The following is a 57,671-nucleotide window of genomic DNA, read 5'->3' on the forward strand; positions in this document are numbered from 1 at the left end:
GACTAATACAATTGGATTCACTAAGAGCAGTTGGTGGCAGAGCATTTGGAGATGGCGCAGATATCACGGTGACTTCGACGACGAGCCACGTTGACATTTCTCTGTTCGTTGATAGTTCTGCCTACGATCAAAATACCCCAGGTGACACCAATGCTGGAGCAGCAGGCGACATAACTATAAGCACCGGCGGCAACCTCAGTGGAGGCGCTTCAATCCGCGCGGACGGCGGCATTGCCGGTGGCACGGGCGGTGTTGTTCAACTAACAGCAGTAGCTGATATGACTCTCGACTTTGTAAGTGCATCAGCAACACTACCTGTTGCAACTGGTTCAGGTAACGCCGGTTCAATCACAATTACAACAGGTACTCTGCTAGCCACTTCATTAAGAACCCAGGGCGGACCGTCCTCAGGAAATGGCGGCGACATAATTGTAGACGCTACAGGTGGCATACACGTAACCTCATTCGTAGATTCCGAAGCCCGCAATGCCGGCAATGGCGGATTGATTGATTTCTCCGCTGGCGGCATCCAAATAGATTCTTTTGTTAGAAGCGCGTCCTTTGCAGGTGGAGGAAATGCAGGCAATATTTCGCTTATTGCGGATGGTTCGTTCAGTACCGGCGACATAATCGCACATGGCAGCGGAGTCGGAAATGGAGGTTCAGTCACAATAAGTGGCGATACTGTCGAGACTTGGGATATACTCACCTATGGCGGATCAACCGGCAATGGAAATAATGTTTTAATTACCGCTACTGGGGTAAGCCTTCAAATTATCGGCGATATCAATGCCGGAGCCAACGCAGGCGACGCGGGAAATATAACTGCCACTTCCGCCGGTCTGGTCTTTATCGACGGTTTTGTCAGCACAGCCGCCGATGTGAATGGCGGAGATATTTCAGTAACGGCCAATAGCGGTGCCATAAACATAAATTCTTTCGTCAGCTCACGTTCAAGAAGCAGTGGCAATGGGGGAGACATCGTACTGTCAGCCACAGGTCTACTATCGGTTCTTGCCGCCTCTACAATTAATGACGGATTGAATTCAGCAATAGCTTCAAACGGTGGGGGAACAGGCTCCGCAGGCAACATTACTCTCGTTTATAATTCATCAATATCAGCACCATTTGTAATTGATAGCACTAACGGTACTGTTAAAGGTCCAATTTCTGCTCGTGGTATCGGCTCGGGCAATGGTGGCATCATCACTCTCATTAACTCTGGAGGTAATCTTCCTGTCACTCTCAACAGTACTGTCACTGCTATTTCTACAAGTGGCGGCACATCAGGTTCGGTTAACTTTAATTACTTGCAATCAGGTATATCAGTTGCAACAAATCCGAGCGCTGTCATATCCGTAGTAGGCACAGGATCTCTTGTTGGTCCGGTCTATGCTTCCGGCACTGAAGTTACGCTCAACCTAACGACAGCAAACTCCACTCTGACTATCGGTTCAGTGGAGGCAACTGCTGAAGATGTAACTATAACTACCGCTGGGACGGCATCCAGCATTACTCTCAATAGCGGTAGCACTATAACTGCCGCTGACCAAATTTCCTTAAATACTGCCTCAGTGACAAACAACGGTTCCGTCTCGGGCGTCAACATTCTCATCAATAGTGAAGACGATTTGACCTTAAGCGGTAATGGATCATTTATTGGCTCGCCCGGATCGACCCTTATTTATGCTGATGTTTTAACATTCTCAGCCAATGCCGACCTAACTTTTACAAGCAACCCTGTGAACTTTTATAGTACGTCCATAGTGTTTGGCTCCAATGTTACGATAACCGCTGACAATCCAAGCGGTTCCTTATGGTTCGTCGGCAACGGAAGCAATCTAAATATCACGTTGCCGTCCAACGGAGTGGTTACAATTTCGAATGCCGGCGGCGTGTATTTTGATATCAATGGCGACGGAGCAACTCTAAGTGCTTCGAGCACCGGCAATGCAACATTGCAGACCACAGGTTCGACACGTATACAATTCAATGCTGATGTAACTGTCAACTCAAATGTCACTATTAACTCGGACGACAACCTGACAATTGGTGGTGGAACATTAGCCCCCGTCGTCGTTACGAATCATGGCGCTCTTATAGCCAATGGCACAATGTACATGTCTTCCGGTAGCGACTTAACTGTAGTTAGTGATGGCACACTCGAAGCAGCGACTATCGACCTAACTGCCAGCACCCCATCATCGGTGACGGCAACACTTGCCACAACAGTCGGAACAATAACAGCGTCGGCAAATTCTATCGAAATAACTGCATCGGCACCATTAACATTAGGTACCATCCAAGCAAATGAAGGTAGCGCAACCATCATTGCCGATGGCGACATTCATGTCACTAACAATATATACGTCAACGAAGGCAACTTAGTCTTACAAGACCTGAATACTGTCGACGGTTTCATCCAAGTTGACAGTGACGTGATTCTGTCAGCCACAACTACCGGCACAACACTCGGTCGGGTATTCATTTTCATTGGTGCAGGACCTCCGGCACAGACAAACACCACAACACCGGCAAACATCAATCCGTCAACGCCAAATGACGGCCATATTTACTATGGTGCCAATAGCATTACTGCGTCAGCTCCGACAAACAATCTCACAGCAGATGGAAGCTCAATTGTGTTTGACTCAGGTGCTCTGCCGTCCACGGCAATTTCGCTGGGCGGCAATGTCACCATAAATGCTACAGCTCAACCATCTGGAGAAGGTCCTATCTACAGCCTTGACTTTACCGATCCTAACTTAACCGCCCTCATCATTCAATTGCAGGGCGAAAGTCAAATCGGCGGCACACTCATCGTCAACGGACAGGGTGTTGCCACCGGAGGCAACGCCATCATCGGCGCCAACATGCTCTCCAATACTCTTACCGGCACCAACATCCCGACAGGCGTCACCATCACATTTGAAGACTTTACTCTTTCCGACAACGTTAATGTTCAAATCAACGAAGAAAGTCACTCCAATGTCGGCATCATTGCAGGCACTCTGCAATTCACCGGCTCCTCTCCTTCTGCCGGTCTCATCACCGTCAACTCCAATCAAGCCTCCGCCAGCGGCAATCCCGCTTTTGTCTTAACCGGCACAGGACTACTCACATCCGACGGCAGCCTGTCACTTTCTGCCTCCGGTAATATGCTCCTACAAGGTACGCTAACGGCCGCCACGAATTTGACCCTTGCCACAACCGCCAATAACGGCAACATCAACATCACCGGTTCCGTCACTGCCACCAACTCTGCAACTCTGTCCACCAACGGTAATGGTACCGTCACCGGCACAATTGACACCCCGACACTCAACTTCTCATCCACTATGGGTAATCTCGGCACATCCGGCAGCCGCTTTGTCACAACTTCCGACTCTCTCGGCATTAGCACAGGCGGTGATGCTTACATCAACAATACAAGCACCGGCACGCTTTCTCTGGGAGCGACTTCTGCTCGTAATTTCGATTTGATAAATGACCACGCTGTTACGTTGTCTTCCACTCTGCAAGCCAGCCAAAGTGCTTCAATTTTAGTCACCGGCAATAATGGCGGGGTTACACTCAACGGTAACTTCACCGCACCCAATTGGGTGGACATGGTAGCCAATGGTTCCGGTGACATCGTGCAAAATGCCGGCACGCTTAGAACTTCAAGTGTCTACCTCAAATCAGGCTCCGGCAATATCGGCTCTTCCGGTTCACCCATTCAAACTAATGCTTTCTACACCACCTTCATCACCTCCGGCGGTGAAGTTCATCTCAACTCCTCCAACTCTATCCGCGTACACAACGCATCCTCAGGCTCGGTCATCGATATTACTTCCAATGGTCAAATTGAAGTCGCTCAACCAATAACATCCTCAAGCAGCGTTACCTTCCACGGCGCAGGGACAATTATTCTTTCCGCCAACATCACTGCTACATCATTCACCTCCCTTTACGGCAATGGTCACGGCAATATCCTCAACAACGGCGGCTCAATAATTACACCTGTTCTGACGACATCAACAGGCAGCGGTAACATCGGCAGCAACACGACAGCTATTGATACGACTGCCACCACAATTACATCAACCAACCAGGGCGGCAATAACACCAACATCACCGGAGGCGGCAGCCAAACCACCAACATCACCGATATTACTGCTGCCTCTGTCAATGTAACTTCTGATGGCAGTCTCAATGTAGGTAATGTTCAATCCACTTATGGCTCTATTCAACTGACAGGATCCGGCACCATTACCGTCACCGAAGGTTCGACTATCCATGCCAATGAAGGTGACATTACCATTCACAACAACAATGAGACAGGCACCATCAACCTTGAACAAAATTCCACCATCGAAGCCTATACAAACAACAGCGGCAGCGGATTAGGCAATGTCACCATTACCGTCGGTAACTCCATCGGCACATCCGGCACGACAGGTGCAAACGTCACCACAAATATTCAAGGTGGCGGTCAAATTGTTGTCGGCGACAACGGCTTTACCGCTGACGCTCCAAACAATACCATCAATGCAATCGGCGCAACCGTAACCATCGATGCCGGCGCTTCCGGCACAATTCATCTCGGCGGCGGTGTCACCATCACTGCTGACCCGCCGATCACAGCTTCCATCTCTTCTTCAACTCCTATTGTGGCTGCTGTAAGAGCCGAAGTATCAGCACCAGCTCAAATCGCCAATGTTCTGCCACTTCTGACGATCAACACAACTTCTAGCGCCGCTGCCACTGCGCCAAGTATTGTTCGTACTCAAGTAGTAACAGACGCCACTATTCTGTCATCGCCATTCAACATGCAGGTTAATCTGACAAATTCCTTGCCCGGCATCACGCCTGCTTCCAGCACTTCGATCCTCAATAACATTAATAAGCTCAACACGAGCAATACTCCAACAACACCTACTCAACTGCAAGCGGATGACTCTGAACCAACAGCATATTTACCAATTGCATACACAACAACAGCACCATCGAATTCGACAATCGTTAATTCGATTCATGAGATTTCAAAAATTGATTTTGGTTCTTGCAATCTAAGACACGCAGGCAATGCAGATGTTAGATACAACGCAAATGGTGGCATCATCCTACATTCAGGCGAAGTGCTCATCCACAGCCCACATCAAACAGTTATCAATGCCGGCGCTTACACCATATCAATTGACTCCGGCAGCGTAGCCCTAATCACCAGAGAAAACAATGTCGTAAAAGTCCGTGCTTTGCATGAATCACACACCAATGCCATCGTTATCACTGTCGGCAATAACCCACTTAAACTCTCAGTCGGTCAGGAAGTAATTCTGGCGCCAAACACAGCTCACTTGCAAGCAGCTCTTCAAAAGGAAAGCCTCGGTCGCCGCCATGTAGTTGATGCAGAGCTTCCTAACGGACACTCAATGTCCCGCTCGGAATTCTCACACATTGGACTCATGGAACAGTCCCATGTACTGTCCAAACTCATCCAATCCAAGTCACCCGCCGATAAGCAATTAGCTGATAAATTAGTCAAAACAGCCGCCTGCTTAATGACAGTAACAGGCGCCCATGGCGCTTACAGTGGCAAATAACACTAGCAATCAACAGCCTAATATATTAAATTTCGGTTTATGATGCCAAGGGAAGGGGTATATCTAACGTGAGGGTCTCGGCAGACTCTGACTGTGGACGTTGTGGCGTTTTAAGATCCAACTATGGGATGAATGGGCATGGGTCGCATATTAATATTGGCGCTGGTTATTCAGCTGGTATGCCCTTGGGCTGCATATGCACAAGATGCTCCTAATAATTCACCGACAAATCTGGATTTGTCATCGACAGACAGAAATGTTGCAGCATCAAGTGTATTGCCGTCAGCTGGACAGGCGACTATTAACTTAGGCGGAGTTACAAGAGCTGTGACGGCTGCAGACATGCTGACGGCAGCTGAGATGGTTGCTGTTCGCCAGGTATTCAACACAGGCAATCAGTATTTGCAATTAAATGACATGGGTGCAGCCGTGGGTGGCGGCATACACTTGCAATATTACGCTACAAACGGCTTGACCAACCTGGTAATTCCGGAAGGAGTACGAGCATCGCAAAACGCCGCCGTTTTACAAAGTCTCAACCTCACAGGAAATCTTACCAACTCCGGTACATTCAATATTTTCTCCAGCAACGCAGCAGTCACTTCCGCGACCGTCAACGCAGCAAATATTTACAACAATGTTGGAGCCACAATTTCATCCACACTAGCCACACTAAATCTCAACGCAGTCAACAATATAGTCAACGCCGGAACCATCAGCAGTGCCGGCGTTTTAAATATGACGGCAGGTAATTCAATTACCAACCTGGGCGTCATGCAAGCAATCAACAACTTATCGGCTCAAGCTGCAACCATGGTCAATACAGGTACGATGATGGCGCAGCTAGGCAACGTCAATGCCGTTACTTCAAACCTGGTCAATTCTGGTGTGATGCAAGCACTAGCCGGCAAACTGACTATTTCAAATCTTGCATCATCCAATGTTTTGATGATAGATGGTCTCAATGGCGTGTTTTCTGCGGCAAAAGAATTGTCGGTATTGAACAACATCACGACCTTCGATTCTGAAGGAAATTTGTTGTCTAAAGGTCGTTTGGGAGTTACTGGAGGCACGTTTACCGGGCAATCGGTAAACTTCTCCAGCCCAAGCGGCATCGTCGGCGTTGCCGCTGAAGAAATTAACGGCCCGCTAAACGTGGCCGGCGGATTTGCTGCTGTCGGCGTCGAGCGTGGCACTCTTCAAGTTAACGGCATGGCAATTACCGGTACCGACCCAATCTTTTCCAGTGGCGGCAATTTAGAACTCAACTTAGGCGGCATTCTACAAACGGCAATTGCCGGCGGGGCTTATGGTGGACTGGATTTTATTGCCCTTGCCGGAGGTAACATTAGCGCAACAAACAGTCAGGCCAATTCACTATCGAGTGCTGCCGGAACACCTAATGGAGGACATATTCTTCTGGCATCAGGAGTCGACTTCACAGTCAACAATCCTAATTGTTCCACTTGTACGGACCCGGGAGACTACACAATAAATGGTCCAAGCACCACAGGCGGTAATGTCAACCTTGCCAACAATGCATTCGAGACAAACAACAATAACATCGATGTAATAGCTTATGGCGGATCCACCAATAATGGATCAGTTGCCATAAACGGACTGAGAGCATACGGCGCCAATTCCAACGTATCAATTACTGCTGACTCAAGTGTCCAACTGGGCTCAGCCGCCTCATTTGCCGGCAACCAATTCACTATCAGCGCCGGTAGCAACATAACGCCCATCGGCACAATTACGGCAAACCAAGTGACAATTGAATCCACGGGCGGAAATGTCAATTTGCGCCAAGACATAACGGCAACAACCGACATATCGGTATCAGCTGCAGCAGGCGACATAACTCGTACCAACGGCACGCTTACCGCACCGACTATTGCCCTTGATGCAGCAGGCAACATCGGCACTGCACTGGCCAATGTTGTCGTAAATGCTCCAACACTTGGCGCTAATTCAGATGGAAATGTCTACATAACCAGCGTCAATCCCGGCATAACGCAGTTGTCCATATCTAGTGCCGGCTCGTCACATACATTCAGCGTGACATCAGTAGGCAGCCTTTTCCCAGGACTTATTACAGGCAATGACATTATTTTGACAACGACAGGTGCCAACAGTCGTATCATGAGCACCGGCAACATAACAGCCGGCTCCACACTTTCTTACTTCACCAACAATTTCGTTAATGGAGCATCTCAAAGTGCCGGTACTTCTATTACAGTAACTGGTGATAATTTATTTGTGACTGACGTAGGCAGTATGTTCGGCGGCGGCACCCTGACAGCACCAAGCATAAATTTCGTAGCAAACAATGGTTCACTTTCAGTCAATCAAGAGCAGCTCAGCGGTACGGTAAATGCATCAGCACCTGAAAATATTATTGTGCACGTAGACAATACTTCCGGCTTTACTCTGGGGACGATTTCCACCTCATACACCGTTAACAACGCTCCATTTGCCGGGATCACATATTATGCAGGCAACACATCAGCCGTTTTTAATTTCGGGGCTGTCATAGCGTTGAGCGAAGGAAGTAGCAGCCCGACAATTAACGCAACGCTCAACGGCTCGCAGGAGTTAATAAATACACTGGACGTTGACGGTCAATCATCAGGAAACATGCTGGTATTTGTAGCAGCGACAAATCTTGCAACTACTTCCGTAACCAACACAGGCAGTATTCTTCTGGACAACCCGTACAGCGCCGTCACTATAGATACTCTCACTGCCACAGATAATATTATCGTAGGGGCAGGAGGCACCATAACTACCACCGGCACAAGCACCATTTCCGCAACCAACGACTTCACGTTGAGAACTAACGGCAACAACCCGGATATAGTTATCGGAAACGGAATTACTGCAGGATCGAATATTGCTCTCAACTCACTAATAGATATCGAGCAAACAGGCGGCACACTGTCATCATCAGCACTCAGCTTGCAAGTTTATATGGGACATATTGGTACTTCTGCCGAGAATATTATCAGCGACGCTGCTTCGATAAATGCCAATGCGGAATTCGGCACAGATGTCTACATCAATGCCACCAATGCATCGGTGCAAATAGGCAAATCGAGCGCCGGCACAAACAGCGGTAACACCCTGCAAATCACATCCGGACAACACCTGAATATAATTGACAGTCTGAAGGCTAACACAATTAGTCTTCTCGGCGGCAACAACGGCAACATATACATCTCTGGAAATATTGTTGCCGGTCAATCACTTTCAATCGCTGCTCAAGGGTCGGGCGAAATTAATGCCGCTGCAACGGTTTCATTAACAGCTCCTGCAATATCACTAACCAGCGATACTGGTGGCATCGGCACGGGCACGGCCTTAACAATAGGATCGATGCAATCGGTTGCGGCCTTACAAATAGATCTGGATATCCAGTCCAACAGCAATGCTTCTATTTCCAATCAAAGCAATATGTTGCTGCAGCTGCAATCTTCATCAGTTGCCGGCACTTTCAACTTATCTTCTAATTACGAAATTGATGTTGTAGGTGACGTTGATGCTGACACTCTTGCCATATCCACAACCAACAGCATGGGCAATATAGTGCTGTCGGCTAACCTGACCGGCACAACATCAGTTAGTTTGACACCAGGTGGTGCCGGAGCTATCACTCAGACAAACGATAGTTATGTCATTACCGCTCCCACGGTTAACTTAATTACCCAAATAGGCAATATCGGCAGCATGAGTGATACCGGCACAAACATCCAGCGAATAAATGTTGATGCCGACAACTTAACTGCAAGGAATGAATCATTATTCGGCGGAGGATTCCAAGGCACCGGTTCGAACCCAGGGGGCGCTCGAGGCATTGTATTTGTGCACAGCGTCAACGCAGGTGCGACCAACATTAATGGGCTTAACGGATCTGTAGGTCAGGAGTTTAGTCTCATCGCTGATGGAGCGATTACCTTCACTAGTGGCTCGACCACTCAGGGCACGTTTTCGTTTTCGCAAGGCTTAACCAATCCGGCAATGGTCATTACCGCACCCTCAATTACTGTGCAGAGCGGTGCGTTAATTCAAAATACGAATAATGGTCAATCCGGTTCAATTCAAATCAATACAAATACTTTAGTCAATGATGGACAAATTCTAGGTGAAAGCATATACATCACTTCCCTTGGTGTGTCTGCCGGTACCAACAATCTCACTATCAGTGGTGATGGAAATCTATCCGTAGCCTTCTTGCCAGGCTTTGTTGACGAAGGATACATTCACTTCAACAGCAACGCAGTAGTATCCGTTAGCCAAGGCAGCATCAGTGGAATCGTTACAAACGGCACCGGATTTCAGATGTCTGTACCAACCTATACTGCATCGTCATTCAGCCTTACGGTCGATGGCGATACATTACACGTTGGCAGAATCGCCAGCAGCGGCGCTGTAAATATCACCAATCAGACAGGGGATATCGAAGTCGGCAACAACAACGATCAATTTGCTGGAGTTACCGGTACCAATATTACATTCACCGTAAATCGTGAAAGCAACGGCATTCGTAACGGCAGAATATTTCTCGCCCCGAATAGCGGCGTGAACGCTTCAGGAGCACTTGTCTTTAACACACCGGTCTTCAGCAACAACACCGGCGCCTTGCTCTACAATCCTTCGGGCGCTGGTTCCTTTTCCGGAAATACCAGCTACATAATAAATACTACGCTGACGCTTGACATAAATACTCCTAGTCCATCGCAATATAATGGCACATGGATTTTTCTATGGGGACTGCCTCAAGTGCATGGACAAACGTCAATCACCATTCAAAATACCGGTGGTGGTGATCTTCTCGTAAGTGGAATTGGTGGCATGTACACAGGAAGTACAACCGGAGCAGCAGTAAAGAGCGGCGATTACTCAGGGATTGGTACCGGCAATATCACAATGAGCGCACCGAACGGCAGCGTAGTTGCCAGCCAATCAGTCATTATGGGCAATGTAATTCTAACAGCTAAAACATCGCAAGATTCGTTCGGCAATGCAGGACTAGCCATGCTGGACGTAGGCATTCCCGGACTGTATACATTTAGCAATTACAACGAAACCGCATTTTTGAATAATACAAGCGGTTATGAGCCTTTGCTTAATCAAGTTACACCAGGAACACCTCAATATGGCACCTGGCATCCAAACACGGCAACAAACTCAATCAGAAGCATGAGCATAACTGCAGCAGGCACGCAAAGCTCGCAGAATTGGACATTTTCTACCTGGACTGGTACCACATATTACAAAGCTCCTGCTGCTCAAATCGTAAACGGCATGGTTATCTTGTCGTCTCTGTTCGATGGAGACCCAACTATTGTAGTCAACAGTGTAGCCTCAGGCAGCTACGTAGTAAACGGAAATCTAACAATAGGCACGCAAGGTCCACCGAACCCACAAAACGAACATTCACATCCAGCCAATACTCTAGTCGTGCACACAAGTTTACCCTTCCAAGTCAACGGCAACATGACCGTATCAAGCAACGGCAATGTTTATATCGACACAGGCAGCTACGGAGCCTTCAACATAGGCTCGGACAGTTTGTCCGCTAATTTATCAGTGACCGGCTCCAGTGCGGTTGCCTTTAACGGAACCGGCGCACTCATTTATGCAAGCTCCACACAGGATAGTGGATTCGTGCATGAGATATATGCGCCAAGAGGAATCATCAGCGCCAACGTCAGTGCCAGTTCAACGACCGGTAACTTCATCAATAATGGCTCTCAAATAGCAGGCGGACGTATAGATGCGTCATTTACAGGAACCGGAGCCGGTCGCATCTTCACCGGTCAACTAGTCACACTTGGCGGCAACAATCCACAAAACGGCAATATAACAGTTACAAACAGCACCAGTCCGTTGTCCGGAACTACCGACATTCAAATCGGATTTATTGATGCTTTCGGAAATGTAAGCATTAGAAATCAATACGGGGATATTTACATGGACGCCCAGACCATCCAGGCTGGTCACAATAATGATAACGCCAAATCAATTTCGCTAATTTCAGACAATGGCAGTATCGACATTACACTCAATTCAAATATTCTCGCTTCTGGTTTGGCCGGGTCTGACGGCACAATAACTATTCAATACAACGGCAATTTCAGTCTAACGAATCTATCTAGACTTGGTCAAAGCACAGATGCGCTAGTCACGATAACGGATCTCGATCTTAGCTCTGCTTCCGGCAATAGTTTCACAATGTCAAAATCCTACATCGCAAGCAGAAACATATCTATAAGCACTTCCGGAACAGCTCATTACTTAGTAGGCGCTGGAGTCGGCAACAACGGCGGCGGAGATGTGAACATCTATCACTATGGTGACTTAATATTCGAAGGCGGCGCCAGCTCCAACGGCAACAACGTCCTAATTTCTAATCGGGATGGCGATTTCATCATGGGCAATACGGTTGCAGGAACCGCTAATTCCAACGGCGGCACCGTAACTTTACGCAATCAAAACGGCAATATGCTGATTACCAGTGACTCTGAAATCTTAGGAAACAACGGTATCATAATTTCCAACATTGGTGGAGACCTGACAATCAACCATGGCGCCACAATCAATTCAATCCCACAAGGATCTTCGGAACTCATCAATATCTCCGTATCAAATAGTGGCGGCACAATTACCATAGATGCTCTGCCGGTTAACGCATCAGGCGGTCCCAACTTCTCTTATTCACCAAACTTCGGCAGTCTTGGTCAGCGTGGAGGAAACCTTCTAGCTTCAGGAACACTCACCATTACCAATGATGGCGACATAAATATAATCGGACCGGGAGCAGATGCAATTTGGGCACCACAAGGAATTTTCTTAATCAGCTCCAACGGATCCGTCAACGTATCACAATTCCAAATTTCCTCTCCCATAATTGGACAGTCTTACAATGCGTTCAACGTTACAACAACCGGGTCAGGGCTAACCATCGGGAGCGTCTATGCCAATCCAACCGGCACAGGCACCAATGGCTCAATCAGTTTAGTAGCGGGTACAGGCACATTGCAAGTACTGGCCAATTCTTCAGTTAGAGCCAACATCGGCAATTTACTCTTGCAAAACACTTCAGGCGGCTTCATAACTTTAGGACAAAATGCATTTTTGTCGGCCGTAGCTAACGCGACAGATAACGGCACAGTGAAAATAGTGAGCGGTCCGCTACCGACAAGCCCTATTGCCGGAAGCGCGCCTGCCAATGTGATTTCCGGAACAGCTAGTGGAGGTCAGATATACTTTGGTAGAAATAGATTCACAGCAAATGCTCCGGACAATTATGTGACCACAGCGGCAAGCACAGTGACTTTTGACGCTTCCGCCTCGGATATGATCACACTTGGCGGCAACGTAATTATCAATGGCACAACGGCAGGAGAACTGCCCTATCAACTAATTACCAGTCTTGATTTAGTCAATGATCCCAATGCAATACAGCTCTTACTCGACTTGCAAACAGCCGGAGTTATTGTCGGCAATCTACAATTGATCGGTTCGGATCTGGTAGGTGAAGCAACGCTGCTTCCATCAAATCTATCTTTATCCCTCAGTGCGCAATACATACCAAGCACCGTCACATTAACCATGCAGGATTTCCAATCAACCAATCCACTCAACATTAACATAACTGCATCAAGCACAACTACGCAGGCGTTGGTAGCCGGCACAATGGAATTTGTCGGTACTGGTCCTGCATCAAATGCTGTTCTAAATGTCAATTCAACGCAAGCCGGTCCTGTCCTTGTATTCCAAAGCGGCGGACTACTGACCAGCGACGGCACGCTGGCTCTTGGATCCAACGGTGACATCACATCGACAGGAGGACGGATCCAAACTCCTATTTTGACAGTGGCAAGCTCCGGAAACGTCACCCTAGTAAATGACGGCGACATAACGCTTAGATCATCCCAAATAGGAGGAACATTTACCTTATCCACAATCAGCAACGGCACAATTACAATCGACCTAAACGCTGTCGTTGTTGCCGGTGGTGATGTAAACCTGACAGCAACAGGGACAGGTTCTATTAACGCTCCATCATACTTCGATCCGGACACTTTTACAACCAGTTATGGGGGTTATGTCAAAGCAGGCGACACGGTAAATCTAACCACGGACACCGGAAATATCGGTGCCGATGATTGGGACTCACCAGTATGGTTTCAGGGTCCTAATGTCACAGTACATACGCAAGGAAGCGCTTGGATCAACAACTGCTGGCTCTGCCCGGACACACCAACTTATTTAGGCACATCCTCAGTCGGAGGCTCACTACATGTAATTGTCTGCTGTAACGGCAACTTAGAAATTGCTTCCGGAGCCACTGTCGAAGTCAATACGCTAGGCAACAGCACAGACTTCTATACATTCTATGCTGAAACAAACTACGGACAATTTATAGTTGGTCAAGGAGCCAACGTGCAAATTTACGGCACAGGCGCAAACCCTGCTAACGTTCTTGTGGAAACATACGGAGCCCCAATGGTTGTTCAAAACGGCGCTCATTTTCAAATCACCGGTGACGGCGTGATGACCTTGAATCTTGTTCCATACAACGGCTTTGAAAACGACGGCTTGATCAATTATGGTTTCATCGGCACGGAAGCAGGAGCCTCTAACGGCACCTATATAAACAATGAATACGGATACAGTGGCTTTGCCATAGGCGGCAACGGTTACTTTACAGGTGACGTGTATACAAATATGCAGGGAGGTAGTTACCAAAGCATTTATATCAACGCGATAAGCGGCTCAATTACGACAGCCGAAGACATCAACACGGAAAACATCTTCAATAATGCCAACGGTGGTAACGTAACACTAATTGCCAGCGGCGATATTACCGTTGGCGGCACAGGACTCGTCTCAACGCACGCAAGCGATCCAAACGGCAACGGTGGCAACGTTGTGCTAAGCACGACTTCAGGAACACTTTCAGTAGGCACAATTTCTACAATTGGCGGCTCCACAAGCGGGAATGGCGGCAATGTCACAATTTATTCCGGTACCGACTTAAATCTACTTGAGACAATCGAGACTTACGTTTCCGGTGGCACGAGCACAGCAGGCAATGTCACGATTACCTCCGGTGGCAATATTGGGCTCAGCAGCTTGGTTGACACAGATGCATGGTCCGGAGCAACCGGCGGACAAATCGTCATGACGGCTGCCGGCTCAATAAACACAGGCGATTTATATTCATATGGCGGCAGCGCCAATGGCGGCTCGATCATTTTAAAGGCCGGAACAGACATTACGACAGGACTACTTGATTCCGATGGTGAAAACGGCGTATCTGCCGGCGCAATATCACTCATTGCCGGCGGCAATTTGACCACTCAAGCGATATGGGCAACCAGCGGTACCGGTGATGCCGGAGCTGTTAGAGCTATTTCGGGCGGTAACATCTCACTTGGTTATATACACGCGCGCAGCGTTGATGGAGGCTCTGGCGGCGATGTAACAGCAGTAGCATCCGGTTCCCTGACGACTGGACAAATTGACTCTTATGCAAACACAGGCGCCACAGCCAGCGGTGGTACTGTGACCCTGGCGGCCGGCACGAGCATCAACACGGGCACCATCTTCACCCACAGTAGCGTCGGACTCGATGGTGGAAGCATCACCATCTCTGCAGGTACCTCTGTTACTACCAATGCATTAATTGCATATGCAGGCTCAGGTACAGGCGGCAGCATCACAATTGTATCCGGGTCTACCGTCTCGACCGATAACATCAACGCCAATGGAGGCGGACCTGGTGGTGAAATCAATATCTATGCCAAGCAAACTGTTACAACCGGATACTTATCGTCCGGAGGCGCTATTTCAGATGGAGCCTTAGGCGATGCCGGTGCAATAACCGTGATTGCCGGCGGAACCATAACAGCCGACAGCATAAGCGCCAAATCAGATAACGGCAATGGTGCATCAACAGTTTTGGTCAGCACCGGTGGAAACATAGCCATCACTGGAGGTTATAGCAATACCATCGACAATACATCTACAGGCAATGGATCACTTGGCGGATCGGTAGCTCTTGTTGCCGGTGGCACCGTAAGCGTAGTAGGTGGAATTCAAGTCCAATCAGCCAATGCCAATGGAGTGGGCGGCAACATCTTTATTTCATCAGGTGATACCAGCGGCAATTCAAGCGTTTCAACAGGCGCTATCAATACTAGTGCCGGCACAGGAGGCACAGCTGGAATTATCTTCCTAGGAGCAAATACAACAGGAACCAATGGTCAAGGTTCTTCAAGTTCAAGCTCCGGTGCGATTCGGTATAGCCTTTCAGGAACCGGTGCAGCATCGCCAACTACAAATCCATATCTGTTTTACGACTCAACAAACAACCCAAGCACGGTAATGGCTATTACCGGTTCTGGTTCAACCACGCTATCTGTCACAACTTCCAATATTACAATGCGCCCAGGTGTCTACACTACGGATATTGGTTCCTCGCAATCTGCTGTCATTTTCGTGGCAGTGGGAGGCGACAGTCGCACTATTGTACCGATTGTCTCCAGCGGTAATGTTAATCTACTCACTTTCGAAGCCAGCGCACCATACACAATAGGAAGCGGCTACAACATGGTTGTTGCTAGCGGCGGCACAACGGGAATTTCATTGACAGGCAATCTGAACTCGGACATAGAGGTGAAGTCATCAACTTTTGCAGCATTGAGCACGGGATCAATTAGTCAATCAGCCGGTGCAATTAATGCTACAGGCATTGCAAGGTTATTCGCTGTTGGAGGCGATGTTGGAGTCAGCGGCAATGGAATCCATTTTGACAGTCCAACATTGGCAACAGGCACCGTTGGTTCTGGGAATGCACTAGCATGGAAGTTCACAAGCGGTGCATTAACCGTGACTACAGGTACAGCAGGAGTCGCAACGGGAACTGGAAGATTGTTTGTCTTCAATGCAGATTCTATTGATGTTACCGGTGCGGCAGTTGCACAGATAACCGATTTTATTAGTTCTACAGGAAACTCCGACATTACCCTCCACCACGATGTTGTTGGTGTGACCCAGGTAGATATCGAAGCTAATGGAACAGGTAACATCAATCAACTTGCAGGTATGATAATCGGTGGCTCAGACGATATTATTCTTCGCTCAGACTCAGGTAATATTGGCACCAGCGCAAACGCAAGAATAAATACCATCGCCACTCGCGCTCTGGCGGCAGAAACGTCCGGTACCGGAACAGTATTCATTAGTCAGCTCGGCGGAACGATCCTTTTAGGCTCATCTTCAGGTGGAGATTTCGATCTGGCGATAACCGGTGGAGGTGCCACACAAATTGTCGGAGATATTACAGTAGCTGATGGCAACATGACAATAACAACGAGTTCAACCAATACGGCGCTCACTGTCGGTAGCGGCTTGACTACAAATCTCACGGTTCATGGTGGCAGCATAACAATTGAAAATGACAATACGGATTTAGGTACTATTGTTCTTGCTTCTAACCTAACTCTTCAAACAGCTACCGGCGGCAATGTAAACATAGTCATTGGCAGCGTGCCGTCCAATCCAGTAACAGGGACAACTCCAGATAACGTCAATGTGACTACATCCGGCGGCGGCTCAGTCTACTTTGGAACATATGGGGTCACAGCCAACGCCCCCACAAATAACATTGATGCTAACGGTGCCTCCGTGATTTTCAGTACGGGCAATTCCAATCTCCTAGCTCTCACTCTCGATGGCAATGTAACAATTAACGCTTCAAACACAGCCCCATTCACCGGACTTACCAGCCTTGACCTTACCGACCCGGCCACTGTTGCCCTTATTGTCCAACTACAAGGAGACAGTATTATCGGTGGCACCCTGCAGGTTAGCGGCGGCATTGCAGTCGGCGGCAACGTTATTCTGGCACCGACAGATCTTGCCGCAAGCATTACCGCCTATAACATCCCTCAAGATGTTACCTTAACCATGCAGGATTTTGCGCTCACTAATGTAGTGCATATCGACATAACTGGCTCGAGCACCACCAGCCAAGCATTACTGAGCGGCACTCATGAATTTGTCTGGACAGGAGTCACCGGCACGGGCTCGTTGAATATAACATCAACACAAGCCGGACCCGTGTTCGTTATAGCTAACACAGCGACACTGTCGAGTGCCGGCGCACTCAACGTCACGGCTGACGGTGATATTCAAATTGATGGCACTGTTTTAACTAACGGCAACATAGCCATAAACAGCACAGGCGGCAGTATAGCGGTATCAACTGTCGTATCGGCCGGCTTCTACAGTTCCATAAGTTTTACGGCTGCAGAAGATATCGGACTGACTTCTCTCACCACATATGGTGGCGGCAACTTTACTGCGTTGGCAGGCCGCGACATTTATCAAACGACAATTAACTCAGACATTAACACCACCGCAAACACCGGCACTGTCGTAGGTGGCAATATAACTCTAGCTGCCGGTGTCGCCTTCACTCTCACACCAAACACGCAATGTAGTGGCTGCAGTATCTTCAATATTACAGGCGCTAGCTCCACTGGCGGGGATATTGACGCTTCCACATTGAGTCTGACTACTAACCGTAGCGATATTAATTTGCAAGCCCATGCAGGCTCAGATCGAACAGGTACGATCGCCATTCAAAATCTTAAAACCGCAGGCGGAGAAGGTGGTGTGCAAGGCGGTGGTGATAGGCTTGACGCAGGTAACATTATCGCTTCCGCCAGCGGTTCGATCGTGACCGGAGACTTATTGGCCTACGGTGGCGGAGCCGGCGCTGCCGCAGGTGGCGGTGGTGACGGCGGTGCAGGCGGATATGTGAGCATAGCATCGACAAGCGGCGACATAACCATCGCCGGCATAATAAACGCTTTCGGTGGCGGCGGCGCCGGAGCAGCCGGCGGCGGCGGTGATGGTGGTGACGGCGGAGAAATTGGGCTTTACGCATATAACGGTTCCATCACCGTGGACAGCGGCATTAACACATCAGGTGGCGGAGGCGGTGCCAATCTTGGTGGCGGCGGCGATGGAGGTAGAGGTGGCAATATTACATTGTTTGCGACTAATTCCATCTCGATTGATGGACCGGTGTTAGCAGCTGGAGGCGGCAGCAAAGGCGCAATTGGCATCGGCGGCGGCGGTGGCAGCTTCGGCGGCGGTGGCGGTGCAGCGCCATCCATCTCCGCCGGCACGGTAACCAGTGCTGCGACCGGTGGAGGCACCTTCGGGGTGGGAGGAGCAGCAGCTAGTGGCGGTGGCGGCTGGTATGGTGGCGGCGCCGCGGGCAACTGGTGTTGCTATGGCGGCAGCGGTGGCAGCGGCACTGGCGGCGAGGGCGGCTCGAATGTCGCCGGCGGCAGTAATCCCGGCACTTTCGGTCATGGCGGCAGTGGCGCCGTGGACGGAGTTGGAAGCGCAGGCACGAATGCCGGTACCAGACCAGGCGGTGTCATCAGCTTGAACGGTTCATCCGTCACAGTCTCTCAAACAATCGGATCCGAATTTGGTTTCACTGATTCGCCGTTTGCCGGATATTCGATTTACGCAGGAAATTCGGGACAGGTATACATCAGCACACCCAATGTACTTTTGCAAGATGGTAATTTTGAATCAGGCAGCAGAGCATATTCGGCAAACCTGGGATCTTCTTCTTTCACAGTTGGCGGCAGCGGATCAGCCGGCAGCATAAATGCACAGGGTGGTATTTATATCAATCGAACCTCCGCCGGCACTGACATATCGTCAGGGACTTATGCTGCTGATAGTTCACCTGTAACAATATCGGAAAATGGTAGTCTTCAAGTCACAAACGGTCTTTCTGTAACCCCTGCAGAATGGCTGGCAGTAATTCAAACGCTAAATGGCGGTCAAACAATTACCCTAGATTCTAACGGAAACGCCGTTGGTGGTAGTCTCAATCTAGGAGTAGCGAATCTACCAGCAGGCGGATTTACCGAACTAATTCTGCCAGCCGGAATTACAGCGTACACGAACGCCGCCAGTATTCACTCAGTCAATTCTATTACCTTGAACACCAACCTGTCTTACGAAACTCTTACAGGTGATTTTACACTTATGGCACCGACAATCGTCGTAGCCAGTGGTGTGCAGGTAAGCCCTGCAGTCTATAGCTCCGGACTCACCATCATCACCAATAATCTTGTGAACAACGGTACGCTAACGTCCTCTTACTACACAATAATTGAGGCACTGGGAAATTGCAATTTAAACATTTCAGGTAATGGCACTCTCGAACAAACCCTCTCTGGAACTTCCTACTTCTACTTTTCGGCATACAAAGGACTCAATCAAAGCATCACCTTCAATGGCGATCAACTAATATCCTTCCCAGACAGCGCCAATGTCTCATACTATGCATACGGGACAGGCTCTTCTGTTAATTTCGGCGACAACACAACACAAACAATCGACGGCGACGCAAATGTTACATTCTTTACGCCTGGTGTGACCTTTGGTGCATCATCTCAATACAATGTTACTGGCTCTGGAACAGTTGATTTCTACGCAACTCAATCCATTACTTTAGCAGACAATTCCAATGCAACGCTGTCGGTCGGCGGCGGCAACATAAATTTCACAGCCACGTACGCAGACATTGCCTTCAATACATCAGGCTCTGCCGGTCCATCAACTCTGTATTTATATGGAGCTCCTGTGAACATCTCAGTTGGAGGTACTGCTTCAATTGACGGGGTTACCATAGCCACGGACAATTCCCTCACATTCTCTTCCAACAATGTCAATCTCATAATCACAGGCACCGGCTCATTGGCAGCCGATCTGGGAGTTGCCTTTAACAGCACCATCGGCGCAGTTACCGTCTCCCAAGAAAGTATTACCGGCACAGTATCTGGTGCCGCCGGCAGCGGCGACTTTAATTTGACAGTCAACACAGGCGATCTAACCCTGGGCAACATCAGCACCACTAACGGTTCAATTGCAATTCTTTTAGGAGCAACAGGTGGAGCATTATCAACCGTACCCGGTGCTCAGATACATGCCAATCTCGGAAATCTCTCTCTGGAAAACGATAACACCAGCACTGGAACAATATTCATCGGAGCAAACTCAGTACTTAGCGCCTACAGCAACAGCGGCAATACCATTGGCAATGTCTACATCACGATTGGAACAGTACCGTCCAACCCGGATGCAGGAACAGCTCCATCGAATGTAGTCATCAATACACCAAATGGCGGCAGCGTCTATTTTGGCGACAGCCCATCCTCGACTATCACGGCCAATGCACCAACAAACACTCTTACGGCCAACGACTCCTCCATCCTGTTCAATACCGGAACGGCCTCATCAAACGCGATAACACTGGATGGTAATGTAACAATCAATGCATCCAATGCAACTCTGTTAAACAGTCTGGATCTAACAGATCCTACGGTAACCGCCCTGATTATTTCACTACAAGGAAGCATGGAGTTGGGTGGCACCCTAGTAGTAGACGGCAACGGTGTGGCCACAGGCGGCAATGTTATTATAGCCCCATCAAATCTTTCAGCAACGCTTACCGGTTACAACATCCCGGCAAACGTAACCGTGACCATGGAAGATTTCACGTTGTCCGATTCTGTATCCATAGATATTACCGGAACAAGCAACACACTATACGCTCGATTGGCAGGAACTCACGAGTTTATTGGTTCGGTTAATCCGTCAGGAGCGGTGTTAAACATCACCTCCGACCAAGCAGGCCCGATATTCTACATCTACAGCACCGGGCTACTAAGCAGTGACGGTTCAATAGACATTACCGCCAACGGCAATATTGCTGCCGCTAACAACGGCTACATAACTGCCGATGTTGTTACACTTACCACCACCAACAATGCCAGTATTGGAGTCGAGGGTACCGTACGCGTTCAACCATTCACATCCGGCGGTCCAACAAATTTAACCATAACTTCTGACGGCAGTTCTTACGTGTCACACTTAGGTGACGTCAATTTGCAAGCATCGTCTGCTGTTGGTGTATTTTCACTTGTTACAACCGGAGGCGGGAATATAAACCTATCAGGAACCGGAGTTAGCGCCGCTGCTATAACAATGTCCGCCGGCGGCTCGGGCAGCATCTTGGATACAACTTTGAACGCAGAGTTGGTGGCGACAGCCAACATAACCCTATCAGCCGGTACAGATGTAATTGTTAATGGCATGGTCAACAGCTTTGGTGGCACCGGTTATGTTTCAGGCAATCAAAGCGCAGGCGATATTTCCATTACGGCCGGTCACGATATTTTGCTTGCAGGTGGTATTTTTGCCTCAGGCAATGCAGATATTGGTGATGGTGGCAATGTAACTCTTTCCGCAGGGCACAATGTTTCAGTTAACCCCGGCGGCTCTTTCCCAGAGGCAATTACTACCTCAAGCTATTATGGACACGCAGGCAATGTTAGTATCACAAGCAGCACCGGCTCAATTAGCTTGGGTTCATGGATAGATGCTTCATCTTATTACGGACAAATGGGCGGCGCCGTAACACTGTCAGCCGGAACGACTCTTACCACTGATGGCATTTACACCAATGCCACTGAAATTGCAGGCGGCGCCATAACTCTCACTGCCGGAGACTCAATCGTTGCAGGATGGTTGGGTTCTGTTTGCGATTATGGAGTAGCCGGCGGTATTACTCTGACAGCCGGAACAACCATTGAAACCCTGGCACTTGATGCTCGCGCTGAGCTCGGAAAAGCAGCCGGCAGCATAACTGCAATTGCCGGACAAAGCATTGACACGGAGGAAATTTACGCTTACACCTTAGGCTCATCGGATGGTCATGGAGGTTCGGTCACTTTTATGGCCGGCACAACAATATCCACCGGCTTCATCAGGGCCTCTTCCAGCGCAGGCGTCAGCGGCGGCAATGTCAGCATGACTGCAGGACAATCAATAGACACCGGCTACATAGAAGCCAACAGCAACAGCGGCTACGGAGGCTTTGTCTCCTTGCTTGCAGGCACAACAATTACAACCAGCACAATTGATACTTCTACCGGCGCAACCGGCATGTCCGGTGGCACCGTCACACTCGGCGCGGTTGAGGCAATTGCCACCTCGGATATCACCACCAGCGGTGGTCTGGTCAGCAGCGGTTCTGTTCATGTCTTCACCGGCAACAATTCAAATGCAGCGACAATTCTCCTGGGCGAAATTAACGCTTCCGGAGCAAATGGCGGCTTAGTACAAATTATCAACTCAGCAGCCAACACAAGCAGCACAAATCTTACGGTCGGCAATATTTCAACTTACACCACAGGTACTAATCACGGTGGCGGATCGGTTTCACTAGTCTCATCGGGAGCAATCAGTGCCGGTGACATTGCAACAGATGCCGGCGCCTCAAATCCTTATGCCGGAGGCGTATTCGTTTCCAGCGGAGGAACCGGCTCTACTGCCATTAACGTCGGCAACATCAGCACTACTGCACCATCAGGAGTAGCAGGAGCGGTAATTCTTTTGAGTTCTCAAACATCATCTTCTGCCCTCAATCCTACCAATATTACATACGCAAGCATTGATGCGTCCGGTGACACCAACGGCGACACACTAGTGTACGGGCTATATGGCGCATCTGCTACCCTGCCATCAAACTTAGATATAACACCTACCACCAACATCAACATACGCCCAGGAGGTTATGCCACCATAGCCGGCTCTGCGACTGTTCCTCTGCAACTGACGATAGTTGGTGGCGGCTATCCTAACATGTTGGTACCAATTAACATTGGCGTATCGGATGTTAACGGTAATTCCTTATATCTAGACTCAGTCAGTACAAACGAAAACGTTGGATTTGTGTTAAGCGGCAATGCAACACTACCAAGCACTTTAGCAGTTTCAGCAAATCTAAGCATATTGGCACTCGGCACAATAAGCACGCAAGGACCATTGGCCATTTCAAGTCCGGCCAGTATGACACTTGTCGCCAGACAAGGTCTATCAGTCAGCGCGCCCTACAGTGTATATCTGCACGCCGGACAGACAATTACAACGATGGGCGTTGTTTCAACATCGTCAAGCGCAGCCGGCGTTAACGCCGGCAATATCATCATGCGCGCAGGCGAAGTTATCGCGCAAGACATAAGAGCAATTGGGGCCAACTGCTCAGGCAGTTGCGGTAGCGGCGGCGATGTTGTCGTCAATGGCGGACGAATTAATATTGGCCTCATTGATGTCACAGGAGGATCAGGTCTATCACAAGGCTCCGTGACAGGTAATGCCGGTTCGGTCCTGATTTCTGCCATTTATGGCATAACAGGCGACATATCCATTAACTCTATTACTGCAAAAGGCGGCATCGCATATGGACATGATCCTGGAGCATTTGGCGGCAACGTAACAGTAAATGCCGGATTATCACCTTTACTGGTAAATTACATCAACACTAGTGGTGGCATCTCATATGGACATGGGCTAGGCGGAGACGGAGGAAACATCAACATAATTGCCCAGTCAATAATTGCTCCTTCGCTGGTTGCTTCCGGTGGGACAACATATGGGCACGCCAACGGCGGCAATTCAGGCAGCATTGACTTGATTGCAGCATCAAGTATCAATGTCGGGACTATGGCAGCCGGCGGTGGCGGCAGCTGGGGATTTGGGCTAGGAGGTAACGGTGGCAACACGCTTGTTTGGAGCGACGACTCCGTCACTTTCGGCACCATTGACACTACAGGCGGATTCAATGTTCTCACTCCCGGACAAGGTGGCAACGTAACACTACTGGCCAATCAATCAATAACAGGCGTCGGTATTGCTGCTGCCGGCGGCACCGAACTAGCGGCACCCACAGGCAAGGGTACAGGCGGCAATGTATTGCTCGCTTCGCTTAATGGTTCAATTGTTCTCACTGACAGCATTCTTACATCCGGCTCATTCAACACTTCCTCTGCAATTGGCGGTTCTGTAAGCGCAGCAGCCTCAGGTTCTATCAGCATCAATGGTATTACCAGCAACAGCCTGCAGGGTTATGCAGGCAATATCTTTGTTTCATCCGGTGAATCCGTCGACCCAGTCGTATCCGTCGGCACTCTGGATGTCAGCTCCGGCATAGCTGCAGGCAATGGACAAATTTTCCTCGGCGCTAATGTGGCCGGCACTGACGGAGCTTCAAGCACATCCACCTCATCCATTGTTTTTGAATTGGCAAGCGCATTTACTACTGCCGCCACTCCGGACGCATACTTGTTCTACGCCAACGGCGGGCACCCAAGCGAAATTACAACTTCAACCACTATTGAAGTCACGACATCCAATGTCAACATTTTTCCCGGCGTTTACACATCAGATATCGGATCATTCAGCACGCCGGTGACAATAACTCTTGATGTTGGCGGCGACAGTCGCACAATAGTGCCCATAATCACCACAGGCGACATGTATCTAAGCGGCTTCAGCGCCGACAACACCGTTGGCGGCTCACTCAGCTATCAGAACAATGGCTACTCAACATTGCTTGCCTCCAGCGGACCTCAAGGGATTGTTGGAACCGGAGCATTTACCGCCGCAGCTCAGAACCCCGGCTCCGGGGGCAGCTACTACTTGAGCGCATTTGGCGGCGGCACAATTCAATTCACCACAATCACAACGGACGCCAATGACATCGGCAATGGTGGCAACGTTGTCATGCTTGCCGACAATGCGGTTATTGGTACATCACTAACGGCAGTTGGCGGTTCCACTTCCGGCAATGGCGGCAATGTCCGTATTTCAGCTTATGGAGACTACATACAACTCAACAGCTATATTGATACCAGTGCAGTAGGAGACTCAGGACGCGGTGGGGCAATATCATTGTCTGCCAACACTTCCATTCAGGGTACATCGTTAAATGCAATTGGCGGCACGGATGCAGGCGGAGGCGGAGACATTTCAGCTATCACTACAAGCATGGGTGTTGTTTTCTCCAGCTTTATAGATTCTTCCTCCGGTTCTGCCTTTTCGCAAGCATCTACCGCCACAGGTAATGCCGGCTCCATCACACTAAGCAGCGCCAGCAACGGCGTCATATATGACTCTTTACGAGCTACAGGCAGCAGAGCTTCCGGAAACGGCGGAAATATCCTTATCAACGCCGGCGATGCATTTGTTGGAGTGTCGTTTGTTGACAGTTCCGCATGCGATCAGTGCGTAGTCGGTGATGACAATACCGGTAAGGCAGGAAACATTACAGTTGTGGCAACCGCGCTTATTACGGGTTCGCCATCCATTAGGGCAGACGGCGGAATGGAAGGTGGCACGGGTGGCACTGTCACCCTGGTAACAGATTCAAACGTTGATGTCTCATTCGTTAGTGCATCTGCGCAAATCCCAACAGCAACATCAGGATCAGGTAATGCCGGTTCCATCACTGTGCTTGCCAAAGATTCCATAAACGGTACCTCTTTCAGAACACAAGGCGGCGTGACATCGGGTAACGGTGGTCCGATAAGCCTGATTTCTAGAAATGACAGCATTAATGCCACTTCGTTTATAGACTCCCAAGCCATGGGTGTTGGCGATGGAGGCGACATTATCATCCAGGCACAAAATTACATAACACTGGATTCCTTCGTTCGCAGCAATTCCTTTGGCTCAACCGGTAGTGCCGGTGATATTCAGCTAGCCTCACGCAATAGCACCATTGAAACCGGTGATATAGTTGCCAATGCGGTGACTGCGGGCAATGGCGGGACCATTTCCATTACGGCATTATCGAATATTACGACAGGCGCAATCTACTCATACGGTGGCAGTACATCAGGCAATGGTGCATCCATTACCCTGCTATCAAGCGACACTGCCGGTGTAATAAACACACTTGAGATTAACGCAGGCGCCACGGTAGGCAGTGGCGGCAACGTGTCCTTGCAGTCCGGATACGATGTAAATGTCGATGGCTATATCAGTACGGCAGGCGGTATTAACGGTGGCAATATTGAGGCTGTTACGCTTTTCAATAATCTTGCAATAGACTCATTTGTCAGCTCCAGATCGCGGACAGACGGCAATGGTGGAAATATCACAATACGAGCTCCCGGTGGAACGGTTGCCGTCTATGGATCAGCCACCATCTCAGACGGACACAACTCAGTAATCTCAGCCTCCGGTGCCGGTTCCGGCCATGGTGGAAATATAGTTATGGAATTTAATTCCAATGATTCATTTGATATCGGCAGTGGACTTTCAAACAGCAACGGTGTCGGAGGCAACATCTCTGCTTTTGCCGACAGCGGCAATGGCGGCAGTTTCTCTGTTGTGGCAGATGACGACACTGATCTTTATATCAACCTAAATAACACGATAAATGTATCATCAAACTCCGGAACACAAGGAACTATCAATCTTAACTATCAACAGCCAGGCATTGACCTGACTCCTGATCCAACCAGCTATGTTTATGTCGTTGGCAATTCCTCAAGCGAACTTTTAGGTACCACTTATGCTGAAGGTGTGGGCATAGACATTAACCTATCCAAGTCCAACACAACCCTAACCATCGGCACGCTTAGCGCTACGGGAAGCAATGTCACGATAACTGCCAACACAGGCAACTCAAGCGTTGTTCTTTTAAACACATCTACAATAACATCCGACTTAGGCAATATTACCGTTAACACTACAAACATCACAATTGATGGCGACATGTCAGCTGCCCTGGGCTCTATCACCATACAAAGTTCCGGAGACTTACATGTGAGCGGCAGTGGCAGCCTGGAAGCCAGTAACAGCGTTTACTCAAACTCTTTCAACACCTACTCTCCTACCGGTGTCATTCGATTTGAGGATGGAACTTCACTAACACAAGTCGGTCAAGGTACAACACTGGTACTTGCACCATTTATAGAATTTGGTGCCGATGTCGTATTTTCAAATGATTATACCGGTAACAGCCTGGGTTATATATTCGGTCGTGGCTCGTCTCCCATAGTAGTCACCTTAACGTCCAATTCCACGGTCACTTTTAATACGTCGGACTCCGGACTAATTCAGTTTGATAGTGTTGCCGGATCGCTCACTTTCAATGCTTCAGGCACTGGCAATGCACAATTGACAACAACTGGAACAACAGGAATAAATATCTGGTCTTCCGAAAACGACCTGACTATTAATCAGCATGTGACAATCAACAGTGGTGGCACGCTCTCTGTTTATACTTTGGATGGACCGACCGATCAAATTATCAATCATGGGTCATTAATAGGTGCCGGCCAGATAAATATTTCAGGAGAGGGCAATTTGAACCTCGTCAGTGACGGCACTGTTCAAGCGTCAACAATTGCTTTAACGGCTTTTACGGGAGATTTTTCAACCGCGTCCATTAATGCAACCGTGACAAGCCTTACAGGCACCGTGACGGCAACAGCAAATAATACGATCAATCTAACGGCTTCTTCACCACTAACTTTAGGACTTATCGAATCTGCTAATGGTTCAACAACAATTGTCGCCGACGGCGACATTCACGTTACAAATAACATTCAAGTTACCGAAGGCAACCTCATACTGCAAGATCTAAACACAGTCGATGGATTCATTGATATAGACAGCGGCGTCACAATATCTGCAACCACTACAGGTAACACTCTGGGCCGTGTTTATATCTTCATCGGCACCTCACTGCCGAGCGGCACCAACAGTACAGCTCCCGGCAACGTGGTTGTTTCCAATACCAATGGTGGCACTACATATTTTGGAGCCAATAGCATCACAGCGTCAGCTCCGGATAATCATGTAAATTCAAACGGCAGTGTCGTTATTTTCGACACAGGTTCCCTGTCAGCCAACTCAATATCATTAGGCGGCAATGTCACAATCAACGGAACATCACAACCTCCGGTTGATGGGCCGATTTACAGCCTTGACTTCACCGATCCAAATCTCACCGCTCTAATCATCCAACTGCAAGGAGAAAGTCTAATTGGCGGCACATTGCAGGTCGATGCACAAGGCGTTGCAACAGGCGGCAACGCCATCATCGGCTCCAACATGCTGTCCAGCACACTCACCGGAACCAATATTCCAACCGGTGTAACTGTTACCTTTGACGGTTTTACAGCCTCAAACCCATTGAATATCAACGTCAGCGGTTCCAGTCTCTCTCCAATAGCCACAATATCCGGCACTGCTCAATTTATCACATCAGGTTCTCCATCCGGTGGTCTAATTAACATAGCCTCGGATCAAGCTTCCGAAAACGGCCGCCCTGCATTCCTTCTAACTGGTACAGGTCAACTAATCAGTGACGGTAGTTTGTCACTTTCGGCATCCGGAACGATGACTCTTGCAGGTACAGTATCCGCTGAGACAAACTTGACACTAGCCACTACAGCCAACAACGGCAATATCAACATTACAGGTCCAGTTTCTGCTACTAATGCGGTCAGTCTATCGGTCAACGGCAACGGTAAAGTCACAGGCACTGTTGATTCACCAGCATTAAGTTTCGCATCCTCAATGGGTAATCTTGGTTCTTCCACCGGCAGTCGTTTCAATAGTAATGCGCAATCTATATCCGTAAATACAGGTGGCGATGCATTTATCGGTAATACCAGCACCGGCACTTTGACACTAGGCGCTACATCGGTTCGCAATCTAGACTTAACCAACAACCACGCTGTTACATTGTCTTCCACTCTACAAGCCAGCCAAAGCGCTTCAATTTTAGTCACCGGCAATAACGGCGGGGTTACACTCAACGGTAACTTCACCGCACCCAATTGGGTGGACATGGTAGCTAATGGTACCGGTGACATCGTGCAAAATGCCGGCACTATTAGAACTTCAAGTGTCTACCTCAAATCAGGCTCCGGCAACATCGGCTCTTCCGGTTCACCCATTCAAACTAGTGCTTTCTATACAACCTTCATTACCTCCGGCGGTGAAGTTCATCTCAACTCCTCCAACTCTATCCGCGTACACAACCCATCTTCAGGCTCGGTCATCGATATTACTTCCAATGGTCAAGTTGAAGTTGCTCAACCGATAACATCTTCAAGCAGCGTTACCTTCCACGGCGCAGGGACAATTATTCTTTCCGCCAACATCACTGCTACATCATTCACCTCCCTTTACGGCAATGGTCACGGCAATATCCTCAACAACGGCGGCTCAATAATTACACCTGTTCTGACGACATCAACAGGCAGCGGTAACATCGGCAGCAACACGACAGCTATTGATACGACTGCCACCACAATTACATCAACCAACCAGGGCGGCAACAACACCAACATCACCGGAGGCGGCAGTCAAACAACTGTTATCACCGGCATAACTGCTGCCTCTGTCAATGTAACATCCGATGGCAGTCTCAATGTAGGTAATGTTCAATCCACTTATGGTTCGATTCAACTGACAGGCTCCGGCACAATTACCGTCACCGAAGGCTCAACTGTTCATGCCAATGAAGGCGATATCACAATCCACAACAACAATGAAACAGGCACCATCAACCTCGAGCAAAATTCCACCGTCGAAGCATACACAAATAACGGTAGCAGCGGTCTGGGCAATGTCACCATCACCGTCGGTAACTCTATCGGCACATCAGGTACGACAGGCGCCAACGTCACGACTAATATTCAAGGCGGTGGTCAGATTATCATAGGCAACAATGGCTTCACCGCTGATGCTCCAACCAACACCATTAATGCAATAGGCGCCAATGTCACTATTGATGCCGGCGCTTCCGGCACAATCAACCTCGGCGGCAATGTCACAATTACAGCTGACCCACCAGTTGTACCGACTCCATCGAGTCAGCCAGTCGTGGCAATTTCCAACACCTCACCAATAATTGTTGCCTCTCCATCATCATCTGTTAAAGTTGCTCTTGCTCCGTCTACCAACTCAACCTCGGCTAGCACGACGGCCACAACGGCTCAACCATTGACTGTGACAGCCCTTGCCAACATCACTCCATTACTCACAATCAACACTGCCATAGTGGCTTCACCCCCCGTGCCGCAGCTGCTCACAACGACTCCGCATGTTCCTTCAGCATCCATGGTCATCAACAACTTCAACTCGACGCAAGTTAATCTCATTGACCCGAGCGCAGTCACACCGAGTGCACCACCCAGCAATTCTGACAATCAACCATCTACTCAATCAACATCTAACAACTCCGACGAGAAAGCTTATTTACCAATAGCATTTACAACATCGGCGCCATCAAGCCCGGCGATGAGCAACACTGCATATGAGCTACAACAAGCTGACCTCGGCTCTTGCCAGGTAAGACATGCAGGCAACGCTAATGTTTCATATGCCGCCGGACATGTCGATCTTCACTCTGGTGAAGTTCTTATCCACAGCCCGCAAGCGACAACTGTTAAAGCCGGTGATTACACCATCTCAATTGAGTCTGGTTCAGTAGCGCTCGTAAGCCGCGACAACCATGTCGTCAAGGTTCGTGCCTTGCATGAAACTCACACCAACGCCATCGTCATCAAAGCCGGCAATAATTCCATCAAGCTCAACATCGGACAAGAAGTAATGCTGGCAGCCAATTCGACGCACCTGCAAGTTGCCGCCCAAGCTGATAGTCTTGGACGTCGCCACGTGATTAATGCCGACCTGTCGAATGGGCACGCCATGTCGCGTTCGGAATTCTCGCATATGGGTCTTATTGAACAATCGCCTGTTTTAACCAAGCTCATCCAATCCAAGTCTCCCACCGATAAGCAGCTTGCGGGCAAGTTAATCAAGACGGCTGCCTGTTTAATGACCGTAACCGGGGCTCACGGAGCCTTTACCGGCAAGTAAGTTCGTGACTAATGTTGGCGGAGCCAATACTGGAAAGTATTTGCGACCCAAGTGGGGAGCCTACGATTGCCAGCCTGGTTAGGTTTGGCTAACCTCTCCTTGTATATGGCTTCGAGGCAATTCCGTTAAACATGGACGGTTACGATTCACTTACGAAAAAGCCGGAGCAGGCAGGTCCTGAGACACTGCTCTTGGTTCTCGACTGCTCATCCTCAATGACCGACGGCAATTACCAGCAGTGCAAGGCGGTCATAGAAAATGCCATTTGCCCGCAACCGACTATGTCCGGCGCCTATCCTGAAGGGGCTATCGGAGACGATGTGCTTTTAGGACTTAGGGAGTTCGGCGAGCACAATCCAGCATTAACCAACGAATGCAGACAAAGCGAGCTTGTCGTCAGACCCGGTTTAGCCAATCGCTCACAAGTCCTAGGCAAACTCAACAGCGTCAGCTTCGGTTATACAACGCCACTTACCTATGCGATAAATCAATTACCTCTAGATTTAGCTCGGGCACGCGGACCCAAGCACGTCATTTTGTTTACGGACGGCGATGGGACATGTCCTGATGAAGATGCTTGCAACGCATTGCAGAGAGTACAGCAACAAACCGGTGCCAGAATAGATATTATTGGTTTGCGCGGCGCTAATCAGGATTTACTTAAGTGCATAAACGATCTGCACAATCCAAACATTCAAGCGCAGTCAGCAAACGCTGAAAACCTCAATGATATTTTCGGCAGCATGGTGCGCAAGAATCTTGAAGGAAAAGTTCTACCTCACCAATCAACGCATCGTAGTCTGTGGAACAAGTTCCAAGCATTTTTGCATCCCGAGCATAAACATGAGTGCCATTGCCACAAGCCGCCACTTAATAAAATCCAAGCGTCTAAGACCGGATATTATCGGGAGGGACAGCAGTAATGGCCGCTCCTTTAGATAAACATCCTACAGATAAGCACCCAACAAAACAAGCAGATGTGCATCAACTTGTGCCGCAAAAGCCAATGGAAGATTTATCCATTGAGGCTAACAGCCATCCAAAAGAGTTGAAAAAAACTCCTGGGATAGAACTCACTCTCACCAAACGACAAGAAATCGAGAAAAGCACCAACAACTTGAAGATGACGTGCAAGCGAATCGTAGATCACGTTTGCGGTTGCCCATACCATCTCGAAGATATTATCATCGGCGAAGCATCGATAGACAAAGAACATTTTGTCAAACCCAACTCAATTACCTTGCAACAGCAAGGACTTGCACTAATCAATTCAATCGAAACACTGACGAATGGTGCATCTAATTTGGTACCTGAGCAGAGTCCATATCCAATGGAGATCAAATATAAGACAGCCATTGTCGATGCTTTGAAAGAAGACATCGCTAAGACGAAAGCGCCATTCGAGAAGGTGAAAACAGCATTATTCGGCGATTCAATGTCAGTTGAAACGACGGAACAACTTTTAGACGATACTGTCAATCTAATCCGCAACACACAAAACGTCATGGTGCAAATCGACAAGCTAAAAGCAGCCGACACAATTGATTGGCAGCGAGAAGAATACAAAGCCCAGCGCAAGAAAGAAGAAGAGGAAGCTCGCCGCGTTCACGAGGCAGAAGTACTTCCGTTGCGTGCAGAGAAACAAGTCTTAGATCAATTCGATGGTGTCATTACCGGTTTTAGCCAATTGCCGGATACGCTTCACAAGGCTGAGAAATTAACAGATCCTTCTCTGCAGGAATTGCCGAAATTCATCAGGCACACAAAAGACGGTTACGACCCAGAACCTCTTGTTTCTGAAGACGACACAGTTTGGTTGTGCAGTCCGGCAACAGCTGCCGGACTCTTAGGTGCGATTGCCATACGCGCTATCGCCAGAAAAGCAAATACGGTCAAAGAGCCAAATCCGGAAAGACCGACGCAGGACAAAATTGACACTGGACTCAAAGAGCTATCCGGTCAAATCACATCATTAAAGCAGCAAGTTGAGTTTGTCGCAAACTATCCAAACACCAGAAATCCAAACGTCAATTGGTCAACAATGCAGCAAATTGACGCCCTCAAGAAAGCAGTGCCTCAAGTCTTGCCTATTTTGAACGAATTGGAAGACTTGCCCAACAAACAAGGCACCTGGAATTTAGCCACTATTCGCGCCAGCATGTTGAAAGCAGAAAATAGCCCTGAACTCCAACAGGTTATCCAGGCATGTAAGGAACTCGACACCGAGAGAAAGGCTTTGGATAGTCAAATAAATCCTCCGACTAAACCCCAGCGCAACTACTACGACCCTTACGGCAATATCCCTAATACCCCTAATACAAATCCAAACTGGCCCTATTAGTCGCAATCCCATATTAAATTCACAGCCTAAAATCTAGGCTGTCCAAATAGCGTCCAGGCAAAGGTTTGAGGCTCTGCAAGCCTGAAGCAGGCATCCCTGGCATTGACGCTCTTGGACTCAGATGGTATCGTCAAAAAGGGATTCTTAAACGCAGTTAATATTCATCGTCTGGCCCAATCCATATATAGGAGCTGCCATGGCACGTCTATCCAAAGGCAACACACTTGCCCTAGTCGCCGTCACTATTGGTCTTTTAACCCTCCTTATCGCCTTCTGCATAATGAATTACAATCTCCTTTTAGGCGGGCATAAAGTCGCGGCCTCCGCAATTGACGCGGCTTCTCTTCAAGCAGCTTCGGATATGGCACGTATTGTTATCGACGGCAAGATGGGCAAAGTTGCCCTCGTCGATGATCTACCAAGTAATAGCCAGCGACCAATACTGGGAATTAACACACTGCTTGCCACCATTCGCCTCGATGCTCTCATTGGAGATCGACTCGGCAATGACACCATTAAGACTCTGGCAAATGAAGATCTACAAAAAGCGCTAGATGACGCGGCAACCTTGCAGCAAGCAATAGAAGCATCGGCAAATGGTGCGGACAAAAAAGACAGAGATGGCAAGACCATCAATTTAAAAGCGAGCGTAGAAAGTGCTTACGATGCCAATTCACTGCGTTTAGGTACAGGCAAACGAACCGGCGACTTAGTTTTCACTTTCGGTCGGCTCAAAGAATCCGGTGCACCAACTTCAACGCCAATTCCTGTTCCAAATAATTTAGCACAGTTAAACAGCTCCGACTATACAAGTAGCAGTATTGGCTCTGTGTATAAAGCTTACACACCGGTTACCGCGCCGGGACTGAGCCAACCCATAAGCTTTGTCGCGTTAGGACAAGAGCCACAGCTTATAGACAACGATCGCATCACGTCGTTATCTGCCGGCGAAACACCGGTGGCAACAGTTGTGCAAATAAGCGCGCAACATCAAGTCACTCCAATAGGCGACAGTAAATTTCCGCCACCAATGCTTGTTAAATCAACATCGCAATGTGGCGGTCGCAATATCACATTCGCTTCTAGTGTTCTTGTATTGAACTTTCCTCAAGGTTTGTCCATTGGCAATAACAAGGTTAATTTCAACAGTGTTCTTGGGATACTAGATAGCGTCGGAAAATGGGATGGTTCAGGTTCGTGGGCTCCTACTTACAGAAACAGATCAATTGACGATCCGTCTGTTGCACTAGCTTGTGAAGTTTACGATTGGATCCGTAGCTTAGGTCTGAGACCCAATATTGAGTCGATAAAAACTGTTTTGGAACAACCATTGCTGCCGCCTACACAATCGCTGGCTGACTTCGAACGCGATCGCGCCATTGCTAATTTTCTGAATAATTTCAATTTGCTGCCTGCCTGGGCACAAGCAGGAGGAAATCCATGGCTACCTCAAAACATAAAAAGCGTATATCCAAATACGCCGGTTAATTCACCAAATTACTTTCCAGGCAATCACATAAGAATGGTTGATGCCAATACTCCTGGCGCCAAGCGTGAATTTTTCAACGGCAATCAGGCATATCACCTTGGTCCTTCAGGAGCCGTCACAGATGCAGCCATCGGACCGTCACTCAAACAACCAACAGCAGGCTACCAGACCGAGTTTAGAGTGCTTGATGGAGCAGGTGCCGGCTACAATTATCACAATGCCCCCTATCCAGGCATCAAAGATGGATTCGACTATGCATCTGGTGCTAGCGGTGTTCGCTTCGTCGATTATTTCGATCAAGCACCACCACCAACACCCCCGCCACCGCCACCACCACCTCCTCCTCCAACACCCCCGCCGCCACCTCCGGCACCTGCTCCTGCTCCGGCGCCAATTTCCACTCCAACTCCAACGCCAACTCCGCGACCGAGCCCGGTGCCAACGCCGACACCGACGCCGTCTATTGCTCCTCCGGCACCAACTCCACAACAGCCGCCAAGTGCTGCTCCGCCGCCACCAAGCAACGTGTGGCACCCTCCAGCTTCACCTACTCCGCCACCACCTCCGCCGGCTGCACCAACGCCGGCTGCACCAACGCCGCCGGCGCCACCACCGCCAACGTCATATTCGCCGCCTCCCTCGCTCATATTTATTGCGGCAATTCAAGGCAGCGCTGTCGACTCATCTGTCCCCGGAGGAGGCGTTATCCGTTTCGTGCGCTGCGACACATCGCCGTTTCCGGATGGCAACATAACTGGACAACCAACATACCAGTCGCAAGCAGCTCTCTTTGGCATAGGCAGCCAGACTAACCATTGGAATGTCACCGCTCGCGATCTAAACGGCAACCCGGATGGCGATCATTTCAGTACGCTCGGTACTCGTGCCTCTGACTGGTGTACTGATCCAAAATACGGTGCTATGTTCTCTTCGGGAAATTTCCAGGCTAATACTGTTAGATCTTGTCCACTGTTGGGCGTAGAATGGAAAATCCATCAGTAAGAGCTAACAATTACTGCTGATTGCCAGTCTTTGCAAATGCTTTCGAGCGTTTTCATCGTCTGTGGATCTTCACTAATGTGCCCGACGACGGAATACTTGCGGTCCAGATGCGGCGACTCGCCGAGTATAAGGCACATCGAAGAAGCGCCGGAATTCTCGTCCTTTACTTGCCGGGCAATACTTATTGCATATTTTCTATGATGTTCGTTTGCTTCCAAAGGCAGACGTCTCAGTTGCTTTCGCAGATCAGGTGACATCGGAATTTGTCCTTTTGCCTTGTCCTCAGCAGCGGCAACTTGCAATAAAAAGCCGGGCTGGAATGCGGCAAATCGTGTGCCGTTAAATCCACCATGAGTCAACAATTTATAGAGTTGTGTCACCGAACAGGGCGCAACATTCGCATCAAACACAAGTTTCATCTTGCCGCGGTTCGTCTTTAAAACAACTGTCTTTTCGCCTTTTAAAAGTGGTCCATCTTTAGCCTTATCAAACAGTGGATACACCGTTCCACTAGTTACGGCATTCGACGACTCCTTGCTGCAAACTACGCCGCAGTAAGCTGCCTTCGAGTCCGGCAACGCCCACGCCGGTCTGCGAAAATTTGTGTCTTCAAAAAACATGCCGACCGCAATCATTGAATCCAATGCAGTCGGCAGCGGATTGTTGTAGGTACCTTCAACTTCATAGTTGCCGTTCTTGGGAAATACGATGGCATCTTTCGGTTTTATCAATTCAATATCGACAAGCTCAAGACCTGGTTTAGTCTTAGTCTTGACGTTCGCCGTAAACATTTTCTGCTTGGTGCCACCATCGCAACGCGTAATGGAAACATCCATGCAGCAGGGGTGTATGTGCGTCCAGGCAAAACGCAGTTTTTGATCACACTGAGAAAAGATAGGGTCTAAGTCATTGACCGAGCTTTTATACGTATGTAGCCCCGGAGGCACCACCCAGTGTCCGGAAATTACACGACCGGATCTATCAGGACTGACACCGCCTGTGACATTATTCGGTGCATTGACGGCAAAAGCCTGCACATCACATGACGGATGGCGTTTTAAATCATCTTTTTTTGCGTCCTCGAAATTTCTATCAACGATTACTTGAACAAAAGGTACTCGACCATATAAAGCAGTCACTGGATAAACCAGATCCGAGTCTTTGACGAAATAGAAAGTAGCTTTATGTTTTAGACGTCGATGCTCGTTGCTGGTTCTGTTAGCCGCCTGAAAAGTCACACGGAAAGATTCATCACTAGCAAGAGGAACAGCAAAACCATTCGGGAAAATAATTTTGGTTTGTCCTTGCGTAATCGTGATCAGTCGATCATTATTCCAGCGCTCGCCCTCCGTAAAAAGCATATTGTGATCAACAAACGAAAAATCCAAATTCGTATGACAAATAAACTCCGCACTCGGCATAGTATTGCCATGCTCATCAATAACTTCAACCTTGAGACCTTTGAACCAATAGAGTTCCCTCTTGTCACTCATCGAGCCTTTGAGGTCACTTAGCTCTTCTCCAAAAGGCGGCAAACTCGATTTGCCGTTCATCAACGGCGCCGGTCCGTTTTCATACTCGACATAATGGATGTGGTTGTCCGGCACTGTCGCCGTGCCCGAAGCGATTAATTCGCCAATTTTAAATTTAGCCACCGCCCAAGGACCTTCCATGGAGCGGTACTTTCTATGAATGTCGAATGTCCCGACAGTGACTTCGCAACCAATGACCGGACCTTCGCTAATACCCTCGTTGCTTTTAGGACCAGCCGGCTTAGGACTTAGAAAAGCCCGGATTTGACTGGATTCCGGCCAACTCACCAAAGCTAAACCCAGCCCCGCAACAAGTACAAGGACAATTGCCCAGTTTGTTTTCCGATTGATTTTCATTGGGACCTTAAGCTGTCTACCATCATTATTATGCCCTAGAGGCAAAACAGACTATATTAGGTAGGCATTGCGCGATGCCAACACCCTGACATCACGCCTAGAAAAGCTTACTGGACGGACGATTCGGGGCCGCAGGTCCAGTGCCCCCAGCCGGTGTGTTAATCTAGTTAAGTGCACAGTCCAATTTGCACTAGATGCGGGTGTCTTTTCATGACCGGCAGAATCTTAGTTCAGAGCAAAAAGCCAGTTCAGGCAACTATGGCCGCACTGGCAGTTCTGCTTTTTGTTCTCTGCCAATTTACTTGCACCATGTTCGACCCTTACTCGTCTGAGTTGGGATCGCAAACAAAGCTGCAAGCCCGCAACCATCCGTTTCATTGTGTAATCAAGCACGCTGTTAACCACAGTCAAAACCAAATTCGTGTTCAACGAGATTTCAAAGTCATTCCGTTGGCGGAAAGCTTCGTCAATGATACGGTCTGCATTTTTACGCAAGTGCAATTAATTGATGAGTTGGCTCATCGATTCAGCAAAGCTATCACTTACAAACTTTGGCTTATTTATTGTTATCTACTAATTTGACCCGCAGCAGTCTGAACGCTCAATAGTTTTTCAAAGTAGCAACAATATAGATCAGCTCGGAGTAGAGAGATATGACCACGTCTACAACTGTAACTAAGCAGCCACGCTTTGGCCTTGATATGCCTTTCCTATTGCAAGAATGGAAAGACATGTTCAAAGGCAAAACAATGATGCCGGACATCTGGGCCGGTATCACTGTCGCACTCGTGGCGTTACCGTTAAACCTGGCATTGGCAATCGCCGCCGGTGTTGATCCGGGTGTCGGCATAACGACAGGTGTTATTGCCGGAATTATCGGTTCACTCTTGGGCGGACAGAGATTTGCCGTCACCGGCCCAGCGGCAGCAATGGCCGTAGTACTTATAGAAATTGGTCAGACTTACGGTATTCAAGGCATCTGGCTCGTGGGTATTATTGCCGGTGTTCTGCAAATTGTTGCCGGATTATTCCGGTGCGGCAAACTTATCTCTTATATCCCAATGCCTGTGATGGTGGGATTTGCCAATGCCATCGGTACCCTAATTATCTTCAACGCGTTAGACGACTTCAGCGGGTTGTCACCAACACCGTTGGCACATCCCGGACAACCGGCACCACTGCAGGGACATCCTCTTATCCCGGAATTCCTGCAGGACATAACAGCTCTTTTCTGGCGCTTAGCTGTTCACCACGAGGGCAGTTTGCCGGCATTTATGGTGGCATTAGTTACATTCGCCGTTGCTGCTTTCCTACCACGCGTATTCAAAGCAATCCCCGGTCAATTGGTGGCAATCGTTGTCGGTACAGGATTGGCATCATTTTTGCATTTGCCTATCCCCCGCATTCACGACATAAGTTCTGTTCCTAATTATTTGCCGTTGCCTTCCTTGCCGGTTTTACCGTGGGAGCAATTGGATACGCTTTTTGCCTCGGCAATAACGGTGTTTATGCTGGGTTCAATTGAATCATTGCTTTCAGCCTCAGTTGCCGACGGTATGACTCAATCCAAACATAAATCCGATCAGGAATTAATCGGTCAGGGCTTAGCCAACGTAATTGTGCCTTTCTTTGGTGGCATTCCGGTAACAGGTGTCATTGCCCGTACGGCAGTAAATATTCGCGCCGGAGCAAAAACGCGATTGTCCGGCATTGTGCACTCTTTAACATTGATGCTGCTCATTTTCTTCCTGGCAAAATACGCAGAACAAATTCCATTGGCTGCCTTGTCCGGCATTCTTGTTCTTACAGGAATTCGATTAATTGAATGGGATGAATTACGCGAAATCTGGCGCGCTTCACGCACAGAAGCCTGGGTCATGCTCATAACGACGGCAGTTTCAGTCCTTGTCGACTTAACAGCCGGCGTGATGGCCGGTCTCATATTTACTTGCGCCTTATTTGTCAGACAGATGAGCGCCGTGCGCGTCACAGCAGCAACAACTGAAAATGGCAACGGCTCTGCCTATTCCGGTCGCCTGCCGAGTTGCAAATTCATTCAAACATTCACCGTTGATGGTCCGCTGTTTTTCGGTGCTGCTGAACGATTCATTGAAAACATCATAGTCGTAAAAGACGTGAAGGCTGTTATCTTAAACATGCACGCCGTTTCTGCCATGGATGTGACAGGCGTTCGCACACTGCTGTCAATTCACAGCAGGTTGTCCCGCGAGGGATGCAGGCTTATCATTGCAGAACTGCCAAGTCAGCCAATGCAATTGCTTGAGCGTTCTTCCAGTATCGAAATTCTTGGTAGAGAAAATATCTTCAAAGATTATGACGAGGCTTTGACCGATGCTGACTTGCGAATGCTCAAAACATCTTGTTCCGGATGCGCTGCAAGCATCAAGGATGTTCTTGAAGTAAAAGCAGGCGCACACACCGGACCGAAAGATTGTCCACTAAAAATAGCTCTTGCAAGTGATAGCTCACCGGCAACCCGTTTGCTTACAGCCAAGTTGCAACCGGTTGAAATAATGCTTTCAGATCACCCTGAGATGAGTAAACTGGTGCCCGTTTCAAAAGATTCTGATATTCCGGAGATGTTGAGAAACACCCCAATTGAAACTTTGCTCAAGAGTAATAACATGGGTAAAATCGATGTTCCACCGAGCGAGAATCCTGAGCTTCTCATCGGCATGTGCATCGACTACAGAAAATCATTGTACTTGCCGCGGGATTGGGCATTTGTAATCAGACGCGAAGGAGCTAATATGCTTGGTGCAGAATTTGCACTTGCACTCGGTATGTCCATGGGTACTAAATACATGGCCTTAATTGCGCACGATAACTGTGCGATGGCCAAGCCTCAAAACAGTCGCGAGAACTTCATAAAATGTCTAACGGAAGAACATGCCTGGACAACTGATCTTGCTACTCGCTTTTTCGAAGATCACATTCGCAGCCGTGAGATTGGCAACGAAATTAGTTTCATTCTTGAAGAAACTAATCGACTACAACACACATTTAAGGGTTTGACAATTGTGCCTATGCTTTATCGCCTGGAGGATAACAAGCTTTATCTAATCAAGGACTGGCTTGCTTCTCGAGGAGTCACGGTTGCCAATAACCAGAATCACGAAGGAGCTGTCAAGGCTTAAGGCATTGGCAGTCAGAGCAAAGATTAGCGCCTAACAAGGTATTGGCTAAATCAATACGTATACTTGAATGTATGCTTTCAACCAAGCGAAAAGTAGCCATTGGCATTATCGCCCTCACAGTCGTGTCGGCACTGTTTGCCTATTTCGTCAAACCGCATCCGCCGCTTTTGGAAATGGTAAGTCCGCAGCAAGAATTGCCGGACTACAAAGCGCATTACCCGGGTGACACCAGTCTGGCCAATCGATTGTCAAAATCATTTGGATTGGCAATGGTGCTCATTCAAAGTCCATACACGGAAAACAATGTAATAGCACTTGAGGCAATTCGCAGTTGGGGCAGAGATCAGTTTCAGAAGGAACCTGATTTTCTCCATCCTGTCAGTTTGGAATATCCAAACCCCAGACGTCACAGTTTTATCGAAGCATTTTTCTACAATTTGTTCACATCCCCCAGATACTATCTGGAAGAACAAATAGGCAATCTCATCAGCTGGCGAATTGCTGATTTTCACAACACGTCTGAGTACGCAAGCTTCCGCACATCGTACTTCGAAATTTTTGGAGTTGATGCGGATGCAGCTGCGCTTCTAGCTCGCTATCAGACCGAAAAAGGCAAAACAGCGGTCGGCGTAGTGCTCTGGAGTTTGATGTGGCTTTTCGCGACGCTTATGGGACTGGTTTACTTGATAACGAGCCCGGCAAAGCTGCGATTTGAAAGACTGCAAATGGTGCTTGCTTATCTGTGGCTGTTGCTTGCTCCCTGTTACTTGGCTCGCGCCTACATTGAAAACAGTGTTGCCACTCTGGTTTCAGGCGTTGTTTCTGCCTTCGTCGGCATTTATTTGCGCTTTCCCTTCATCATCAAGATTGAAGACCGCGGCGCACTTCGTGTGTATCGAACAACAATGAATTCCAAGCGCGTCGCTTTTGCCGCTTGGCTTTCTTACAGTTTGATGGCAATCCAAGTATTAACCTGGCTCAAAACCGAGTCCCTCATTGATCCGGATCCGATTAGCTTGCTTATCTCAGCAATCACCGGCAATTTCGTCCATGATCCTATCGCCGAAGAGAAAGTAATCGGTAGAGTTATCGCTCTTATCTGGGTTGTTATGAGCGCTTGGGCGGCTCGCGAAATCAATCGCGATGCCAAGGCCGCTTTTGAAGCGGAAGAAAAGCTTGCCTCATTGAAAGGACCAGCAACCTAAACTACAATATCTAGACTTCGATATTCACACGCCTTTGTGTCGGAACTGGTATACGAGTCGCACTTAAAATGCGATGCCCGTAAGGGATTGAGGGTTCGAATCCCTCCAAAGGCAAATATTTCCTCAAAACGACTTTGCTTTAGTTATGTCCTTGGCGGCCATGGAATACTTGCCCAGGTCTGCATAGATTTGCGCACGCTGCGCATAGCCGTGGCTGTAGCGAGGAAATTTCTCAATCAACGAATTACAGTCTTTCAACGCCAACTGCAACTGCCCGGCTTCGCGATAAGCTATTGCACGATTATCGAGTGGACCTGGACGATCAGGATCCAATTGCATCGCTTTGGTGCTGTCACTAATAGATAACTCGTATTGTTTCAATTCGATGTAAGCCAGCGCACGCTGCTGGTAGGCAGCAACATCCTCTGGGTTTCTCGCTATCATTTCGCTGTATTTGCGTACTTTGCATTCCGCCTCTCGCATAGCCTTGGGCACCTTACTTGGAGCAGGCTTTGTATTCAATGTCTGCTCAAATAACGGAATCGAAAGTGCAATAGCAGCAATAAGCAACAAGCCGCACACAATTGTGGCAACACGCACACTGGTAATTCGTTTTGCCTTTGGTGTCGCTTCGTGCGTCATGGTTTCAATTGAGTCCATGGTGTGGGTTTACTAGACGGATCGTGTTTGCAGATAGAACAATCAGCCGGCGCGGAGATTGGAATATTTACTTGTATCGTCGAATAAAACATGTCGCCGAATTTTTGCTCAGCGGCTTTTACTCCGTCGGCTGTTCCTTTAGCAAAGACTGCAGCAGCTATAGGCTGTCCACCCAAATTTTCAACAAAAAACGGCAACCTGTTGCTGACACATCGACCTTGCTGAGACACACCATTGAACACAAGCACCTTTGCACCCGGCTTCAATTCGCCGGAGACAACTTTGCTACCGAACCAGCCACCTGGAAGATATTCCAAATAAACAGCCTGAACATTTTTCTTCTGTGCAAGCTTGTCGACAACAGTCTTAACTGCCGGTTGTGCCGGAGCAAAGACAGCGTCTACCTTTATTTTCTGCGCATCCATCCAACGCGCAACATCTTCAACAATCCAGTCAACAAATTGTGCGTTGGATGCTATTGGCTCAATGAGAAAAACAGACCGCAAATGATTGCCGATTTGCTCGTCATTGCTGACTGGGTACTCAAAATGTCCATCTTTGAAAAAAATGCCCGGCGTAGAAAGGATTTGCCCAATCTTGTCGGCGGGCATCGTTTTCGATGTGACTGTTATCGCACCATCTATCAGCGCATCAGCCATTACTTCACCTTGGCGTACTCAGCTATCTTTACCTTGTTTTCCAGGGTACCAATACCTTCCACTTCCATCGTAACGACATCGCCCGATTTCAGCCAGGGGTATTTAGCCGGCTCAATAACTTCTCCGGTTTTCGGATCAGTCTTGGCCATAAATTCAGCAATACAGCCATTGCCAACTGTGCCGGAGCCAATGATGTAACCACCGTGAATGGTGATGTTGTGTGCGCCGAGCCAAGCCATAAAGCGCGGGAAACTCCACGCTTCACGTGCATTGGTTTTCGGATCGTTGTAATAAAGAGTGTTGTAGTTGCTGCGCATGCGCTCCTGACCGTTAATCTTCAGGATCATCTCCATATCCATTACGCCTTTTTCGTCGAGTTTGAAATCGGATACAGGCACAAGACGCGGTCCAAAGCTATTGCCTAAAATGCCTTTACTGTGTGTTGGTCCAAGACCTTCCATGTCTTTCTTCTGAACATCACGCGCGGACCAATCGTTGAGGATGGTCAAATAACAATGATTCTTGAAGAAATCCATTGCTTCATCAAAGCTTGTAAGCAATGCTGTCTTTGTTGCTACGCAGGCAATTTCAAATTCGTAATCAGGAGCCATAATGCTCGAAGGAATAACCACTTCTTCGCCAGGTCCATAAACTTTTTCCGGCGGCAGATCAACTACATAATAAGCTGCGTGCTCGTACCAACCTGGCCAAATTTGTATGCCGCGTTTTGCACGGATTTGAACAACGTGCTTTTCAAAGCCCAAACAATCAAGCAAAATTCTCGGTTCGGGAATTTCAACATTGAGGAATTTAACTGTACGCGGATTGCGCTCAAACAACATTTAGCTTGCCTCGCTCATTACAACGCCCATTGGGTACGTTTTTGATAGTTATGAATGAACATATTATGGCATTCAGAGACGCACTTGAGAACATGAAAGAGTACAATATTTCCACTCTGAATTGAGGATATCGCCAATGAAACATAGTGCCGCATTTGAAAAGCTGGCTGAAGACGCCAAGACTCGCGTAAAAGAGATCTCGGTCGACGACGTATTTGCAAAATTGCAAAACCGCGTGCCGTTCTACTTTATAGATGTACGTGAAGATCATGAATGGACAGCCGGACATGCTCAAGGAGCCCAACACCTCGGGCGCGGCATTATAGAGCGCGATATCGAGAAAGAAATACCTGACTACAATGCAGAAATAGTCCTTTACTGCGGAGGCGGCTACCGCTCAGCCATGGCTGCCGATAACCTACAAAAAATGGGTTACAAAAACGTCCTGTCTATGGCAGGCGGAATAAGACTCTGGCGCGAGAAGAACCTACCGGAAACCAATCCTTCGTAAGGTGATAGACCGATGACGTGGATGTTATACGGTGCCAACGGCTACACAGGTAAATTAATTGCTCGACTTGCCAAGGAAAAGGGACTCAAGCCTATTTTGGCCGGTCGCAATTCAGTACAAGTTGAACAGTTAGGCAAAGAGCTTGATATGCCTTGGCGGGCATTTTCGCTTTTATCCAGCGATGAGATTGCGTCCAATCTGCAAGGTGTAGATTTAGTGTTGCATTGTGCAGGACCTTTTTCGGCAACATTTCGGCCAATGTTCAATGCTTGCCTCAAAGCTAAAGTGCACTATTTGGATGTCACCGGTGAAATTGGTGTATTTGAGGAACTCTTCTCTCGCAATTCCGATTGCGTAGATGCCGGTATCACGGCAATTTGCGGAGTGGGATTTGATGTGGTTCCTACAGATTGCTTGGCGGCAATGGTAAAAGAACGCCTGCCTGAGACAACTCAGTTGCGTCTAGGTATCGCAGGTGTTGGAGCAGGTATAAGCCGCGGTACCGCCAAAACAATGTTTGAAGGCACCGCCCATGGTGGCTGTATCAGACAGGACGGCAAGCTTGTTAAGGTACCGCTTGCCTATAAGACAACAAAGTTCCACTTCAATCACAAAAACACAATTTCAGTAACTATGCCGTGGGGAGATTTGGCGACGGCTTATAGATCTACCGGCATTCCCAACATTGAAGTTTATTTTGCCACCACAACCAACGCAATTATGTTTATGCGTTTGGCAGAGTTATTCAGACCGCTTCTTGCCAGTCCGCCGGTGCAGATAATCGGCAAGCAAATAATTTCGAAATACATAACCGGTCCGACCGATGAAGGACGCTCCGCGGCCAAATGCGTAATCGTCGCAGATGGAAAATTTGGAGACATGCAATGCACATTGCGCATGCGTTGTCCTGAAGGCTATACACTGACCAGCCATTCGGCACTTACTTGCGTGGAAAGACTCCTTGCCGGCGGCATTGCCACAGGTGCACTAACACCGTCGATGGCCTTCGGCGCGGATGTAGTCAACGCAATACCAGGAATTGAAATAGAAACACTCAACTGAGTATGCCGCATGACAAAGGCAAAGCCTCATGCCATAATTTCCATTATAAATAGGTCGCCTCAAGGGGGTTGTAAATGAGATGGATACTTGCTGCTATTCTGGCTAGCACAGCGATTTCTGCGCAGGCTTGCGATATGCACCACCCCGATGCATGCGCCAAAGGACCCTGCAACACAAAATCCAAAGCCGTAGCTCAGGCGACCGAATCAACTACGACCATAACAACAACGACAACAACCTCAACACCACTACAAGGCAGCGTGGTTAAGACAGTTAAAGAAGCTCAACTCGGACTCAACACACTCGCCAAAACACTCGGACAAGTGAAGCATTCCGACACAGATCTTTACAACGAAGCGACAAGACAAGTCGCAAACCTAATTGAAGAACCAGAAATTATCGCCGGGACAGTCATCTATATTCCGGTAAATTTCACGACTGGTGATTACCTGCCAATGCGCAAAAAGTGGGTTGACTACTACATGACTCAATTAGCTAATCTAATTCCGATGCTACAAGAAGACATCGACGCTATTTTGATCCCTGACGACAAGGTAGAAAAAGCAGACGAATACATGACTGAATTGAAGTCAGGCGTTCAAGACATTCAAAACCAATATCAAATTCTGCAAACGTTAGCGGTTGGTCCAAATTACAATCAAACGGCCATTGCAGCAATTTGCCACAACATCGATCACGACATCAAACAAATGGATGAAAGCCGTAAAAGGGCATTTCACGCAATTCGTTAAATCCAGGGAAATGCTTCGTCAAGGAAGTACAGAACTTTGTTAACTGCTTTGCCTGTGAAATTCAGCATGTGACCGGCACCTGTTAGTGGTGACGTGACTACTTTGCCCATGCCGTCAACGATGCCGCCCTTCCAATTTTTTTCCGGTTTCTCATCATAATAATGAGGCTCTGGATATTTGGATGAATCAGCTCCGTCTGGTCTTGTACCAGTGTTCGGATGCAATTCGTCCCGCAGTGGAACATCCGGAGAATTTTCCGCGAGCAGCGGGTGATAGCCAAGCCGCTTTTCCATGTGGACTTTGCTTGGCTTGGACTTGAAGGTGCGCGAGTCCTTTATTCTTTTGTCCGTCTTATTTGCCCACGACTGCAAATCAGTTATGGACATCTTTTGCATTTGCTCTTCGGTCAACCACTCTGCATCATCAGCTGCTCTCACCGGAGCAAATGAAAACGAGATAGCGACCAAACAAGAAACCGGAATCAATAATTTACGCATGACAAGTGACCCCTTAATACCATCGGTATTATCTCACAGAGTTGGCAACCTACATACCAATAGCTGGTGTAGTAACTCCATTTTCATTGCGAACTTTTTGATCGAGTGCAATTAATGCCTCACGCACTTTGATCAATTGTTCTTTCTTTTGTACAAGCTGTGGAGCAAGCAATTGTCCACTGTCGTCTGTCGCAGCCAATCCCATCGGATTGTCTATCAATTTCAAATACGTTTGGAACAACTTGGATGTTTCAAGATAGTACCAAGCATATCCTTCGTATAGTTGTTTTGTTTGCGTCATCTTCGGCATTGCATCAAGCATTTGCGAAGCGCGCACGTAGCGACCCGACAATCCTGACAGCAAAGTTCTGGCTGAGCCTTTGTCAAAATTCGGCATTATCGCTTGGGCTAACAATCCATCACACTGCTCTTTTTCTTGCATGGTGATGATATTTGCATGCATGATTTGATCAAACTTAGTGAACCACTGACCAACACTCACAGGTGCAATCGGAGCACGCTGAGCGACCGTTTGGGGAGCAGCTAACACTGCAGATTGAATCATGGGCACTGAGCTAGCTATCAAAGTCAAAGCTGCCAAGCTACGCAAATTTTTGATCATCGCCAAATCCTCACAAATTTTTGTGTTTCCTATTTTATATGCCTGACAAGGTCTTCTCTAAGGCTCACCAGCTCTTGCTAACGGCCACATTAAAATCTTCAAAACAATGTTGTCAATAAATTTCGCTCATCAAAATTAAGGGTAAGTCCAATATACTTAATAGGCTAATTTCGGGAGATCTTGCTCTTGCCGGAAAAGGAAAAAAAGGCGACCGTGCGGACGTTTCAAGAAGAAAGACAACTTCAATTGGCCGAAGATGGCGAGCAGCAAGCTTTGGAATTTCCCAACTGCGACCCAAAGAAAGCGGCGCGTCTTTCGCTTATCCCTGGATTGGGGCAGCTCTACGTCGGTGACAAGCGTCGCGGCTATCTCTACCTGGCTGTATCCGCCACAAACTTTCTAATTCTGGGTTGGATGTTTTTCTCCGAGCCCATTCTCAAAGCGATTGAAAACGTCTTTGGTTCTATCGGCTTGCAAGTACATTGGGATTCCGCATCGCCTCTGCAAGTGCATTTTGGAAGTGCTCTTTCATTTGTAATTCTCGGCTTGATAATTTCTTTCACGCTGTTTGCCAGCAGACAAGCGTATGACTATGCCAAGCGCCTTAAGCAAGGGTATATCGTTCACCACCGCACATTGATGTTGTCCGAAACAACAAGCGGATCGTATCTGGCACACTTTGCCTTCATCATGGCATTTCTTGTTTTGATTCTGTTCTTCATTGCGCCTAAGCCACCGCAAGAACAAATCACCGAGATTGAACTTGTCCCATCAAATCCAGCACCGAAGAAGAATCCTTCTCCAGCTGCACCCAAAAAAGCTCCGGAACCACCGAAGCCGGTACCACCAAAACCAGTACCAAAACAAGTTGTAAGACCAGTAGCACCAACACCTATCGCAGTGGTATCACCGAAGCCGGCGCCTGATATGGTGCCGATGCCTGCACCACAACCAGCTCCTACTGCACCATCAACAAGCAGCGGCGGCGGATCATCTTCCGGTGGCACAGGATCAGGAGAAGGTGACGACGGCGATGGAGCAGCTGATGTCGACTACGGCTCCTGGCTAACTGCCATGCAAAGAAAAATCAAAAAGAGTTGGTTCCCACCACGCGGCAACGAATCCAACAAAATCGTCATCGGCTTCAAAGCACATAGAGACGGCACAGTAACCGGCATCAAGATGGTCACTTCATCTGGTGTGGCTGTCGCCGACCAAGCAGCAGTAGAAGCCATCAAGCAAGCTCAGCCCTTGCCACCACTGCCAAAAGGCGCACCGGATATGATCCAGGTCAACTTCAAATTCGACTACGACGTCTTCTCCGGCACGGGATCTTTCCGTCAGTTTTAAGTATTTGAGTTAACGAACAGATCCAGCCATCTGCTTACCGGCAGTTGTGCCTGTACGAACGCCTGTTAGGTGTTCAAATACAAGCTGGTCGAGTCTCTCGTAGCCATAGCCGCGTTTAGCTAGTGCGTTGATATCGAATTTGTGGTCTTTCAATTTGGTGGCACCGATGCTGCTGTAATGGTCGATGGCGAATTCGTCTTTGCCGCCGGCTTTAGCTAGTCCAGAAAGAATCTCTTTTACTTCGGCATCGTTGGCAAATGATTTAGCTTTTGATTTGAGGATGTTGTACGAACGCATGCAGCCGAGAGCAAAATCCCATACGCCTTCTTCGTCTTCCGAGCGGTAAGCGTGTGCGTCAAAGTGTAGTGGTCCGGAATAGCCCGACTCCTCAAGCAATTTTACGAGGAAGAACATTGGCTTGATGTTTTCGCTACCGAAACGCAAGTCTTGATCGTAGCGTCCTGGCTTTTGATCATTTAAATCAATATGGAATAGTTTGCCTGCGTCAATTGCTTGAGCAATTGAGTGATAGAAGTTCAGACCACTCATATGTTCGTGAGCAACTTCCGGATTTACGCCGACTATTTCTGGATGATCCAATGTCTCGATGAAAGCAAGCATGTGACCTGTTGTCGGCAAGTAAATGTCGCCGCGTGGCTCGTTCGGTTTTGCTTCGAGTGCAAACTTCATGTTGAGTTTGCGATCAGAAACATAGCTTGTTAGGTAGTTGACTGCTTCGCGATACCACTTAAGCGCTTCCATCGCATCTTTGCCGGCATCGACTTCAATTCCTTCGCGTCCGCCCCAGAGAACAAATATCTCTGCGCCTAATTCAACGCCAAGGTCAATTGCGTGTAGTGTCTTTTGAATTGCGTATGCTCTAATACGTGCGTCGCTTGATGTGAAAGCGCCGTCGCGGAAAATTGGATGATAGAAGAGGCTGACTGTCGACATCGGCACTTTCATGCCGTAGTCATTTAGAGCCTTCTTGAATTCGCCGACGATTTTGTTGCGTTCAGCAGGCGTTGCATCAATTGGGACGAGGTCGTTGTCATGCAGATTTACGCCATAAGCGCCTAGTTCAGATAAGCGCTTGACGATGGTCGTGGGGCTAATTGCGTCACGTACAACATCGCCGAATGGGTCACGTCCGCGATTGCCTACTGTCCAAAGACCAAATGTAAAACGGTCTTCTTTCTTCGGTGTAAATTCATCAGTAGAATACTTCGGCATATCGCTTGACCTCAGGTTCGGATAAACGCAGGAAGATCCTAGCGCACTTAATCTCTTTGGATCGCCTATATATCACTGCTTGTCATTCCGCATTTTGTAGAATACGCACAAACCAATTGGTGAGGCGTAATCATGAGTGTGTTTATCGGGATAGATATCGGCACATCCAGCACAAAAAGCATTGCTATTGATGGCAACGGGAGAATTCTTGCCGAGGCGACTGCTGGCTACCCGCTCTATCAGCCAAAACCGCTTTGGAGTGAGCAAGACCCCAATGATTGGTGGAAGGCAACGGTTGAGACAGTTCAGAAAGTAGTTAAGTCTGCGCAACTGAAACCATCTGATGTAAAAGCAATTGGTCTTTCTGGACAGATGCATGGGGCGGTGTTTTTAGATAAGAACAACAGCGTCATCCGACCAGCCATATTATGGAATGATCAACGCACGGCAGAAGAATGTGTTGATATCGAGAAAGCAGCAGGCGGCCGTAATGAGTTAATTAAGCTGGTAGCGAATCCGGCTTTAACAGGTTTTACGGCGCCGAAAATAATTTGGTTGAGAAAACACGAGCCTGCTAATTTCGCGCGAGTTGCTAAAGTGTTGTTGCCCAAAGATGAGATTCGCAGACGCTTGACTGGTGAGTTCGCCACGGACGTTAGTGATGCCAGCGGCATGCTGCTGTTTGATGTGGCGAATAGAACTTGGAGTAAGGCGCTGCTATCTAAACTAGACTTGTCGCAAGACTTGTTTGCACGAGCATACGAGTCTCAAGAAGTTACTGGTAAATTGACCGCCGAAGTAGCGAGTCTTTTAGGACTAACCACGGCTTGCGTAGTTGTAGGTGGCGCAGGAGATTGTGCGGCGGGCGCAATAGGCAATGGCATTGTGCGTGAGGGGCTGGTCTCAACTTCAATTGGAAGTTCGGGTGTTGTTTTTGCGCATAGCGAAAAGTTCGCGGTTGATCCGTCAGGCAGGCTGCATACGTTTTGTCATGCCGTCAAAGACAAATGGCATTTAATGGGCGTTACGCTTTCAGCAGGTGCTAGTTTGCAGTGGTTCCGCAACAGTCTTTGCTTGAGTGATGACTCTGCAATCTATGAGAAGTTGACGGCTGAAGCTCAGGCAGTAGCAGCAGGAAGCGACGGACTTTTCTTTCTACCTTATTTATTCGGAGAGCGGACACCACATGCTGATCCTAATGCGCGTGGATCGTTCATTGGACTTACATTGAGTCATACGCGTGGGCATTTCGTTCGTTCGATAATGGAAGGGGTTACTTATTCGCTGAATGACTGTCTGGCGATTATGCGAGAGTTGAATATTCCGGTTGACGAGATTCGCGCTTCAGGCGGCGGCGCGAAGTCGGATTTGTGGCGGCAGATTCAGGCAGATGTATTTGGTGAAGAAGTTGCTTTGCTGACGGCGGAGCATGGGGCTGCTTATGGGGTGGCGTTGCTTGCGGCGGTGGGGACGGGCGCGTTTATGAGCGTGGAAGAAGCTTGTGAGGCAACTGTTGCTGTTCGGCAGCGGAGTAATCCGAGTGCTGTGGCGTCCGCGTTTTATAAGCGAGCGTTTCCGGTTTATCGGGGGTTGTATCGATCGTTGAAAGACGATTTTAAGAAGATTGCGGAGTTAGAGCAGCAGGAACGGGTAGCGACGCTTTAATACAAAAAAGGGCGCATGCAATGCGCCCCTACAAATACAATAAGACAAAAAGACCAATGGACAACCAAAGTACAAAAACAAGTTAGCGTAGAGCTGTCGCCGGCTGTTGCTGGTTGAGCATTGCGGTTGGGTTCAGTGCTTTGTGCGGTACATCTACGTGATTTGGGGCGATCGGGTTTTTCGCCATTTCGATTTTCACGTTGACTGCGACTGTTTCGTCGTTAAACCATTTGGTTACGAGATTCATGATCGGTTCTTTGATATAGCTTGTGCCGAGCATTACGTGTCCGCTATCTGGAAAGACGACCATTCGCTTGTCGTCGCTGCTCATGTTGCGCATGAGGGCTTCAGCTGTAGCTGGGCTGACGATGTGATCTCGTCCACCTTGAAGAAGAAGAATTGGAAGCTGTGCAGGCAACTTGCGAGCAATGCCTTGCATTGAGTTGATAAACCAAAGTGTCTTTAAGATTTCTTTGGCGCTTAGGAAACTTCGTGAAAGAGGATCAGAAACCATCTCGTTGACGATGCGCTTGTCCTCGGAAGCATATTTTAGAATGTAGGGTGAACCATCGATTTGTTTATCGAGATTGGTCAGTCCCTTGGCGAGATCAGGCACAATGAGTTTTAGATTGAAAATGTTTGTGCGGGTTCCGGCACTGGCTAAAACCATGCCGTCGAATAGATCATTGCGCTCGGCTACTGCATGCATCGCAACTCCGGCACCGGTGCTTTCACCTAAGCAAAAAAGCGGAATGCCCGGATAACGTTTTCTCATTTCAATAGCAAGAGCTTGCAAATCCTTAACGCTCTGTGTGTAGCTAATTGCCTTGCCGCCTACTTTCGAGAATGGTCCAAAGTACCAGCGACCATGACCTCGCAAATCTAATCCGACAATTACGTAGCCTTGCTCAGCCAAATGCTTCGCAAGTACATCAAAACTACCGGCTTGTTGAGTTGCTCCATGCAACGCAATAATTGCAGCTTTGGGTTTCACATCTGGATTGGTCCACTCAAGCACAGGAATATCAGAAGCGGCAGGCATTACTTCTGCGGCTTCTTTCTTTGCCTTAGTCAGTGAGAATGCGAAACTCGTGGATTGCATAGACAGCAGCATAGTTAAAAACAACGACATCATCAATGGTGCAAATACGCGTGAATTCGCGAAAGACATTGCACCTTTTTCAACTGTGTCCGCGCCAACTTTCCTTTTCATCTACCTACCTTGAGATTATCGCTTCGGGGAATTCAACGCTTCCCCGTGGCGGGAAGTTGCCGCGATAAGTCACGAGCTGTCAAGAATGCCAGATATAGAACTAAAAGTCTACTAAATCGCTCTAAGTATCTGCATTGACGTCAGCTAAGGGCGTTCGTTACCGCTTCCTTTAATCTTGCTAATCCAGCCTCCACACCGCCGGTCACATGGACACGCAGTGCTCGCCTTTGTCGTTCAGCTAACACTTGAAAGTCGCCGCGTGCTTGCGCACTTTTTACGACGCCGAAGGTATAGGTTTGTTCCGGTACAGGTAGATCTTTTTTGTCGTCAGCAGTAATTTGCAAGAAAACGCCTGAATTTGGACCGCCTTTGTAGGCTTGTCCTGTCGAGTGAAGGAACCTCGGACCAAAGCCCAGACAGGTTGCCTCGTGCCTTGTATCCCTTACCAGGTGGCGAATTTCCTGCAATGCCTTCTCGTGCCGGTTGTTCATTTCTATGTAGCCGAGCAGGGCAAAGTAGTCTCCTGCCTTGAGGCGTCCCAAATGAGCCTTAAGCATACCGGCAAGGGTCTTGTCCGAGCCTGCAGCCTGGGTAATAGCCTTAGCATTTACCTCATCCGTGAAGAGTTTGATGCCATTTTCCTCAAAGAAAGGCTTCTCAGCGGGCAATGAGCCTGTCTTTTCGTAGGCGGTGGTCAATTCACGGGTGACGACTTTGCTGGCTTCCACGTCGGGCTGATTGAAGGCATTAATGCCGATTATAGAACCGGCAACAGCCGTAGCAATTTCCCAACGGAAGAATTCTTGTCCTAAATGATAGATGTCCGGAATGGAAATGCGGACAACGGGTTGTCCGGCTTTTTCCAAGGCATCTACTAATTTGTCTTGTTCGGTACAAGCGTCAGATTCAAGACGAATGTAAGCGAAGACTCTGTCCTTACCATATGTGTTAGGAGAGCCTAGAGACTCACGATCGACAGGAATAATTCCGTGTCCTTGCTTACCTGTTGACTCAGCAATTAATTGCTCGAGCCAAGCACCTACGTCGTAAATTGCCGGTGATGTGATAAGTGTCAACTTATCGCGACCGGATCTTGCCGCAACACCAAGAATGATACCGAGAATAACTCCAGGATTTTGTTCTACCGGATGTGATGGCGAGCATGACTCAACCATCTCTTGTGTGTTCTTCAAGAATTTTGCGACATCAATTCCGGCAGCGGCAGCAGGTACCATACCGAAATTGGAAAGTGCTGAATAACGTCCGCCAATTCCAGGCAAGCCGTAGAAGATGTGACGGAAACCATCTTTCTTCGCCACTTGTTCCATTTTGGATCCTGGATCGGTAATAGCTACGAAATGTTTTCCGGCATTGCCTTTTCCGAGTGCTTCTTCTGCCTTAGCGTAGAAAAACTGTTTGAAAATATTTGGTTCAAGCGTGCTGCCGGATTTGCTGGAGACAATAAACAATGTCTTTTTCAAATCGATTGAGTCAAGTCTTGTTTGAACTTCTTGTGGATCTGTTGAATCCAGAATGAGCAATTTTGGAAATCCATTTTGTTGACCAAAAGTAATCGACATAACTTCCGGACAAAGACTCGATCCGCCCATACCTAACAATAAGATATGCGTGAAGCCTTCTTGCTTGACTTCGGCAGCAAGTTTTTGCAACGCATCTATCTGCTTAATTTGATCACTTGTAATGTGCAACCAATCCAGCCACTTGCCTTCGTCATCACCCGTCCACAAGCTAGCGTCTTTATCCCAGAGTCGCTTGACTTTGTTATTCTTTTGCCAATCTTCTATAGACGATTTGACTGCCGATGTGAGTTCTTGTGGCAATCGATAACTTATCCGATCGATAACTTGCACGTTTGTGACCTCGAGCGTCGATATAAACGCTGGTGATCGTAGCATATGACGGGCGCATGCAATGCGCCCCTACGCACGTACACTGAACCAACTTCAATGAACTATAGAAATACCATTCACTTGTTGTAGGGGCGCATTGCATGCGCCCTTTTTGGCTGGAAACTAATTAAACGAACTCACCGGATCCAACATTCCGCCTGTTGCATCGACATCTGGTCCTTCTTGATTGCGTCCCCACATGCTTTCTAAGCCGCTGTCATCTTCCGCGGCGGCTTCCGGTTGGAATTCGCCTTGCTGAACATTTTCACGCGCTGTCTGAAAACTGTCGGCAGGTTGAATGTCGGTTGTCGGAACATCGTTAGGTGAGTCGATACTCGTTGTGGTATCACTACCCGTGGCGTTGAAAACACTATCGGAATCAATGTCGAAATCATCAACCCAATTATCAATTAACGGTGTCTTGGTCACAGAGGCAAATCGCATACGTGAAGCGGGATTAGGCATATTCTTCATCATCGAAGTAATGGTCTTGCCTGTTGCCTGCAGACCGGCTTCGCTAATAGGTGCTACCGTCGGCACGGGAGTCGGCAATGGCGGTATCGCTTCTTTCGTTGTCGGATCCACTTGCCGTACAGGTACAGCCCCGTGCATATGCTGTCCAACAGCAATTGTCAACGGCTTGTCGCTTGCATCTTTGAAGAGACTTGTCTTGAGTGTTGCAGAAAGATTGCTGCCACTTGTGCCATGCAAATGCTGCACTTGCAATTCACCATTAGCCAAACTGACATAGACTACCGAATCGGCTGGGACGATAACGGTTCCATATGCGGTCTTGATCATACCTGACTGCAGAGGCGGCTTAACCGAAACCAGCAAATTACCCTTTGCCAACAGCAAAGTTGTTGCATCCACCCGCTTAAAAATGCTGCCGTCTGTTGCTGCCACGAAAACACGCGGTACTGCCTTCGGCTTAACCTGAGCTGCCGGCTTGGCGGCACCCGGCTTAACCGCTGCTGCTTCGGCACACAGTCCAGGAGCAGTGCTAACCAGTATCGAAAGGGCCAGGTACTTAATTCTCTGCATTCTTAGCAACCTCTACCGAAAATTTTCCCGTTTAACCTAATACTGAAACTGAATGTAACACAAGCTTGTAGAATATCCGTGGAGTTTCTAAGTCACTCGTTTAGGAAAACAGCCATGTCAACAAGCGCGCCTACGATGGAAAAACCTGCTACGACAACGTCACCGGGCAACAACAAATCCCAAGCTATCGCCTGGGTGCTCTATCACTTCGGAAACTCCGGCTATCCGGCAGTAGTCGCCGCAGCCATATTCAACACATTTTTCGTAACTGTTATAGCTAAGGGCGCGGGGTTCGACAAAGGCACTTCGACATTGCTGTGGACGCTGGCTGTAGGTCTGTCCAATTTGCTTGTAGTTGTCTCCGCCCCATTATTAGGTGCACTCTGCGATTACAGCGCCGCCAAGAAATCGGTGCTATTCGGAGCGACTATCGGCTGCATCATTTTGACATCACTACTGTTTTTCACTGGTCCTGGCTCCATCGTACTAGCATTTGCTTTGATAACTCTTTCCTACTTCATGTTTTCCACCGGCGAAAATTTCCTAGCTTCCTTTCTGCCTGAAATTTGCACATCGGAAAATATGGGACGTGTCTCCGGTTGGGGTTGCACTATAAGCCACCTCGGTGCATTGATAATTCTAATGGCCTGCAAAGCTTATGTAGATTGGGCTCAAGCTGCCGGTCAGCAACCAGCCGAATACATTCCAATGACTGCTGTTCTTGTCGCTATCAACTACGCGGTTTTTGGATTGCCTTTCTTTGCGTTTGTTAAAGAGCACGCAAAACCAAAAACGCTGCCTGCAGGTCAGACGTATTGGTCAATCGGCACACATCGTCTGATGGAAACATTAAAAGATGCGCCAAAGTTTCAAGATCTTTTCCGCCTTCTTCTAACAGTAATGATGTATACATGCGGCACCTCGACGGTCGTTGTGCTGGCATCAGTATTCGCTCATGAAGTTATGGGCTTTTCAGTATCCGATGCGATTATGTTGTTTATCGTAATCAACTTAACGGCTACTGGTGGCGCTTATGTTTTTGGTGAAATCCAAGATCGAGTCGGATCGAAACAGACTCTACTCATTGCACTTTCATTGTGGCTCTTGTCTGTTCTGACACTTACATTTAGTCCGGATCGCACTATATTTTGGATTGCCGCATCATTAGCAGGTGCTGCTAACGGC

General features: G+C 48.3%; 24 protein-coding genes and 1 tRNA gene (1 of these 25 running past the window's edge). 15 read left to right on the top strand and 10 right to left on the bottom strand.

Features of this window, described 5'->3' with window-relative positions; genetic code table 11:
• Positions 1–68 precede the first annotated feature (68 nt).
• From K2Y22_09735 to K2Y22_09755, 5 genes are all read left to right on the top strand, one after another.
• On the top strand, positions 69–5,585 hold the full coding sequence (locus tag K2Y22_09735; GenBank protein MBX9878724.1) for a hypothetical protein: 5,517 nt from the start codon (positions 69–71) through the stop codon (positions 5,583–5,585).
• A gap of 138 nt (positions 5,586–5,723) precedes the next feature.
• Positions 5,724–31,382 carry a hypothetical protein gene (locus K2Y22_09740; GenBank protein MBX9878725.1) on the top strand — a complete coding sequence of 8,553 codons (25,659 nt, stop codon included), beginning with the start codon at positions 5,724–5,726 and terminating at the stop codon, positions 31,380–31,382.
• A gap of 131 nt (positions 31,383–31,513) precedes the next feature.
• Positions 31,514–32,305, top strand: coding sequence for a VWA domain-containing protein (locus K2Y22_09745; GenBank protein MBX9878726.1), 792 nt, complete (start codon positions 31,514–31,516; stop codon positions 32,303–32,305).
• Complete coding sequence (locus tag K2Y22_09750; protein ID MBX9878727.1) at positions 32,305–33,723, top strand: hypothetical protein; 1,419 nt, start codon at positions 32,305–32,307, stop codon at positions 33,721–33,723. Before K2Y22_09745 ends, K2Y22_09750 begins: the two co-directional genes overlap by 1 nt.
• Before the next feature lie 196 nt (positions 33,724–33,919).
• Positions 33,920–36,214, top strand: a complete 2,295-nt coding sequence (locus K2Y22_09755) for a hypothetical protein (protein ID MBX9878728.1) — start codon at positions 33,920–33,922, stop codon at positions 36,212–36,214.
• Here the strand turns inward: K2Y22_09755 and K2Y22_09760 are convergent.
• Positions 36,208–38,103: a peptidylprolyl isomerase gene (locus K2Y22_09760; GenBank protein MBX9878729.1), complete on the bottom strand. Its 1,896-nt coding sequence runs from the start codon at positions 38,101–38,103 to the stop codon at positions 36,208–36,210. The two genes, K2Y22_09755 and K2Y22_09760, sit on opposite strands and share 7 nt — an antisense overlap.
• A gap of 210 nt (positions 38,104–38,313) precedes the next feature.
• On the opposite strand from K2Y22_09760, the gene K2Y22_09765 reads away from it, so the two are divergent.
• The 4 genes from K2Y22_09765 (at position 38,314) to K2Y22_09780 (ending at position 42,580) form a co-directional block, all read left to right on the top strand.
• On the top strand, positions 38,314–38,685 hold the full coding sequence (locus K2Y22_09765; protein MBX9878730.1) for a hypothetical protein: 372 nt from the start codon (positions 38,314–38,316) through the stop codon (positions 38,683–38,685).
• 71 nt (positions 38,686–38,756) lie between these two features.
• Entirely contained in the window at positions 38,757–41,261 is a 2,505-nt protein-coding gene (locus K2Y22_09770) for a SulP family inorganic anion transporter (GenBank protein MBX9878731.1), read from the top strand.
• Positions 41,262–41,332: 71 nt separating this feature from the next.
• On the top strand, positions 41,333–42,466 hold the full coding sequence (locus K2Y22_09775; GenBank protein MBX9878732.1) for a hypothetical protein: 1,134 nt from the start codon (positions 41,333–41,335) through the stop codon (positions 42,464–42,466).
• Positions 42,467–42,496: 30 nt separating this feature from the next.
• Positions 42,497–42,580: transfer RNA gene (locus tag K2Y22_09780), tRNA-Leu, on the top strand.
• 9 nt (positions 42,581–42,589) lie between these two features.
• On the opposite strand, the gene K2Y22_09785 is transcribed toward K2Y22_09780, so the two are convergent.
• The 3 genes from K2Y22_09785 to K2Y22_09795 are packed head-to-tail and all read right to left on the bottom strand — an operon-like array spanning position 42,590 to position 44,627.
• Positions 42,590–43,126, bottom strand: a complete 537-nt coding sequence (locus K2Y22_09785) for a hypothetical protein (protein MBX9878733.1) — start codon at positions 43,124–43,126, stop codon at positions 42,590–42,592.
• Entirely contained in the window at positions 43,105–43,785 is a 681-nt protein-coding gene (locus tag K2Y22_09790) for a hypothetical protein (GenBank protein ID MBX9878734.1), read from the bottom strand. The genes K2Y22_09785 and K2Y22_09790 overlap by 22 nt, the downstream gene beginning before the upstream one ends.
• Positions 43,785–44,627: a fumarylacetoacetate hydrolase family protein gene (locus tag K2Y22_09795; protein ID MBX9878735.1), complete on the bottom strand. Its 843-nt coding sequence runs from the start codon at positions 44,625–44,627 to the stop codon at positions 43,785–43,787. Before K2Y22_09795 ends, K2Y22_09790 begins: the two co-directional genes overlap by 1 nt.
• A 136-nt stretch (positions 44,628–44,763) precedes the next feature.
• Here K2Y22_09795 and K2Y22_09800 point away from each other — a divergent pair, with 136 nt between their 5' ends.
• The 3 genes from K2Y22_09800 (at position 44,764) to K2Y22_09810 (ending at position 46,952) form a co-directional block, all read left to right on the top strand.
• Positions 44,764–45,138 carry a hypothetical protein gene (locus K2Y22_09800; protein ID MBX9878736.1) on the top strand — a complete coding sequence of 125 codons (375 nt, stop codon included), beginning with the start codon at positions 44,764–44,766 and terminating at the stop codon, positions 45,136–45,138.
• 12 nt (positions 45,139–45,150) lie between these two features.
• Positions 45,151–46,200 (top strand): saccharopine dehydrogenase NADP-binding domain-containing protein, encoded by a 1,050-nt coding sequence (locus K2Y22_09805; protein MBX9878737.1) that lies wholly within the window; start codon positions 45,151–45,153, stop codon positions 46,198–46,200.
• A gap of 74 nt (positions 46,201–46,274) precedes the next feature.
• On the top strand, positions 46,275–46,952 hold the full coding sequence (locus K2Y22_09810) for a hypothetical protein (GenBank protein MBX9878738.1): 678 nt from the start codon (positions 46,275–46,277) through the stop codon (positions 46,950–46,952).
• On the opposite strand, the gene K2Y22_09815 is transcribed toward K2Y22_09810, so the two are convergent.
• Together K2Y22_09815 and K2Y22_09820 are read right to left on the bottom strand one after the other, a co-directional pair.
• Complete coding sequence (locus K2Y22_09815; protein ID MBX9878739.1) at positions 46,949–47,449, bottom strand: hypothetical protein; 501 nt, start codon at positions 47,447–47,449, stop codon at positions 46,949–46,951. The two genes, K2Y22_09810 and K2Y22_09815, sit on opposite strands and share 4 nt — an antisense overlap.
• Before the next feature lie 49 nt (positions 47,450–47,498).
• Entirely contained in the window at positions 47,499–48,071 is a 573-nt protein-coding gene (locus tag K2Y22_09820) for a hypothetical protein (protein ID MBX9878740.1), read from the bottom strand.
• 186 nt (positions 48,072–48,257) lie between these two features.
• Between K2Y22_09820 and K2Y22_09825 the strand changes: the two genes are divergently transcribed.
• Positions 48,258–49,421: a TonB family protein gene (locus K2Y22_09825; GenBank protein MBX9878741.1), complete on the top strand. Its 1,164-nt coding sequence runs from the start codon at positions 48,258–48,260 to the stop codon at positions 49,419–49,421.
• Between the two features lie 9 nt (positions 49,422–49,430).
• Here K2Y22_09825 and xylA read toward each other — a convergent pair whose 3' ends face one another.
• Complete coding sequence (gene xylA, locus K2Y22_09830) at positions 49,431–50,654, bottom strand: xylose isomerase (protein MBX9878742.1); 1,224 nt, start codon at positions 50,652–50,654, stop codon at positions 49,431–49,433.
• Positions 50,655–50,786: 132 nt separating this feature from the next.
• Between xylA and xylB the strand changes: the two genes are divergently transcribed.
• Complete coding sequence (gene xylB, locus K2Y22_09835) at positions 50,787–52,319, top strand: xylulokinase (GenBank protein MBX9878743.1); 1,533 nt, start codon at positions 50,787–50,789, stop codon at positions 52,317–52,319.
• An 82-nt stretch (positions 52,320–52,401) separates the two neighbouring features.
• On the opposite strand, the gene K2Y22_09840 is transcribed toward xylB, so the two are convergent.
• From K2Y22_09840 to K2Y22_09850, 3 genes are all read right to left on the bottom strand, one after another.
• Complete coding sequence (locus tag K2Y22_09840; protein ID MBX9878744.1) at positions 52,402–53,532, bottom strand: lysophospholipase; 1,131 nt, start codon at positions 53,530–53,532, stop codon at positions 52,402–52,404.
• 140 nt (positions 53,533–53,672) lie between these two features.
• On the bottom strand, positions 53,673–55,403 hold the full coding sequence (locus tag K2Y22_09845; protein ID MBX9878745.1) for a bifunctional transaldolase/phosoglucose isomerase: 1,731 nt from the start codon (positions 55,401–55,403) through the stop codon (positions 53,673–53,675).
• Positions 55,404–55,565: 162 nt separating this feature from the next.
• The gene (locus tag K2Y22_09850; protein MBX9878746.1) at positions 55,566–56,486 is read right to left on the bottom strand and encodes a hypothetical protein; all 921 of its coding nucleotides are present in this window, start codon (positions 56,484–56,486) and stop codon (positions 55,566–55,568) included.
• A gap of 114 nt (positions 56,487–56,600) precedes the next feature.
• Between K2Y22_09850 and K2Y22_09855 the strand changes: the two genes are divergently transcribed.
• Positions 56,601–57,671: the 5' portion of an MFS transporter gene (locus tag K2Y22_09855; protein ID MBX9878747.1), read on the top strand. The gene runs 258 nt beyond the window's last position; the window shows 1,071 of its 1,329 coding nt (coding positions 1–1,071); its start codon is at positions 56,601–56,603; its stop codon lies off the right edge, out of view.

Source organism: Candidatus Obscuribacterales bacterium (genome assembly GCA_019744775.1).
Lineage (GTDB): Bacteria > Cyanobacteriota > Vampirovibrionia > Obscuribacterales > Obscuribacteraceae > SBAT01.

Bases quoted from the DNA above. Each gene is read 5' to 3' on its own strand.
- xylB (MBX9878743.1), top strand. From the start codon at position 50,787: ATGAGTGTGTTTATCGGGATAGATATCGGCACATCCAGCACAAAAAGC.
- K2Y22_09815 (MBX9878739.1), bottom strand. From the start codon at position 47,449: ATGCGTAAATTATTGATTCCGGTTTCTTGTTTGGTCGCTATCTCGTTT.
- K2Y22_09810 (MBX9878738.1), top strand. From the start codon at position 46,275: ATGAGATGGATACTTGCTGCTATTCTGGCTAGCACAGCGATTTCTGCG.
- K2Y22_09755 (MBX9878728.1), top strand. From the start codon at position 33,920: ATGGCACGTCTATCCAAAGGCAACACACTTGCCCTAGTCGCCGTCACT.
- K2Y22_09795 (MBX9878735.1), bottom strand. From the start codon at position 44,627: ATGTTGTTTGAGCGCAATCCGCGTACAGTTAAATTCCTCAATGTTGAA.
- K2Y22_09740 (MBX9878725.1), top strand. From the start codon at position 5,724: ATGGGTCGCATATTAATATTGGCGCTGGTTATTCAGCTGGTATGCCCT.
- K2Y22_09850 (MBX9878746.1), bottom strand. From the start codon at position 56,486: ATGCAGAGAATTAAGTACCTGGCCCTTTCGATACTGGTTAGCACTGCT.
- K2Y22_09840 (MBX9878744.1), bottom strand. From the start codon at position 53,532: ATGAAAAGGAAAGTTGGCGCGGACACAGTTGAAAAAGGTGCAATGTCT.
- K2Y22_09790 (MBX9878734.1), bottom strand. From the start codon at position 43,785: ATGGCTGATGCGCTGATAGATGGTGCGATAACAGTCACATCGAAAACG.
- K2Y22_09775 (MBX9878732.1), top strand. From the start codon at position 41,333: ATGCTTTCAACCAAGCGAAAAGTAGCCATTGGCATTATCGCCCTCACA.
- K2Y22_09760 (MBX9878729.1), bottom strand. From the start codon at position 38,103: ATGAAAATCAATCGGAAAACAAACTGGGCAATTGTCCTTGTACTTGTT.
- K2Y22_09745 (MBX9878726.1), top strand. From the start codon at position 31,514: ATGGACGGTTACGATTCACTTACGAAAAAGCCGGAGCAGGCAGGTCCT.
- K2Y22_09770 (MBX9878731.1), top strand. From the start codon at position 38,757: ATGACCACGTCTACAACTGTAACTAAGCAGCCACGCTTTGGCCTTGAT.
- K2Y22_09820 (MBX9878740.1), bottom strand. From the start codon at position 48,071: ATGATCAAAAATTTGCGTAGCTTGGCAGCTTTGACTTTGATAGCTAGC.
- xylA (MBX9878742.1), bottom strand. From the start codon at position 50,654: ATGCCGAAGTATTCTACTGATGAATTTACACCGAAGAAAGAAGACCGT.
- K2Y22_09785 (MBX9878733.1), bottom strand. From the start codon at position 43,126: ATGGACTCAATTGAAACCATGACGCACGAAGCGACACCAAAGGCAAAA.
- K2Y22_09805 (MBX9878737.1), top strand. From the start codon at position 45,151: ATGACGTGGATGTTATACGGTGCCAACGGCTACACAGGTAAATTAATT.
- K2Y22_09765 (MBX9878730.1), top strand. From the start codon at position 38,314: ATGACCGGCAGAATCTTAGTTCAGAGCAAAAAGCCAGTTCAGGCAACT.
- K2Y22_09750 (MBX9878727.1), top strand. From the start codon at position 32,305: ATGGCCGCTCCTTTAGATAAACATCCTACAGATAAGCACCCAACAAAA.
- K2Y22_09800 (MBX9878736.1), top strand. From the start codon at position 44,764: ATGAAACATAGTGCCGCATTTGAAAAGCTGGCTGAAGACGCCAAGACT.